The following is a 56,811-nucleotide window of genomic DNA, read 5'->3' as shown; positions in this document are numbered from 1 at the left end:
CCGTGCGCCGGATCGTGCGCACGGCCGAGGTGCGGCCCGACGACGTCGTCGTCGAGGTCGGTCCGGGCCTGGGCTCGCTGACGCTGGCGCTGCTGGAGGCCGCGGACCGGGTCATCGCCGTCGAGATCGACGACGTGCTGGCGGCCGCGCTGCCCGCGACGGTCGGGGCCCGGATGCCCGCGCGCGCGGACCGCTTCGCGCTGGTGCACTCCGACGCGATGCTCGTGAAGGAACTGCCCGGCCCGGCGCCGACCGCGCTGGTCGCCAACCTGCCGTACAACGTGGCCGTGCCGGTGCTGCTGACGATGCTCGACCGCTTCCCGACCATCGAGCGGACGCTGGTCATGGTGCAGGCGGAGGTCGCCGACCGGCTGGCCGCCAAGCCCGGCAACAAGGTCTACGGCGTGCCCTCGGTCAAGGCCGCCTGGTACTGCGACGTCAAGCGCGCCGGGTCCATCGGGCGCAACGTCTTCTGGCCCGCGCCGAACGTCGACTCCGGCCTGGTCTCCCTGGTCCGCCGGGCCGAGCCGGTCAAGACGACCGCCTCCAAGCGCGAGGTCTTCGCCGTGGTCGACGCCGCCTTCGCGCAGCGCCGCAAGACGCTGCGGGCCGCGCTGTCCGGCTGGGCCGGATCCGCCGCGGGCGCCGAGAGCGCGCTGGTCGCGGCCGGGATCTCGCCGCAGGCCCGGGGCGAGGGGCTCACCGTCGAGGAGTTCGCGCGGATCGCGGAGCACAAGCCGGTGCACGAACAGGCGGCGCTGTGAGCGCCGAGGGCGCGGCGGCCGGCGTCACGGTCCGGGTCCCCGCGAAGGTCAACGTGCAGCTGGCGGTGGGCGCGGCCCGCCCCGACGGCTTCCACGACCTGGCCAACGTCTTCCTCGCCGTCTCCCTCTACGACGAGGTCACGGTCACCCCGGCCGACGCACTCACCGTCACCTGCTCCGGTCCCGACGCCGACCAGGTCCCCCTGGACCGGACGAACCTGGCGGCGCGGGCCGCCGAGCTGCTCGCCGCCCGGCACGGCCTGGACCCGGCCGTCCACATCCACATCGCCAAGAACATCCCCGTCGCGGGCGGCATGGCGGGCGGCAGCGCGGACGGCGCGGGCGCCCTCCTCGCCTGTGACCTGCTGTGGGGCCTGGAGAGCACGCCGGCCGAGCTGCTGGAGATCTGCGCCGAGCTCGGCAGCGACGTCCCCTTCAGCCTGGTCGGCGGCGCCGCGCTCGGCACCGGACGCGGCGAGCAGCTCGCCCCGCTGGAGTCCGGGATCTTCCACTGGGTCTTCGCCGTGGCGGACGGCGGCCTGTCGACCCCGGCGGTGTTCCGCGAGTTCGACCGGCTGGCGGATGAGGCGGGTACGGCCATCCCCGTGCCCGAGGCCTCGCCGCGGCTGCTGGCCGCGCTGGCCGCCGGGGACCCGGACGCGCTGGCCGCCACCGTGGTCAACGACCTCCAGCCGGCGGCGCTCTCGCTGCGCCCGCAGCTGGGGCGGACGCTGGACGCGGGCCTGGGGGCCGGGGCGCTGGCCGCCCTCGTCTCGGGCTCCGGGCCGACGACCGCCTTCCTGGTGCGCGACCCCGAGTCCGCGGCGAAGGTCGCCGAGGCGCTGGCCGCCTCCGGCACCTGCCGGACCACCCGCGTGGCCACCTCCCCGGCCCCGGGCGCCACCCGGCACTGAGCCCGACCGGCCGCGCGGGGGCCCGTACGGACTCCGGCCCGGCCCCCGCGCACCCGCACGGCCGCTCGGGCAGCGGTCGGCCCCGGCCGGGAAGGTTAGGGTGGGGGGCTGATCCACCCCTTTCCCTGGAGCGCGTCTGATGGCCGTCAATCTGGTCAATGTCGAGGCAGTCAGCAAGGTGTACGGCACCCGTACCCTGCTCGACGGCATCTCCCTCGGCGTGTCCGAGGGGGACCGGATCGGCGTCGTCGGGCGCAACGGCGACGGCAAGACCACCCTCATCCGGATGCTCGCGAAGCTGGAGGAGCCCGACACCGGTCGGGTCACCCAGAACGGCGGACTGCGGATGGGCGTGCTCACGCAGCACGACTCCCTGGACCCCGCCGCCACCATCCGCCACGAGATCATCGGCGACATGGCCGACCACGAGTGGGCGGGCAACGCGAAGATCCGCGACGTGCTGACCGGCCTCTTCGGCGGCCTGGACCTGCCCGGCTTCCAGCACGGCCTGGACACCGTCATCGGCCCGCTCTCCGGTGGCGAGCGCCGCCGGATCGCGCTCGCGCAGCTCCTGATCGCCGACCAGGACCTGCTCGTCCTCGACGAGCCCACCAACCACCTCGACGTCGAGGGCATCTCCTGGCTGGCCCAGCACCTGCAGAGCCGCCGCTCCGCGCTCGTCTGCGTGACCCACGACCGCTGGTTCCTCGACCAGGTCTGCACCCGCATGTGGGACGTGCAGCGCGGTGACGTGCACGAGTACGAGGGCGGCTACAGCGACTACGTCTTCGCCCGCGCCGAGCGCGACCGGATCGCCGCCACCGAGGAGTCCAAGCGGCAGAACCTGATGCGCAAGGAGCTGGCCTGGCTGCGGCGCGGCGCCCCGGCCCGCACCTCCAAGCCGCGCTACCGCATCGAGGCGGCCAATGAGCTGATCGCCGACGTGCCGCCGCCGCGCGACACCAGCGAGCTGATGAAGTTCGCCAACGCCCGCCTGGGCAAGACGGTCTTCGACATGGAGGACGTCACCGTCCAGGCCGGCCCCAAGACCCTGCTCCAGCACCTGACCTGGCACCTCGGCCCCGGCGACCGGGTCGGCCTGGTCGGCGTCAACGGCGCGGGCAAGACCTCGCTGCTGCGCGCGCTCGCCACGGCCGCCCGCACCCAGGGCGACGAGCAGCCCGCGGCCGGCAAGGTGACCGTCGGCAAGACGGTCCGGCTCGCCTACCTCTCGCAGGAGGTCGGCGAACTCGACCCGTCCCTGCGGGTGCTGGAGGCCGTACAGCGCGTGCGCGACCGGGTCGACCTCGGCAAGGGCCGCGAGATGACCGCGGGCCAGCTGTGCGAGCAGTTCGGCTTCACCAAGGAGAAGCAGTGGACGCCGGTCGGCGACCTCTCCGGTGGCGAGCGCCGCCGGCTGCAGATCCTGCGCCTGCTGATGGACGAGCCCAACGTGCTCTTCCTCGACGAGCCCACCAACGACCTCGACATCGAGACCCTGACCCAGCTGGAGGACCTCCTCGACGGCTGGCCCGGGTCGATGATCGTGATCTCCCACGACCGGTTCTTCATCGAGCGCACCACCGACACCGTGATGGCGCTGCTCGGCGATCAGAGCCTGCGGATGCTGCCGCGCGGCCTGGACGAGTACCTGGAGCGCCGGCAGCGGATGATCGCCGAGGCGACGCCCGCGCCCGCCCCGGCCGCGGCCAAGGAGAAGACCTCCTCGGGCGACGCCCGCGCCGCGAAGAAGGAGCTCCAGAAGATCGAGCGCCAGCTCAACAAGATGTCGGACCGCGAGACGAACCTGCACGCGCAGATCGCTCAGCACGCCACCGACTTCGACAAGGTCGCCAAGCTCGACACGGAGCTGCGCGAACTCATCTCAGACCGGGACGAGTTGGAAATGCGTTGGCTGGAGCTGGCCGAGGACGCGTAGGTTCCGCCTCGGTCGGGCACCAACTGGCCGGATAACGACCACGTCACGGGCCGGTCCTCCCTTGGGCACAGGGGCTGGACCGGCCCGTCCTGCGTGTGTTCACAGTGATAGAAAGGGCATCCCCCCACGCCCGACCGACCCCGAAGGTACCGCTGATGACCGAGCCGCCGAGTCCGCCGACGCCGCCGAACCAGCCAGCCGTACCTCCCGGTTACGGGCACCTGCCCGGCCCGCCGCCGCCCTCCGCGTACGGCTTCCCGCCGCAGGGCGACAACCCGTACGCGCAGCCGCAGCAGGGGCAGCCCGGTCAGCAGCCGCAGCAGCCCGGTCAGCAGCCGCCGGCGCCGCAGGGCCCGTACGGTCAGCAGCCGCAGCCCGGATACGGCTATCCGCAGCCCCCGACCGCGCCGCTCGGGATGCCGCCCACCGGGCCGACGCCGCCCCGCGGCCGGACGCAGTTGCTGGTGACCGCCTCCGTGGTCGTCACGCTGGTGCTCGGCACCGGCGCGTACTTCGCCTTCGCCGGCGGTGACGGCGACGGCAAGAAGCCGGCCGCGGCGGGCAGCTCCGCGCCCGTGACCCAGCCCTCCGGCTCGCCCTCCGTCGACAAGGGCGACGGCAAGGGCGGCAACGGCATGAGCGACGCCGACCTCAACTCCGGCCGCAAGCCCGGCGAGGGCAAGGTGTTGTGGCTGAAGACCAACGCCACCGAACTGCCCGGCGGCGGCGGGGACGCCACGGGCCAGTGGATCGTGGGCGACACCGTCGTCAAGTCCCTCTTCAAGTCGCTCATCGGCTACGGCGTGGCGGACGGCAAGCAGAAGTGGAAGCTCGACTTCCCCGCCAAGGTCTGCAGCACCCCCTACCAGACCACCACCGACGGCAAGGTCGTCGTGGCCTTCATGAACGGCGAGTCCGAGCAGGCGAGCTGCAACCAGCTCAAGATGGTCGACCTCAAGACGGGGCAGGGGGGCTGGACGAAGGAGATCCCCAAGGAGGGGATGTTCGACATCATGGTCACCCCCAGCCTCGCCATCACCGGTGACACCGTCACCGCCAGCCGCGTCGGCGCCGCCAGCGCCTTCAAGGTGAGCACCGGGGACCGGCTGTTCGGCTCCAACGTCCCCGAGGGCTGCTCGCCCGGCTCCTACGCGGCCGGTCAGGGCAAGGTCGTCGCCGTCGCCACCTGCGCCGACGGCATCGAGGAGCTCCAGGGCACCGACCCGGTCAGCGGCCAGAAGAGCTGGACGTACCGCTTCCCGCAGGGCTGGAAGGTCAGCAAGGTCTACTCGGTCAACCCGCTCGTCGTCGACGTCAAGGAGCGCGACAAGAGCCTGCGCTCCATCATGGTCCTCGGCCCCGACGGCAAGCAACGCTCGCAGCTCACCGGCGAGGGCCAGTTCACGCCCCGCTGCGACGACCCGATCGTCGACCGGCCGCTCCAGGACTGCTGGGGCATCGTCGTCGACGCGGGCTCCGACACGATCGTCCTGCCGACCGAGGGCGCCTCCAACGAGCTGGTCGCCTTCGACATGGGCACCGGCAAGGCCAAGTGGCGCACCCCGGCCGGCGACAAGCGCGTCCTCGTCCCGCTGAAGGCCGAGGGCGGCAAGCTCTACGCCTACGACAGCGCGGCGGACAAGGCCACCGGCGGCGAGGTCATCTCGGTCCCGCTCGGCGGCGGCAAGCCCACCACGGTGCTGCACAACCCGTCCGGGCCCGCCGCGCCGCTGGAGAACTCCTTCTACACCCCGCAGATCGCCTTCGCGGACGGGCGGCTCTTCATGTCCTCCACGCACATCACCGGCGAGGGCAAGGACGAGAAGTTCCTGATGGTCTTCGGCAAGTGACCGTGTCCGCGTCCGTAGTCCCGTCGTCCACCCGGCCGCCCATGAGAGGCAGTAGCACCCGATGAGTACCCCGCCGCCCCCGCCGAACCAGCCCCCGTCGGGCGGCTTCGGCGCGCCCCAGGACCCGCCGTCGGGCGGCTTCGCGCCGCCGCCGGCCGCGCCGCCCGCCCCGCCGGCGCCCCCGCAGCAGCCGCCGGGCCCGGCCTACGGCTACCCGCAGCAGCAGCCGCAGCCCGGTTACGGCTACCCGCAGGCGGCGCCGGCCGCGCCCGCCTACGTCCCGTCCGCGAGCGGTGGCAGCGGTGGCGGCGGCAGCAACGACCTGCGCAACCAGCTCCTCATCGTGGTCGCCGCGCTCGTGGCCATCGCCCTGATCGTGGGCGGCGGCTTCTGGTACGTCTCCGGCGACGACGACGGCGGCGGCAAGAAGGACGTCGCCAACGGCCCGACCGACGGCAAGAGCCCCGGCCCGGGCGGCGACGGCGACAAGCCCGGTGGCGGGGTCGCCACCGAGAAGCCCCAGGCGAACACCAAGGCCAAGACCCTGGTCAACCTCGCGCAGCCGCAGGTCGCCGACCTCGCGCACGTCGAGGGCTCCTGGGTCACCGACACGCTCTACGCGAAGTCCGACGTCGCCAAGGTCGTCGGCTACGACCTGAACACCGGCGCCCAGAAGTGGTCCATCGCGCTCCCGGCCGAGCTGTGCGGGGCCACCGCGCACATCAGCGGTGGCAAGAGCGCGATCCTCTTCAAGGAAGCACTGGCCAGCGACGCCAACAAGTACCCCCGCTGCAACCAGATCGGCGTCATCGACCTGAACGCGGGCAAGCTGGCCTGGTCGACCACCATCAAGTCCGCCACCAGCGGTGACAAGCCGGTGGAGTTCAAGGAGGTCACCCTCAGCGGCAACACCGTCGCCGCGGGCGGCCTCCAGGGCGGCGCGGGCTGGAACCTCGCCGACGGCAAGAACCTGTGGCCCGCCAAGGTCGACGGCGAAGGCTGCTACGACCTCGGCTACGCCGGCGGCCCGGCCCTCGCGGTCATCCGCAAGTGCGGCCCGTACGGCAGCCAGTACCTGCTCGCCCAGAACCTCGACCCGACGACCGGGGCGCCCAAGTCCTCGTACAAGATGTCGCAGGGCATCGACTACGCGGCGATCGTCTCCACCAAGCCGCTGGTCGTCGGCGCCGACGTCGGCGACGCGGCCAAGGGCGGCAGCGGGGTCAGCGACCTCTTCGTGATCGACGACGCGGGCGCGCTGAAGACCCGCATCCCGGTCTCCTCCGGCAACTACTCGGTCCGCTGCGACGGGCTGTTGGTCGAGGGCTGCAAGAAGATGGTCGTCGGCAACGGCAAGGTCTACCTGCCGTCCGTCGAGCACCAGGGCAAGGACCAGTACGGCCGGACCAACGAGCTGCTGTCCTTCGACCTGAACACCGGCAAGCAGACCACCGACCGGGCCGACGCGGGCGAGCAGTACACGATCATGCCGCTGCGCATGGACGGGCCGAACGTCATCGCCTACAAGCTGCCCCCCTACAACAAGGGCGGCCAGGTCGTCAGCATCGACACCGCGACGATGAAGGAAACACTCCTCATGGAGATGCCGGAGGACAAGAACATCCGGCGCCCCGAGACCAGCATGTCCGCGAACGGGGCCGAGTTCCGCTACCACAACGGGCGGTTCTTCATCTCCCAGACGCTGATCAGCAAGCCCTACTCGGCGACCGCCGACCCGTCCTACCTCTTCGTGTCCTTCACGACGGGCTGACCCGGCACCACCCGCCCCGCCCCACCACGCCCGCCCCCCGGAAGCCGTTCTCCGGGGGGCTTCGGCATGCCGGCGGGCGCGGCGGAGCGGGGGAGTCCCGGGGCCGGGCTACCGTGGCGAAGGTGACGGGAAGCGACGCCGAGCGGCTGTGGTCCGGGTCCATGCCGGAGGCTTACGAGCGGTACCTCGTGCCGGTGCTCTTCCGGCCCTTCGCCGCGGACCTCGCCGCCCGGGCGGCGGCGCTGCGGCCCCGGCGGATCCTCGAACTGGCCGCGGGCACCGGGGTGCTGACATCGGACCTGCTCACCGCGGCGCCGTCGGCCGAGGTGACGGCCACCGACCTGAACGAGGCCATGGTCGGCTTCGGGTCGTCCCGGGCGCCGGGGGCGCAGTGGCGCCAAGCCGACGCGCAGCGGCTGCCGTTCCCCGACGGGGGCTTCGACCTGGTGGTCTGCCAGTTCGGCGTGATGTTCTTCCCCGACCGGGTGGCGGCCTTCACCGAGGTCCGCCGGGTGCTGGCCCCCGGCGGGCGCTTCCTGTTCAACACCTGGGGCCCGATCGCCGCGCACGCCTTCGACGCCGCGGTGCAGGCCGGGCTGGAGCGGGCCTTCCCGGACGACCCGCCGCGGTTCCTCCCCACGGTCCCGCACGGCTACGCCGACCCCGCCGTCGTGGCCGCCGACCTGGTGGCCGCCGGGTTCGCCGTCGAGGAGGAGCGGGAGCTGACCCTGGCGGGCCGGGCCGCCTCGGCCGCCGACGTCGCCACCGGCTTCCTCACCGGGACCCCGGTGCGCGGGGCCGTCGAGGAGCGCGGCGGCGGCGCGGAGGCCCGGGCCGTCATCATCGAGGAAACCACGACCCGCCTGGGCCCGGGCCCGGTCGTCGCCCCCATGACGGCATACGTCTTCACGGGCGCGGCCTGACCCCCGGGCCGATGTCAAGGCTCTTGGGGTCAGGGCCCACTGACGGGGGCTTCTGTTCCGTATCCACCTCGCGGCGTCGAACAAGCGTGTAGCTTGCCGGGGCAGAAGGGTCGGGGGTGAGCGCCGCAATGGGCGTACGGGTCATGGTCGTTGACGATCACCGGCTGTTGGCCGAGGCGCTCGCCTCGGCGTTGAAGCTGCGGGGGCACCGGGTGCTGGCCGCGGCCGCGCCGGCCGCCGGGGCGGCCGAGTTGGTGATCAGCCGCGCCCCGGAGGTCTGTCTGCTGGGCACCGCCACCCCCGCCGAGCCGGGGATCTTCGAGCCCATCGTGCGGATCCGGCGCGAGAGACCGCAGATCGCCGTGGTCGTGCTGGGCCCGGTGCCCAGTCCGCGCGGGATCGCCGCCGCCTTCGCCGCGGGCGCGTGCGGGTACGTACGCCAGGACGAGCGGATCGAGGGCGTCGAGCGGGCCCTGGCCAAGGCGCGGGCCGGGGAGGCGGCGGTGTCGCCGCAGCTGCTCCAGAGCGCCTTCGCGGAACTCCTCAACCCCACCGCCGCGCCGGACGACGAGGGCAGCAGGCTGCTCGGGCTGCTCACCCCGCGCGAGGTGGAGGTCCTGGTCCGGGTCGCCGAGGGCGAGGACACCCGGCTGATCGCGGCCGGCATGGCGATCGCGCCGAGCACCGCGCGCACGCACGTCCAGCGGGTGCTGATGAAGCTCGGCGTGGGCTCCCGGCTGGAGGCGGCCGCGCTGGCCGCCCGTACCGGCCTGTTGGACCGCGCGGCCCGCGGCTAGCGACGGGGCACGATTTCCCCACGGGCGCGGACATGCGGTAAGCCAGGGGGGAACGGGTCGCGCGTGTGTGCGGCCGTGCGACTTCGAGAGGTAGTAGGCGAGTGAGCAAGTACCTGGTCACCGGTGGCGCCGGATACGTGGGCAGCGTCGTCGCGGCCCATCTGCTGGAGGCCGGACACGAGGTCACCATCCTCGACGACCTCTCCACCGGCTTCGAGGCGGGCGTGCCGCAGGGCGCCACCCTCGTCCACGGCCGGATCCAGGACGCCGCCCGCCACCTCGACGCCTCCTTCGACGCGGTGCTGCACTTCGCGGCCTTCTCGCAGGTCGGCGAGTCCGTGGTCAACCCCGGCAAGTACTGGGACAACAACGTCGGCGGCACGCTCGCGCTGCTCACCGCGATGCGCGAGGCCGGGGTGAAGAAGCTCGTCTTCTCCTCCACCGCCGCGACCTACGGCGAGCCCACCGAGGGGCTGCTGACGGAGGAGTCGGTGACCAAGCCGACCAACCCCTACGGCGCCTCCAAGCTGGCCGTCGACCACATGATCAGCGGCGAGTGCGCGGCGCACGGGCTGACCGCGGTCTCGCTGCGCTACTTCAACGTGGCCGGTGCCTACAAGGAGTTCGGCGAGCGCCACGACCCCGAGACCCACCTGATCCCGCTGGTGCTCCAGGTCGCCCTCGGGCAGCGCGAGTCGATCTCGGTGTTCGGCGAGGACTACCCGACCCCGGACGGCACCTGCGTGCGCGACTACATCCACGTCGCCGACCTCGCGGAGGCGCACCTGGCCGCGGTGGCCGTGCCCGCCTCGGGCGAGCACCTGATCTGCAACCTGGGCAACGGCAGCGGCTTCTCGGTGCGCGAGGTCATCGACACCGTCCGCAAGGTGACCGGGCACCCGATCCCGGAGGTCGTGGCCCCGCGCCGGGCCGGCGACCCGGCGGTCCTGGTGGCCTCCGCGGCCAACGCCAAGGAGCGCCTCGGCTGGACCCCCTCCCGCGCGGACCTCGCGGGCATCGTCGCGGACGCCTGGGCCTTCGCCCAGCGCTGAGGCGCCGCAGGCCCCACCCGTACGCCCCGCACGAGAGCCGTCACCGCGCCCCGCGGTGGCGGCTTTCAGGTGTGCGGCGGCGGCCGGGGCCGTCGTATGGTGGATCGATCCCCGCGCCGAGGTACCGGTGGCGGCGACCGGATTCCCCGTTCCTTCCGTAGTGATCTCGAGGTGACTTCTTATCAACCAGGCCGTGTAGTCGTCCGTGTTCCCCGCGTGCTGTCGTGTCGCACGTGTTCGGGGGCGGACGTCGCGCTGGTCTGAGTTGCGTCACCCCCCGTGTTCTTTCCGTCTTTCCCGGGTGCAGCTCTGCCGTCTGCCCCGGGCTCCGGTGTCTTCCGGCCGCCCCGGTGAGGCTGTCGGCGGAGCTCCCCGATTCCTTCGGATCAGGAGTCCCCCGCCGTGTCTTCCTCCGCGCTCGGCCATGAGCCGCAGCACGCCACCCCGCTCCCTCCGGCCGCCTGGATCGCCCTCCTGGTGCTGCTGGGCGCCGAGCTGATGGACATGATCGACCAGTCGGTCGTCCTGACCGCGCTGCCCGCCATCCAGGAGTCGACCGGCGCCGGGCCGGACGCGGTGCAGTGGCTGTCCACCGGCTACTCACTGCCCATCGCCGTCGGGCTGATCACAGGCGGTCGCCTCGGCGACCTCTACGGTCGGCGCAGGATGCTCCTGACGGGCACCGTCGTGTTCACCGCGGCCTCGCTGCTGTGCGGCCTCGCCGTCGGACCCGGCGTGCTGATCGGCGCCCGCGCCTTCCAGGGTGTGGCAGTGGCCGTCATGATCCCGCAGATCCTCGCCACCCTCCACGTCACCTTCGAGGGGCAGAGCCGGGGCAAGGTGTTCGGCCTGTACGGGGTCGTCATGTCGCTCGCCAACGTCCTGGGCCCGGTGATGGGCGGCCTGTTGACCGAGGCGGACCTCTTCGGGCTGTCCTGGCGGCCGATCTTCCTGGTCAACGTGCCCGTCGGCCTCGCCGTGCTCCTCCTGGGACGCCGCTTCATCCCCGAGTCGACGGTGCGGAAGGCCGACCGGATCGACCTGACCGGCATGCTGCTGTCCTCGCTGGCCATCGTCCTGATCGTCCTCCCGCTCACCGAGGGCCACCTGCGTCACTGGCCGCTGTGGTGCTTCGTCCTGCTCGCCGCGGGCCTCCTCGTCCTGGCCGTCTTCCTCCGCCAGCAGCGGCGCAAGCAGGGCGACGCCCCGCTCGTGGCCCTGTCCCTGTTCCGGGACCGGCGGTTCTCCGGCGGCTCGGCCGCGCAGCTGACGCACGGCCTGCTGTGCGGGCTGTTCTTCATGACCTGGACCCTCTACCTCCAGCACGGACTGGGCATGAGCCCCTTCCACGCCGCCCTGGCCTTCGTGCTGCTCTCCGTCGGCGAGCTGGCCGGCGCGACGGTCACGACGAGGAGCGGCGGGCGCTTCGCCCGCCGCCTGCCGCAGGCCGGAGCCCTCGTCGCGCTCGCCTCGATGGCCGGCTACGGGCTCCTGATCGCCGCGGGCCACGGGGGACCGACCCTGCTGGCGATGACCGCTCCGGTGGTACTGATCGGCTTCGGCCTCGGCATGGTCAGCGGCCCGCTCGCGGACATGTCCCTCTCCGCGGTCCCGCACGAGGACGCCGGATCGGCCTCGGGCCTGTTCAACACCGTCATGCACCTGGGCATCGCGCTGGGCACCGCGCTGACCGCCCCGGTGTTCTTCGCCACCACCAGCGGCTCGCCCGACGCCGGCCTCCACCGCGACGCGTTCCTCGGCGTGCTGTGGTGGGTCGGCGGCCTCCTCGCCCTGATGTGGGCCCTGATGTTCCGCTTGCCCCGGCACGCCGACCACCGGAGCGAGTGAACGGCTCCCCGCGAAGCGGAAACACCAGGGGCACAGGGGGCGCGGGGGAGGGCGTCGCGCGCCGGGGCGGAGCGCTGTGCGCGGGCGCCCGGCGTGCGCGCGCTGCGTGAAATGCCCCCGTGCACCTGCCCGTGGCAAGGGCAGAAGCGGAAACGGGATTCCGGCCCGGAGGAACGGGCGTTTTCAAGCCACGCATGGGCTCCTCACAGGCCGCCGCACCGGAAAATGCCTCGAAAAACTTCTGCTATTCGGCCAACCACGAGCGGCCCCCGGCCCTACGCTGATGCGTGACACCGGTGGGGGCCGGTGTTGATTCAGGGGTCGAGACGAGTCGGGTACGACGTCCGCTCCGGGGTAGTGCAGAGGTGTCACGGCGGCGGCCGCGGCAGCTGCGGATCACCCGGTCCGGGCGCCGTACCCGCAGTTGTCCGTTCCCCGACCCTTGGGGGTTCTGTGGTTCGTATCCGGGTTCTCGTGGTGGACGATCACCGCATCTTCGCCGAGTCGCTCGCCGCCGCGCTCGCGGCCGAGCCGGACGTGGACGTGTCCGCGGCCGGCAGCGGCCCCGCCGCGCTGCGCTGCCTCGAACGGGGCGTCAGCGAGGGGCGCCGCTTCGACGTGTTGCTCGTCGACGCCGATCTCAGTGGGGCTCCCGGCGCCACCGGGGCGTTCCCCGCGCAGCGGGAGCACGGCACCGGTGCTCCACCGGGCGACGGGATCGCGCTGGTCGCGGCCGTGCGCACGGCGCATCCGGGGGTCCGTACGGTCGTCCTCGCCGAGCGCGACGAACCGCGCCGGGCCGCCCACGCGCTGCAGGCCGGGGCGTCCGGCTGGGTGGCGAAGGACTGCTCGCTGTCGCGGCTGCTCGCCGTGGTCCGCGGGGTCCTGCGCGAGGAGACCCACCTGCCGCCCGCCCTGCTCACCGGCGTGCTGCGGGAGTTGACCCAGGCCCGCAAGCACCGCACCGACAGCGAACGCCTGGTGGAGTCCTTGACCCCGCGCGAACACGAGGTGCTGCGCTGCATGGTGGCGGGCCTGGGCCGCAAGGACGTCGCGGCGCGGCTGTTCCTGTCCCCGCACACGGTGCGCACCCACATGCAGAACGTGCTGGGCAAGCTCGGGGTGCACTCCACCCTGGCGGCCGTGGCGCTGGCCCGGCGCGCGGGCGTGCGGCCCGCGGACCTAGCCGGGGATGTTGTCGAACGGAGCGGTCAACTGGCGTAGCAGCGAGGCCAGGTCGCCGCGCTCGGACCGGGACAGCTGGGCCAGGATCGCCCGCTCCTGGGCGAGCAGCCCGGCGAGTGCCTGGTCGGCGCGGTCGCGCCCCTCGGGGGTCAGCCGGACCAGGACGCCGCGCCGGTCGTTGGGGTCGGGCAGTCGCTCGACCAGGCCCTTCTTCGCGAGCCGGTCGATCCGGTTGGTCATGGTGCCCGAGGTGACCAGGGTCTGCGTCAGCAGCTGCCCGGGGGAGAGCTGGTAGGGCGCGCCCGCCCGGCGCAGCGACGTCAGGACGTCGAACTCCCACGGCTCCAGGCTGTGCTCGGCGAAAGCGAGCCTGCGGGCCCGGTCCAGGTGGCGCGCGAGCCGGCTCACGCGGCTGAGCACCTCGAGCGGTTCCACGTCGAGGTCAGGGCGCTCGCGCCGCCATGCCGCGACCAATCGGTCGACCTCGTCCTCCATGCCGATCAGTGTAAGGGGTATGTCGACGTGAAGTCTCTTGACATTAAGTCTCTCGATGGAGAGCTTCTCGCGATCAAGTCTCTTGACATCAAGATATATCCGGAGTGACCATGGGGAATGGAGCGGCCGGAACCCAGACGCTTCCACCCGCACCATCCGCAGGGAGGCTCGATCATGCATTCCGACACCGCGGCCAAGGGCGCCGCACCCGCCCCGACGTGGGACCCGCAGCAGTACCTGCGCCACGCGGACCACCGCGCCCGCCCCTTCCTGGACCTGCTCGGTCGCATCCAGGCGCTCCCCACCGCGCCCGGCCGCCCCGCCCGCATCGCCGACCTCGGCTGCGGCCCCGGCAACGTCACCGCCCTGCTCGCCGATCGCTGGCCCGACGCCGCGATCACCGGCTTCGACCTCTCCCCGGAGATGCTCCGGCGCGCCACCGAGGAGTACGCGGGACCCACCCCCGGCGGCGGCTCCCTCGACTTCGCCCCCGCCGACCTGACGGACTGGCTCCCCGAACAGACTTACGACCTGATCGTCTCCAACGCCGCCCTGCAATGGGTGCCCGGCCACCCCGGCTCACTCGCCGCCTGGATCAACGGACTGCGCCCCGGCGGCACCTTCGCCTTCCAGGTCCCCGGCAACTTCACCGCGCCCAGCCACGCCCTGCTGCACGCCCTGTGCGACACCCCGCGCTGGCGCTCCCGGCTCTCCGGGCTCGGCGCCGGCCACAGCCACGTCCTCGAACCCGCCGAGTACCTGGAGCGCTTCACCGGGCTCGGCTGCGCCGTCGACGTCTGGGAGACCACGTACTACCAGCTCCTCACCGGCCCCGACCCGGTCCTCGACTGGGTCAAGGGGACCGCGCTGCGGCCCGTCCTGACCGCCCTCGGCGACGACCGGGTGGCCGTGGAGGAGTTCCTCGCCGCCTACCGCGACCTGCTGCGCGCCGCCTACCCGGCCGGTCCGCGCGGCACCGTCTTCCCGTTCCGCCGCATCTTCGCCATCGCCCGCAAGGAGAACTGACCCCGTGCTCAGCGCCGTCGACCACGTCCAGCTCGCCGCACCGCCCGGTTCCGAGGACGCGCTGCGCGCGTACTACGGGAACGTGCTCGGCATGACCGAGATCCCCAAGCCGCCCGTCCTCGCGGCGCGCGGCGGCTGCTGGTTCGCAGCCGGCCCCGTCCAGCTCCACCTGGGCGTCGAGGAGGACTTCCGCCCGGCCCGCAAGGCCCATCCGGGACTGCGCGTCACCGGCATAGCGGCCTACGCGGAGCGCCTCGCGGCCCGCGGCGCCACCGTCGTCTGGAACGACGACCTGCCCGGGCACCGGCGCTTCTACTCCGAGGACCCCGTCGGCAACCGACTGGAGTTCCTGGAGCCCGACCCCGCGCACTGAGGCCCCGGGCCCGCGCGGACGCCCGTACGGCCTCCACGACACGCAGCGGCGCCCCGCCACCGGTGAATCCCGGTGGCGGGGCGCCGCCGCGCGTACCTCGCGGGTCGTCAGCTCTTGCGGTGGCCCACCAGGCGCGGCTTCGACTCCAGCTTGTCCAGGCCGTGCCAGGCCAGGTTGACCAGGTGCGCCGCGACCTCCGCCTTCTTCGGCTTGCGCACGTCCAGCCACCACTGCCCGGTCAGCGCGACCATCCCGACCAGCGCCTGCGCGTACAGCGGCGCCAGCTTGGGATCGAAGCCGCGCGCCTTGAACTCAAGGCCCAGGATGTCCTCGACCTGCGTCGCGATGTCGCTGATCAGCGAGGCGAAGGTGCCCGTCGACTGGGCCACCGGCGAATCGCGGACCAGGATCCGGAAGCCGTCCGTGTACGACTCGATGTAGTCCAGCAGCGCGAAGGCGGCCTGCTCCAGCAGCTCCCGCGGGTGCCCGGCCGTCAGCGCGCCCGTCACCCCGTCCAGCAGCTGGCGCATCTCGCGGTCCACGACGACCGCGTACAGGCCCTCCTTGCCGCCGAAGTGCTCGTAGACCACCGGCTTGGACACCCCGGCCTTGGCCGCGATCTCCTCCACCGACGTGCCTTCGAAGCCCTTCTCCGCGAACAGCGTGCGACCGATCTCCAGCAGTTGCTGACGCCGCTCGGCGCCCGTCATCCGGACCCGACGGCTACGCCGGGGTTTGTCGCTGCTGGGGGTACCGCCGTCGATCGCCACGTCACCCATCATGCCGCGCTCGACGCCTTTTCCTTGCGCCGGCCATCGATGCGGGACGCCGACGGCCAGCGGACGTCACTCGCCCAGCCCGCCAGCTCGAACCAACGGATCAGCCGGGCGCTGGAGTCGACCTGCCCGCGCAACACGCCGTGGCGCGCCGACGTCGGGTCGGCGTGGTGCAGGTTGTGCCAGGACTCGCCGCAGGACAGGACGGCCAGCCACCACACGTTGCCCGAACGGTCGCGGGACTTGAAGGGGCGCTTGCCCACCGCGTGGCAGATCGAGTTGATGGACCACGTCACGTGGTGCAGCAGCGCCACCCGGACCAGGGAGCCCCAGAAGAACGCGGTGAAGGCGCCCCACCAGGACATCGTGACCAGACCGCCCACCAGCGGCGGGATCGCCAGCGAGAGCATCGTCCAGTAGATGAAGTCGCGCGAGATCCGGCGGATCGCCGGGTCCTTGATCAGGTCCGGGGCGTACTTCGCCTGGTTGGTCTGCTCCTCGTCGAAGAGCCAGCCGATGTGGGCCCACCACAGGCCCTTCATCAGGGCCGGGAGCGACTCGCCGAAGCGCCACGGCGAGTGCGGGTCGCCCTCGTGGTCGGAGTACTTGTGGTGCTTGCGGTGGTCGGCCACCCAGCGCACCAGCGGCCCCTCCACCGCCATCGAGCCCATGACGGCCAGCGCGATCCGCAGCGGGCGCTTCGCCTTGAAGGAGCCGTGCGTGAAGTAGCGGTGGAAACCGATGGTGATCCCGTGGCAGGCCAGGAAGTACATGAACACCATCAGGCCCAGGTCCAGCCAGCTCACCCCGCCCCAGGCGAAGGCCAGCGGGATCGCCGCCAGCACCGCCAGGAAGGGCACGGTGATGAAGAGCAGCAGCGCGATCTGTTCGACGGACCTCTTGTTCTCGCCGCCGAGCGTGGCGGAGGGGTGGGGTGATCCGGAGTCCGCCGAGGCGTCCTCGATCAGATCGGGGCTTACGGTCATGGGGTCCCCTGGGGGGTGAAGGAGTCGGCAGGAGCCCGGCTACGGACCCGTAACCTACGGCAACGTAAGTATGGCAAAGGTGAGCCCCGCGGCAAGAGCGGCGCCGCTGGCGCCCCCCGCGGCGGGACCGGATCGCGAGACGGAGTCGAGCGGAGCGCCGGACACCTGGCCCGGACACCTATCCTGGTGTCGTCGGACAGCGCGGTCCGCACGGGCAGCCGAGCTGCGCGACAGGCAGGGGTACCCCCGGACTGCCGTCCGGGCACGCACCGCCGTGCGCACTCCGGCGGCCCCCGCCCCAGTAGCGCTCGAAACACTGCAAGGAGCCGCACCTGTGAGCAGTGCTGACCAGGCCCCCGTCACCCCGGCCACGGTTACAACAGCAGAGATGGCCAACGCGGAGCTGCGCGCGGACATCCGCCGCCTCGGCGACCTCCTCGGCGAAACCCTCGTACGCCAGGAGGGCCAGGACCTCCTCGACCTGGTCGAACGCGTCCGTGCCCTCACCCGCACGGACGGCGAAGCCGCCGCCTCCCTCCTCGGCGACACCGACCTGGAGACCGCCGCCAAGCTGGTGCGCGCCTTCTCCACCTACTTCCACCTCGCCAACGTCACCGAGCAGGTGCACCGCGGCAAGGAACTGCGCGCCCACCGCGCCGCCGAGGGCAGCCTCCTGGCCCGTACCGCGGACATGCTCAAGGACGCCGACCCCGAGCACCTGCGCGAGACGGTCAAGAACCTCAACGTGCGCCCCGTCTTCACCGCGCACCCCACCGAAGCCGCGCGCCGCAGCGTCCTCAACAAGCTGCGCCGCATCGCCGCCCTGCTGGAGGAGCCCGTCACCGGCGCCGGTGACCGGCGCCGCCACGACCTGCGCCTCGCCGAGAACATCGACCTCGTCTGGCAGACCGACGAGCTGCGCGTGGTGCGCCCCGAGCCCGCCGACGAAGCCCGCAACGCGATCTACTACCTCGACGAACTCCACGCCGGAGCCGTCGGTGACGTCCTGGAGGACCTCGCCGCCGAACTCCAGCGCGTCGGCGTCGAGCTCCCCCCGGGCACCCGGCCCCTCACCTTCGGCACCTGGATCGGCGGTGACCGCGACGGCAACCCCAACGTCACCCCCGAGGTCACCCGCGACGTCCTGATCCTCCAGCACGAGCACGGCATCACCGACGCCCTCGAACTGGTCGACTTCCTGCGCGGCCTCCTCTCCAACTCCATCCGCTACACCGGAGCCACCGAGGAGCTGCTGACCTCCCTCCAGGCCGACCTCGAACGCCTGCCGGAGATCAGCCCCCGCTACAAGCGCCTCAACGCCGAGGAGCCCTACCGGCTCAAGGCCACCTGCATCCGGCAGAAGCTGGTCAACACCCGCGAGCGCCTCGCCAAGGGCACCGCGCACGAGGACGGCCGCGACTACCTCGGCACCGCCGAGCTGCTGACCGACCTCACGCTGATCCAGACCTCGCTGCGCGAGCACCGCGGCGCGCTCTTCGCCGACGGCCGCATGGACCGCACCATCCGCACGCTGGCCGCCTTCGGCCTCCAGCTGGCCACCATGGACGTGCGCGAGCACGCCGACGCCCACCACCACGCCCTCGGTCAGCTCTTCGACCGGCTCGGCGAGGAGTCGTGGCGCTACGCGGACATGCCCCGCGACTACCGGCAGAAGCTCCTCGCCAAGGAACTCCGCTCGCGGCGCCCGCTCGCGCCCACCCCGGCGCCCCTGGACGCCGCCGGCCACAAGACCCTCGGGGTCTTCGGCGCGATCAAGGACGCCTTCGAGAAGTTCGGCCCCGAGGTCATCGAGTCCTACATCATCTCGATGTGCCAGGGCGCCGACGACGTCTTCGCCGCGGCCGTCCTGGCCCGCGAAGCCGGCCTCATCGACCTGCACGCGGGCTGGGCCAAGATCGGCATCGTCCCGCTGCTGGAGACCACCGACGAGCTGCGCGCCGCCGACGTCATCCTCGACGAGATGCTCGCCGACCCCTCCTACCGGCGGCTCGTCTCGCTGCGCGGCGAGGTCCAGGAGGTCATGCTCGGCTACTCCGACTCCTCCAAGTTCGGCGGCATCACCACCAGCCAGTGGGAGATCCACCGCGCCCAGCGCCGACTGCGCGACGTGGCCCACCGCTACGGCGTGCGGCTGCGCCTCTTCCACGGCCGCGGCGGCACCGTCGGCCGCGGCGGCGGCCCCTCGCACGACGCGATCCTCGCCCAGCCCTGGGGCACGCTGGAGGGCGAGATCAAGGTCACCGAGCAGGGCGAGGTCATCTCCGACAAGTACCTCGTCCCCTCGCTGGCCCGCGAGAACCTCGAACTGACCGTCGCCGCGACCCTGCAGGCCTCCGCCCTGCACACCGCGCCCCGCCAGTCCGACGAGGCCCTCGCCCGCTGGGACGCGGCCATGGACACGGTCTCGGACGCCGCCCACGGCGCCTACCGCGCCCTGGTCGAGGACCCCGACCTGCCGTCGTACTTCTTCGCGGCCACCCCCGTCGACCAGCTCGCCGACCTCCACCTCGGCTCCCGGCCCTCGCGCCGCCCCGACTCCGGAGCGGGCCTGGACGGGCTGCGCGCCATCCCGTGGGTCTTCGGCTGGACCCAGTCCCGCCAGATCGTCCCCGGCTGGTACGGCGTCGGCTCCGGTCTCAAGGCGCTGCGCGAGGCCGGCCAGGACGACGTGCTCGCGGAGATGGGCCAGAAGTGGCACTTCTTCCGCAACTTCCTCTCCAACGTCGAGATGACGCTGGCCAAGACGGACCTGCGGATCGCCCGCCACTACGTCGACACGCTCGTCCCCGAGCACCTCAAGCACGTCTTCGCCCGGATCGAGGCCGAGCACGAGCTGACCGTCCGCGAGGTCCTGAGGGTCACCGGCGGCGACACGCTGCTCGCCTCCCAGCCCGTGCTCCAGCAGACCTTCGAGGTCCGCGACGCCTACCTGGACCCGATCTCCTACCTCCAGGTCTCGCTGCTGGCCCGCCAGCGCGCGGCGGCCGAGCGCGGCGAGGAAGCCGACCCGCTGCTCGCCCGGGCCCTGCTGCTCACGGTCAACGGCGTCGCCGCCGGCCTGCGCAACACCGGCTGAGCACGCCCGTACGCACGACGGGGCCCCCACCGGATCCGATCCGGTGGGGGCCCCGCCCGTTCACCTCAGGAGTTGTACGTCGACTGCGCCCGCTCCAGGCCCTCCTGGAGCAGGCACTCCACCGCGTCCGCCGACCGGTCCACGAACCAGTCCAGCTCCTTGCGCTCGGTGGAGGAGAAGTCCTTCAGCACGAAGTCGGCCACCTGCATCCGGCCCGGCGGACGACCGATGCCGCAGCGCACCCGGTGGTAGTCCGGGCCCATCGACTTCGTCATCGACTTCAGGCCGTTGTGCCCGTTGTCCCCGCCGCCCAGCTTGAGCCGCAGCGTCGGGTAGTCGATGTCCAGCTCGTCGTGGACCGCCACGATCCGGTCCAGCGGCACCTTGTAGAAGTCGCGCAGCGCCGTCACCGGCCCGCCCGACAGGTTCATGAAGGACATCGGCTTCGCCAGCACCACGCGCTGGTTCAGCGGCCCCGGCGGGCCGATCCGCCCCTCCACGACCTGCGCCCGCGCCTTGTGCGCCTTGAACTTCCCGCGCATCCGCTCCGCGAGCAGGTCGACCACCATGAACCCGATGTTGTGCCGGTTGCCCGCGTACTCGGCGCCCGGGTTGCCCAGACCCACGATCAGCCAGGGCGCCGTGTCCTGCGACATCAAAAGCTCCTTCGAGGTCCCTCAACGAAACGACCGCCGTCCCGCTCCAGTGGAGCCGGACGGCGGTCGGTCAGCAACTGACGAGCGGGGAGGCTCAGGCCTCGGTGCTCTCGGCGGCCGGCTCCTCGGCCTGCGCGCCGATGACCTGCAGGACGGCGATGTCGCCGTCGACGGCCAGGGTGGTGCCCGCCGGGAGGACCAGGTCCTTGGCGTGGATGGTGGCACCGGCCTCCAGGCCCGCGATCGAGACGGTGACCTCGGTCGGGATGTGGGTGGCCTCGGCCTCGACGGAGATGGTGTTCTGGAGGGTCTCCAGCATGTTGCCGCCCGGGGCCAGGTCGCCCTCGGTGACGATCGCGACGTCGACGGTGACCTTCTCGCCCTTCTTGACGATCAGGAAGTCGACGTGGGAGATCGAGCGCTTCAGCGGGTGCTTCTGCACGGCCTTCGGGATGACCAGCTCGGAGCCGCCGTCGGCGATGTCCAGGGTGAGCAGGACGTTCGCGGTGCGCAGCGCCAGCTGCAGGGCGTGGGCCTCGACGTCGACGTGCTTCGGCTCGGTGCCGTGGCCGTAGATGACGCCGGGGACGAAGCCGTCGCGACGGGCCTGGCGGGAAGCGCCCTTGCCGAAGTCGGTGCGGGTCTTGGCGGAAAGCTTGAGGTCAGCCATGTTCACTCCTCGTGCGATGACGGAATTGGACTCGAACGTCACCCGGCCGAAATCACGGCCTGCTACGAAGAGCGCGTCGATAACGGAGCACCGGAACCCGTTCGAAAACAGGTACGGCCTCCCTCGCCGAGCAACTCGAAGAGTGTACCCGGCGGGGAGGCCGCGCCCCAAAAGGATCTACTGCTGCTCTTCGAACAGGCTGGTGACCGAGCCGTCCTCGAAGACCTCGCGCACGGCGCGGGCGATCATCGGGGCGATGGACAGCACCGTGATCTTGTCCAGCTCCAGGTCCGAGGGGTCCGGCAGCGTGTTCGTGAACACGAACTCGCTGACCTTCGAGTTCTTCAGACGGTCCGCGGCCGGGCCCGACAGGATGCCGTGCGTGGCCGTCACGATGACGTCCTCGGCGCCGTGCGCGAAGAGCGCGTCGGCGGCGGCGCAGATGGTGCCACCGGTGTCGATCATGTCGTCGACCAGGACGCAGACGCGGCCCTTGACCTCACCGACGACCTCGTGGACGGTCACCTGGTTGGCGACGTCCTTGTCGCGGCGCTTGTGCACGATCGCCAGCGGCGCGTCGAGGCGGTCGCACCAGCGGTCGGCGACGCGCACGCGGCCGGCGTCCGGCGAGACGATCGTCAGCTTGGAACGGTCCACCTTGGCGCCGACGTAGTCCGCGAGGACCGACAGGGCGGAGAGGTGGTCGACCGGGCCGTCGAAGAAGCCCTGGATCTGGTCGGTGTGCAGGTCGACCGTGAGGATGCGGTCGGCACCCGCGGTCTTCAGCAGGTCCGCGACCAGGCGGGCCGAGATCGGCTCGCGGCCCTTGTGCTTCTTGTCCTGACGGGCGTAGCCGTAGGACGGCACGATCACGGTGATCGAGCGGGCCGACGCGCGCTTCAGCGCGTCGATCATGATCAGCTGCTCCATGATCCACTTGTTGATCGGAGCCGTGTGGCTCTGGATCAGGAAGCAGTCCGCGCCACGAGCCGACTCCTGGAAGCGGACGTAGATCTCGCCGTTCGCGAAGTCGAAAGCCTTGGTCGGCACGAGGCCGACACCGAGCTGGTGCGCGACCTCCTCGGCCAGCTCGGGGTGGGCGCGGCCGGAGAAGAGCATCAGCTTCTTCTCGCCGGTCGTCTTGATCCCGGTCACAGCACAGTCTCCTCAGACGTGTTGAAAGCTGCTCGCCCCCATGTGCGTCCGTCCCGCACACGGTGAGCCAGCCGAATTGCGTGCACCTATCACGGTACGCCGTCGCGGGCGCACCTGTTTCCGGTCAGTTCACCCTCAGGCCTTGTCGGAGCCCTCCTGGGCTCCCGACTGGGCCGCCTGAGCCGCGGCGCTTCCCGGACGCTTGCGGGCCACCCAGCCCTCGATATTCCGCTGCTGGCCACGGGCCACGGCCAGTGCGCCGGGCGGAACGTCCTTCGTGATCACCGATCCGGCCGCCGTGTAGGCGCCGTCCCCGATGGTGACGGGAGCCACAAACATGTTGTCGGAGCCCGTCTTGCAGTGTGAGCCGACGACCGTGTGGTGCTTGTGCTCGCCGTCGTAGTTCACGAAGACGCTCGCGGCGCCGATGTTCGTGTACTCGCCGATGGTCGCGTCGCCGACGTAGGAGAGGTGCGGCACCTTGGTGCCCTCGCCGATCGTGGCGTTCTTCATCTCGACGTAGGTGCCGGCCTTGGACTTCACCCCGAGGTTGGTGCCCGGACGCAGGTAGGCGAACGGCCCCACCGAGGCGGCGGCCCCGATCACGGCCGTGTCCGCCACCGTGTTGTCCACGCGGGCGCCCGCGCCCACCGTGGTGTCCTTCAGGCGGGTGTTGGGGCCGACCTCGGCGCCCTCGGCGAGGTGCGTGGCACCGAGGAGCTGGGTCCCCGGGTGCACGATCGCGTCCTGGCCGAAGGTCACGGTCACGTCGACGAAGGTGGAGGTCGGGTCGATCACCGTCACGCCCGCGAGCATCGCCCGCTCCAGCAGGCGCGCGTTGAGCAGGGCGCGGGCCTCGGCCAGCTGCACCCGGTTGTTGATCCCGAGGATCTCGCGGTGGTCCGGGCCGACGGCCGCGCCGACGCGGTGCCCGCTCGTGCGCAGGATCTCCAGGACGTCGGTGAGGTACTCCTCGCCCTGGCTGTTGTTCGTGCGGACCTTGCCGAGCGCGTCGCTGAGCAGCGCCCCGTCGAAGGCGAAGACCCCGGAGTTGATCTCCAGGATCGCGCGCTGGGCGTCGGTGGCGTCCTTGTGCTCGACGATGGCGGTGACGGCGCCGGTGGCCGCGTCGCGGATGATCCGCCCGTAGCCGGTGGAGTCGGGGACCTCGGCCGTCAGCACGGTGACGGCGTTGCCGTCGGCCTCGTGCGTGGCGGTCAGCCGGGCCAGGGTCTCGCCGGTCAGCAGCGGGGTGTCGCCGCAGACGACGACGACCGTGCCGCTGATCTCCCCGCCGAGCTCTTCGAGGCCCATGCGGACGGCGTGCCCGGTGCCGTTCTGCTCGTGCTGGACGGCGGTGCGGACGGCGGCGTCGACGGTGGCGAGGTGGGCGGTGACCTGCTCGCGGGCGTGGCCGACGACCACGACGAGGTGCGCGGGGTCCAGCTCGCGCGAGGCGGCGACGACGTGACCGACGAGGGTCCGCCCGCAGATCTCGTGCAGAACCTTGGGGGTCGCGGACTTCATGCGGGTGCCTTCCCCCGCTGCGAGTACGACGACGGCTGCCGGGCGATTGGCGCTCACGGATGGGCCCTTCGGCTTCGGGTGCTGGACCCGAGGAAGGATACCGGGGGGTGGGGGGCCGTAAACGAACGCGGGTCCCGACCGAGGAGGTCAGGACCCGTACGTGTGCAGCTCCCCCGCCAGGACTCGAACCCGGACATAAGGCACCAAAAGCCTCAGTGCTGCCAATTACACCACAGGGGATGGTCAATCAACCCAAACCTGGACATTCCTGCTTTAGCCCCGATCTGTGCCGCCCCTACTATGCCGCACCGGACGGCCTGCGTGCGACGGTAAATGGGAGCACTTCGTGCCCGGTTCGCACCGGGGCCCGAGCCCCTGACCCGGCGGGGAGGACCCGAAGGGATTTGCGCGGGTACGCGCGGGGGGCCGTGCGTAGGCTGGCCGTATGACCTTGACGGGGGAAGAGCGGGGCGGGGCCGGGCGGGACGGGCCGTGGTGGTGGGAGCGGCGGCGGGAGGCCGCGCTGGACGTGGGGCTCGGCGTGGTGTCGGCCGTCGAGTGCGGGTTCGAGGGGGTGCCCTTCGCGCGCGAGGCGGGGGTGCCCGCGGTGCTCGGGGTGTTGCTCGGGGTGTTCGTCGGGGGTGCGCTCGTGGCGCGCCGGCGCTGGCCCGTGGCCGTGGTGGTGCTCGGGATCGCGATCACGCCGGCGGCGATGGGGTTCCTGCTGGGCGTGGTGGGCCTGTACACGCTGGCGGCCTCCGAGGCGCCGCGCCGGGTGACCGGGGTGCTGGGGTCGATGTCGCTGGTGGGGACCTTCGTCGTCACCTACGTGCGCACGCGCGGGGACGTCGAGGGCGAGGGGTTCCTCGTCGTCGTGCTGTCGGTGTTCATGGCGGTGGCCCTGACCGTGCCGCCGGTGCTGTTCGGTCTGTACCTGGGGGCCCGGCGGCGGCTGATGGAGAGCCTCCAGGAGCGGGCGGACTCGCTGGAGCGGGAGCTGTCGCTGCTGGCGGACCGGGCGGAGGAGCGGGCCGAGTGGGCCCGTACGGAGGAGCGCACCCGGATCGCGCGCGAGATGCACGACGTGGTGGCCCACCGGGTGTCGCTGATGGTGGTGCACGCGGCGGCCCTGGAGGCGGTGGCGGTGAAGGACCCGGCGAAGGCCGTGCGCAACGCCGCGCTGGTGGGTGACATGGGGCGCCAGGCGTTGACGGAGCTGCGGGAGATGCTCGGGGTGCTACGGGCCTCCTCGCCGGCGCCCGCGCCGGCGCCGGCCCCGGCCCTGGCCGCGGCGGTGGAGGACGGGCCCTCGCTCGGCGAGCTGGAGGCGCTGGTCGGGCAGTCCCGGGCGGCCGGGATGGTGGTGGCCTTCGAGGTGCACGGGGAGCCGGCGGGGGCGGCCGCGGGGTACGCGGCCGAGGTGGAGCAGACGGCGTACCGGGTGGTGCAGGAGGCGCTGACCAACTGCCACAAGCACGCGCCGGGCGCGCGGGTCGTCGTACGGCTCGCGCACCGGGACGGCGAGGTGGCCATGCAGGTGGAGAACGGGCCGTGCGGCACGGGGGCGACCGAGCCGGGGCTGCCCAGTGGGGGGAACGGGCTGGTGGGGATGCGGGAGCGGGTGTCGGGGCTGGGCGGTGTCTTCGTCTCCGGCCCCACGGAGGCGGGCGGCTTCCGCGTCTCGGCGGTCCTCCCGACCGACGCCTCGATCGCCGGCGGGGCCGGAAGGTCCAGCCTGCCCGGCTGATGCGGCCCGGCCCGGGGCCACCCCGGCCCCGCCGGCGGGGCTTGACGTGGCCTGGCCTGGGGCCACCCCCGGCCTGCCCGGCTGATGTGGCCTGGCCCGGGGCCACCCCGGCCCCGCCCGCGGGGCTTGATGGCCCGGCTCGGGGCCAACCCAGCCCGCCCGGCGTTTGAGGGCCCGCCGGAGGCCCCGCGGGTGGGGGTCGGGCGTCTGCCGGTCTGTTGCCGGGCGCGCCCGGGTGGGCCCTCCGGGGGCGCCTCAAACGCCGGCGGGGCTTGATTGGGCCCGGCCCGGGCCCACCCCCGGCCTGCCCGGCTGATGTGGCCTGGCCCGGGGCCACCCCGGCCCCGCCGGCGGGGCTTGACGTGGCCAACCCAGCCTGCCCGGCGTTTGAGGGCCCGCCGGAGGCCTCGTGGGTGGGGTCGGGCGTCTGCCGGTCTGTTGCCGGGCGCGTCCGGGTGGGCGCTTTGGGGGAGGGGGTCGTCAGCCTGTGGTGAGGCGGGTGGGTTGGAGGCCGGTGAGGAGGGCGGTGAGGGCTTCGTCGATGCTCGCGCCGAGGTACCAGTCGCCGGTGTGGTCGACGCAGTAGACGCGGCCCTCGGCGTCGACGGCGAGGTGCGAGGCCCCGTCGGCCTCGGTGCCGAGGGGGCAGAGCCGGGTGGACAGGGCGCGGCCCAGGTCGGCGAAGGTGCGGGCGAGGTGCAGCCCGGTGAGGGGGTCGATGCGGACGGTCGTGGGGGCTATCTGACGGCCCGGCCCGGGGGCGGTGACGGTGAGGCCGCCGAATTCGGCCCAGGCCTCGACGGCGGCGGGGAAGACCGTGTGCCGGTGGCCGGCGGGGGTGGTGTGGTCGCGCAGGGAGTCGGCCCAGTACTCGGCCTGTTTGATGTCCCAGCGGCCGGGCTGCCACCCGGCGGTGCGCAGCGCGGTGTCGACGGCCTGCGGGAAGCGGGTCGCCGAGGAGCGGTCGTAGGAGGCTGAGGGCGTCATCGGCGTGGGGTCAGGCCTTCTCGGGGGCGGGTGCGGTGAGGTCGACGGCCCGGACGCCGAAGTGGGCGAGCATCGCGTCGCAGGAGCGGCACGGGGGTGCGTAACTGCCGTGCAGGGGGTCGCCCGCCTCGCGGATGCGGCTGGCGGTGATCTTGGCGTGCTTGAGCGAGCGGCGGGCCTCGTTCGGGGTCAGCGGCTTGCGCGAGGCGCGGCGGCTGCGACCGTCCTCGACGGCCGCGAGGTGGCGCGAGAGCAGGATCGCCTCCGGACACCGGCCGGTGAAACGTTCGCGCTGGCCGCTCGTGAGGGTGTCGAGGAAGTCCTGGACGAGGTGGTGCAGCACGGGCGGCTGGTCGGCCTTGCCCGCGGTGCCCGTCAGGGTCTCGCCGCGGACGGAGAGGGCGGCGGCGATGGTGGGGAGGATGCCGTCGCGGCGGAAGCGCAGCACGGGGACGGCGGGGCCGTCGGTGCTGCTCCACCGCAGTCTGGGGTCGCCCGCGGTGCCGGTGGCGTGGGCGGTGGCGCCGTCGGGCGCCTCTCCCGCCGGGCCGTTCTGCCGGTCCGCGCGGGCCGGTGTGCTGGCAATCGTGTTCCGCATCTGGCGCTTTCCCTCCCGTGGCCGCGGCGCCGACCGCTGTCGGGCCGCTGTCGCGCACGCCCCCGTGCTGCGGGGACAGCCTGTCAAATGTCCCCTGTGGTGCGGAAGCGGGGTCGAATATTCGTATCAATTCGGATGTTCCCGGTCGGGGGCCCCGGGCGGCCGTCAGGGGCCCGGCCTGGGGAGGGTGCCGGTCTTGCCGCACCGCTTAGGCTGTGCTGAACCAGCCAGATCCAGCAGGGGGCTACCGCCATGACGACAGGTCGGCTCGGGCAGCAGGCCGTGCCACCCAACGCCGCGTACTCGGGGCAGGTCGTGCACTTCCCGGACCCGGTCCGGGCCGCGCGCCATCCCCAGGGAGTGCGGATCGGTGGGGACGGTCATCCCGACTTCGCGCGGTACGCGCGGGCGGCGGTGGAGATCGCCGAACCGCCGGAGGGCTTCGGCGTCGACGAGCTGCGGCTGACGGACTACGTGTCCGCGAACGCCGCCATGCACGCGGCGGGGCACGAGCTGTGGGACACCGTGGGACCGGTGGCGACCCCGCACGGCTGGACCTGGCACCACGTGGCCCGTTCGCGGCGCCTGGAGCTGGTCCCGGTCGAGGTGAAGGCGCTGCTGCGGCACCACGCCGGCCTGGCGACGGCGCCGGTGGACCACGACAAGCGCGGGACGCGGGCCCTCCAGGAGGTCCGCCCGGTGCACCTGGGGCTGCCGAAGTCGGTGGTGTCGGTGTCCGAGGCGCAGGTGCAGGGCGTCGAGGAGGACCTCGGCTACCGGCTGCCGGAGGCGTACCGCTCGTTCCTCAAGGCGGCGGGCGGCTGCGCGCCGGTCGGGGCCGGGCTGGACGTGGACCTGGGGCTGCTGGTGGATCAGCCGTTCTTCACGGTGCGCGAGGAGGCGGCGGTCAATGACCTGGTGTACGTCAACAAGTGTCTGCGGGACCACCTGACGAAGGACTACCTGTGCGTGGCCTTCGCGCAGGGCGGTCTGATCGCGGTGAAGGCCAAGGGCGAGGCGCTCGGTTCGGTGTGGTTCTCCCCGTACGACGACGCGCGCGACCGGGACGGCTGGTCGGTCCAGGAGCGCGTGGAGCGTCTGTTGCTGCCGTGCGGTACCGATTTCGACGCCTTTCTCGAACGATTGGCGGGCAACCCGCCGGAGCTGGAGACGGTGGCCGGTCTGATGGTGGACGGCGGATTCGCGCGTTCGGTTCCGGCAACGGTGGAGGGGTGACGGCGCGGTGGTGACGTTTGCGCAGGCGCAGGAGCGCGCCGAGGAGTGGATCAACGGGGACGTGCCCGGATACCAGCAGCGCGAGGTGCGGGTACGGGAGTTCGGCCTCGGCTTCGTGGTGTGGGCCGAGGACCGGGCGGGCGGCCCGGTGTCGGCCGGCGGCCGGCAGCGGCTGGTGATCGCGCGGGACAGCGGTGAGGCGACGCTGTGGCCGGGGCTGCCGGTGGGCGAGGTGATCCGGCGGTACGAGGAGGAGTACGGGGTGTCGGCGTCGGCGCCGGAACCGTCGGTGCCGCCGCAGCGGATCGACGCGGAGCAGACGTCCTTCATCCTGAGCCCGCCGGAGTGGTTGCAGGAGGCGGCGGACCGGGCGGGGATCGCCCCGCGGGCCGACGCGCCCGCCGCGCCGGCTCCGGCCGCGCCCGCCGCGCGGCCCGTCGGTGAGACGCCGTGGGCCGGTACGGACGTGAACGCGGGGTCGGACGACGTGTCCGTGCCGCTGCCCGCGACGGTGTTCGCGCCGCCGCTGTCCGGGACGGACCTGGAGGGTGCTCCGCCCGCCGTCTCGGCGGAGGCGAAGACGCAGCTCCTTTCGGGCGGCAGCCAGCTCCCGGCGACCGCGATCGCCCCGGCGCTGGACGTGGGCCCGCGGCCGGGCTCGGGGGCGGCTCCGGCCGCGCCGCCGGTTCCCGCCGCGCCGGCTCCCGCGGCTCCCGGTGCGCCCGGTGCCGCGTCCCCCGTGCCCGGCAGCGACATCGCCGACGCGCCGACGAGCAAGGCCCGGGTGAACCGGCCCTCGCCGTCGGCGCCGCCGGGTCCCCCCGGCGCTCCGGGTGCGCCCGGCGCCGGTCAGCCGTCCGCCCCGCCCGGTCCGCCCGGCGCCCCGGGCGGCTCGGCGCAGCACGCCGCGACCATGCTGGCGGGCCCGGCCGTGAGCCAGCCGCCCGCGCCGCCCGGCCCGCCCGGCGCGCCCGGCGGCAGTGGGGGAGGCCAGGCGCAGTACGCGGCCACGATGTTGGCCGGTCCGGCCGTGAACCAGCCGCCGGCGCCTCCCGGTCCGCCCGGTGCTCCGGGTGCGCCCGGTGCCGGTCAGCCGTCCGCGCCGCCCGGTCCGCCGGGTGCGCCCGGTGGCGGTGCGGGTGGGGTGCAGCACGCGGCCACGATGTTGGCCGGTCCGGCCGTGAGCCAGCAGCCGGCGCCGCCGGGTCCGCCCGGTGCGCCCGGTGCTGGTCAGCCGTCCGCGCCGCCCGGTCCGCCCGGTCCGCCGGGTGCGCCCGGTGGCGGTGCGGGTGGGGTGCAGCACGCCGCCACGATGCTCGCCGGTCCGGCCGTGAGCCAGCCGCCCGCGCCGCCCGGCCCGCCCGGCGCGCCCGGTGGCGGTGCGGGCGCGGCCCAGCACGCCGCGACGATGCTGGCCGGTCCGGGCGCCGCGGGTCGGCCGCCGGCGCCGCCCGGGCCCGTTCCGCAGGCGCCCCAGCCGCCGCAGCCGCACGCGCCGCAGCAGCCCGGGGTGCCCACGGTCGGCCCCGGCTATCAGGCCGTGCTGCGCTACCGCGGCCAGGACGGCTCCGAGCAGCAGCTCATCCGCCGCTCGGCGCCCGGCACCCCGCACCCGGAGTGGCAGATCCTGCACGAGCTGCGCGCGATGGGCGTGCCCCCGCAGCAGGTCCTGGAGCTGCACACCGAACTGGAGTCGTGTGAGCTGCCCGGCGGTTACTGCGCGCGGATGATCCGGGAGACCTGGCCGCAGGTGCGGATCACGAGCGTGGCGCCGTACGGCACGGACCACGCGGGCCGCCAGCAGGGCATGCGCCACCTGCTCACCCACCAGGGCGAGCTGCACCAGGTGGCGGACGGTCCGGCGCGTCCCGCGCCGGTGCGCGCGCCGCTGCCGCAGGTGCCGTTGGAGCCCGCGATCCCGCTGGAGGCGATCGCGTCGGAGCTGACGCAGGCCTTCGGCCCGCAGGGCGTCTTCCGCTTCGAGCAGCGCGCGGTGTCCCGGCAGGGCGTGCCGGAGATCGTGGCGCAGACGCTGGTGTGGTCGGGCCTGCCGGTGGACTTCGGTCCCTTCTTCTGGGCGCAGGCGGTGCCGGGCCAGCCGGTGCCGACGCTGGCGGAGATGGCCGCGCAGCGGCAGGTGCAGCCGGCGCCGGACGCCGGTTCGTACCTGGTCGTCGGCAGCGACTTCGGCAAGGCGATCTGCGTGCAGTACGGGACGGCGCACATCGTGGCGGTTCCCGTCGAGGCGGGTCCGGGCGGTGGCACGGTGGCGCCCCAGTTCGTGAATTCGAGCCTGCCGCAGTTCGCGCGCTGCCTGGCGATGCTGGGGTACATGTGGCGGCTGCGCATGCACCTGACGCCCGAACAGGCGGGGCGCTGGACGGCCGACTTCCAGATGAAGCTGGCGGCGCTGGACAGCGCGGCGCTGGCATCGCCGGAGAACTGGTGGTCCGTGCTGCTGGAGCAGATGTGGGACGGACTGCTCTGACGACCCGATGGAAGGATCGCCCGATCCTCGGTTGATCCGAAGATCGGGTGGGCATCTCTTGTGCATGGCCGGGCCGGGACCCCCGAACGGGGTCCCGGCCCGGCCATTGCCGCTTCTGTACGTAAATGACGCATCCTTGGCAGGAATCAACGCGCATCGGCCACACGCCGCACGCCACGCGAGAGAGGCGCTTTCAGGATGAGTGCACCCATGTCACCGCGACCTCAGGGCTTCGCGACCGTGCGCGGCCGCGCCTATCGGACGGACGAGGTGGACCGCTACCTCGCCCGGCTCTCCGGCGCCCGTGACGAGGCGTGGGAACGGGTGGCCCGGCTGACGGTGCTCGCACGCCAGTTGGAGGAGGAGTCGCAGCGGCTGGCCGCGGCGGTGGCCTCGCTGGCGCCCCAGACCTACGACGAGCTGAGCGAGCGGGCGCGGCGGATCCTGGCGCTGGTGCAGGAGGAGGCCGACAGCGTACGGGCGGACGCGCGGGCGGACGTGTCGGCGATCCAGGGCGCCGCCGAGGCGCACGCGGACCGCGCGGCGGAGCTGGCCCGCCAGGACGCGGACGCGGTGCGGGACCAGACGGAGGTACGGGCGAGTCAGGGCCTGGCGCGCGCCCAGCGCGAGGCGGACGACGCCCGGGCGGAGGCCCACCAGGACGCGACGGCCCTGCGGACCCAGGCGCACGCGACCCTGACCCAGACCCGCCGGCGCTGCGAGGCGCTGCTGGCGGACCAGGAGCAGGACCACGTGGAGCGCCGGGACGCGGCGGAGCGGGAGTTGGCCGCGCGGGAGGCCGAGCTGGAGGCCCGGCACGCCGAGTTGGAGCGGCACGCGCAGGCGCGGCTGGCGGACGCGCGGCGGGAGTTCGCGGAGCAGGAGGAGGCCGCCCGGCACGGCCAGGAGGACGCGGAGGCGCGGGCGGCGGAGCTGCTGGCCGGGGCGCGGATGCGGGAGGAGCGCACGGTGCGCGAGACGGAGCGGATCCTGCGGGAGCACGAGGCGGCGCAGGAGGAGATGCGGGCCCACATGAACCACGTCCGCTCCAGCCTGGCGGCCCTGACGGGCCGGGCCCCGGCGGAGGGCTGACACCCCGCCGGGAGCCCGCGGCGCGGGGGTCAGCCGGCCCGCAGGGCGGTCAGGAAGCCGTCGATCAGCGGGGCGATCTCGGGCAGGTGGGTCTCCAGGGCGAAGTGCCCGGCGCCGTCGAAGACGTGCACCTCGGCGTCCGGGAGGTCGCGGGCGTACGCCTCGGCGCCCGCCGGCAGGAAGAAGGGGTCGCCGGCGCCCCACAGGACGAGCGTCGGCGGCCGGTGCGCGCGCAGCCACTCCTGCCAGGCCGGGTACAGCGTGATGTTGGTCGCGTAGTCGAAGGCGAGGTCGGCCTGGGCGTCGGCGCGGCCGGGCAGGTCCAGGAAGTGCTGGTCCAGGGTCCAGCTGTCGGGGGAGAGCAGGGCGGGGTCGGCGACGCCGGCCTCGTACTGGAAGCGGGTGCCCTCCAGCGTGAACAGGCCGCGGACCTGCTCCTCGTGGCCCGGCACCGCGCGGCGCAGCCCCGAGAACTCGCGGGCCATGTCGGAGAGCCCGTCCTCGTAGGCGTTGCCGTTCTGGACGATGAGGCCGGTGATCCGCTCGGGGGCGCGGGTGGCGAGCCGCAGGCCGACCGGGGCGCCGAAGTCGAAGACGTAGAGGGCGAAGCGGTCGAGGCCGAGGGCCACGGTGAAGCCCTCGACGATGTCCGCGAGCCGGTCGAAGGTGTAGGTGAACCCCTCGGGGGCCTCGGTGTGCCCGAAGCCGGGGTAGTCCGGGGCGATCAGGCGGTGGGAGGTGCCGAGCGCGTCCATCAGCCGGCGGAACTGGTGCGAGGCGGTCGGGAAGCCGTGCAGCAGCAGGAGGACCGGGCCGTCGGCGGGGCCGCTCTCGCGGTAGAAGACGCGGACGCCCTCCACGTCGACGTGTCCGTGGCGGACCTGCGGGACCTGCGGGACCTGCCGTGCCTGCTGCACCTGCTGTACCTGCGGAACCGAAACGCTGAGCGGAGTGCTCATCACATGCCTCCCCGTGGCTTGGTGGCATGAGTCTCGCCCACGACGGGCTAATGGGTCAAGGGGCATCTCATGCATTAGGGCGGTAGGGTGGTGGCATGACCGCGACCTTCCCGCTCCTCGGCGAGCCGCTCGCCCTGGACCTCCTCAACACCAGCTCCCCGGCCCTGGGCGACCTGATCGCCGAGCCGGCCGCCCTCGCCGCCTGGGTGGAGGCGCAGCCGGGACGGCTGACCCCGCTCGCCCGGGTGACCGGTGCCGAGGTGAGCGCCGTCCACGCGGTTCGGGAGGCCGCGCGGGAGGCGCTGGAGGCGGTCCGCCGGGGCGAGCGGCCGCCGGGTGGCGCGCTGCGGGTCCTGAACGGGGCCCTGGCCGCGGCCCCGGTCCACCGCGAACTCGGCTGGACGCCGGGGGAGGGGCTCACCGCGACCTCGCGCCCGCTGGCCGCTGATCCCGCGCGTCGGCTCGCCGCGGAGCTGGCCGGGGCGGTGGCGGACCTGCTGACGGGCCCCCGGGTGGCGGACGTTCGCGGCTGCGAGGGTGTCGAGTGCGGGCTGCTCTTCCTTCCGGTGAACCCGCGGCGGCGCTGGTGCGTGGCCGGGATCTGCGGCAACCGGGCTCGCGTGGCGCGCCACTATGCCCGGCACGCCAAGGGCGAGGCGTAGGGCGCCGGCCCGCTGATGGCTACGGTCGCGGCTCCGGCCGCCGGGCGAGGCCGCGCTGGTCTGCCCTCCGGGGGCGCCTCAAACGCCGGCGGGGCTGGATTTGCCCGGGGTCGGAGGTCCCGGCTGCCGGTGGGCGAGGCTCGCGCTGGTGTGCCCTCCGGGGGCGCCTCAAACGCCGGCGGGGCTGGAGTGTCCGGGGTCGGAGGTCCTGGCTGCCGCTTGGGTGAGGCTCGCGCTGGTGTGCCCTCCGGGGGCGCCTCAAACGCCGGCGGGGCTGGAGTGTCCGGGGTCGGAGGTCCTGGCAGGCGGTGGGAGGGTCCCTGGCGGGGCTGGATTTGCCCGGGGGCGGAGTCCCGGCGGGTGGGTGTTTTCAGCCTCGCCGGCGTTTGAGGCGCTCCCGGAGGGGGGTGGGCTAGGGCTGCGGCTCCGGCTTCGGGTGGTGCGTCGGGGCGGTCCGCTGGGCCGCGACCTGTGCCGGCGCCGGGGCGGGGTCCGCTGCCGGGGCCGGGGGCGCGTAGGCGTACGGGTCGCTGCGCAGGCCGCGCGCCGTCACGTAGACCGTGAAGGGGGCCTCGGGGCCGGTGGCGGGAGCCGGGCGGACCAGGGTCAGGTAGCCGTCGGCGCCCAGGTCGGCCTCCTGCTGCGGCTCCGCGCCGATGGTGACCTTGGCCCGGCCGTGCACGGGGTCGTCGCCGAAGCCGCCGCCCTCGATGAGCAGGAGGTCGCCCGTGCGCGAGACGCGGGTGATGACCGGATTGGGGCGCGTGGCCACCTTGTTGAGCAGGTAGGCCGCGGCCGGGGCGCCGGTGAGCGCCCAGATCTCCGGCGGCAGCTTCGGCAGGCCCGCGCCCACGTCGGCCACGAAGAAGGCGGCGACGTAGAGCATCGTGACGATGCTGAAGGCGACGTACTGGAGGTCCATCAGGTCGGTCTGACCCGAGTCGTTGGAGACGAGCTCGCCCATCGGCAGCGGCTGCGCGGCCGGGTGCGGCCCGGCGGCCGGGGCACCGGGAGCGGGCTGCTTCTCCGGCTTGAAGAGCCGCCCGTTCTGCACGCGCAGGCCGACCACGCCCTTGGCCCCGATCAGGGCCAGGTACGGGCCCCCGAGCAGCGGCAGGTAGACGTCGGTCAGGGGGCCGAAGGGATTCTCGGGGCCACGGAAGTAGCCGATGCCCTGGGTGACTCCGTAGCCGAGCAGGACGATCAGCATCCACACGAGCAGGCCGGTCCAGGCGGCGGCGAGCGTCTTGGACGTGGACAGCCTGCCGTCGCGGCCGGTGACCAGGCCCGGGCGGGCGCGCAGGGCCCAGTAGGCCAGGCCGAGCGCGGCCACGAGCGTGAGTAGAGCGGGTAGCCAGGCCATCGTCGTTCCCCCCAGTTCGGTCCCCGTCCGTGGTCTCCCGCGTAGCCGGGTCCATGACAAGTGCGCCACGCCGTCGGGCCGTCGGGCCGTCGGGCCGTCAGCCCCGCGGGTCGACCCGGTCCGTCCCCTCCGCCCGGTCCGCCCGCTCCTGGGCCTCCGTCAGCACCGGGAACCTGCGCGGCGCGAGCAGGAGCAGGACCAGCACCGCCACCACCGCGGCCGCGGTCGCCCCCAGATAGATGTGGTCGACGGCGGTGGCCACCGCGCCCCGCAGGTAGTCGGCGGCTCCGGCGGGCAGCGCGCCCGGCTCCGCCAGGGCCTTGGACACGTCGTCCAGGTGGGCCGGCAGCCCGCTCATCGGGGCGTCGGCCAGCCGGGCCGCGATGGTGGCGTTGGCGACGGCGCCCAGCAGCGCCGCGCCGACGCTCTGGCCGACCTGCCGGGAGAAGAGGACGGAGGCGGTGGTGGTGCCGCGCTCGGCCCAGCCCACCGTGGACTGCACGCCGATCATCAGCGGCAGCTGGAACAGCCCGAGCGCGCAGCCCAGCGCCAGCATGACCAGCGCGGGCTGCCAGGGCCGGGCGTGCGCCGGGAGCAGGGTGAAGGAGAAGAGGACGGCGGCGGCCAGCGACATGCCGATGACGGCGCTGTCGCGGAAGCCGATGCGCCGGTAGACGTGCTGGCTGAAGGCCGCGGATATCGGCCAGCTCAGGGTCATCGCCGACATGACGAAGCCCGCGCCGATCGGCCCGAGGCCGAGTACGGCCTGCGCGTACGTCGGCATGAACACCATCGGGGCCACCATCAGCAGCCCCAGCGCGGCCATGGCGAGGTTGACGGCCGCGATCGTGCGCCGGCGCCACACCCACCCCGGCAGTATCGGTTCCTCGGCCCGGCGCTCCACCCGGACCACCACCGCGGCCAGCGCCGCGCTCCCGGCCAGCAGGCCCAGCGAGGGCGCGGACAGCCAGGGCCAGGCGACCCCGCCCTGGACCAGCGCGAAGAGCAGCAGCCCGCCGCAGGCGAACACCGCCAGCGCGCCCGCCCAGTCGGTCCGGCCCCGGGGGCCCGCGGCCCGTACCGGCTCGGCCAGGTGCCGGACGATCAGCCACAGCGCCAGCCCGCCCAACGGCAGGTTGATCAGGAAGATCCAGCGCCAGTCCGCGTAGGCGGCGAGCAGCCCGCCGACCGCGGGGCCGGCGACGGACGAGGTGGCCCACACGGTGGACATCCGGGACTGGATCCGCGGCCGCTCCTTGAGCGGGTACAGGTCGGCGGCCAGGGTCTGCACCGTGCCCTGGAGGGCGCCGCCGCCCAGGCCCTGGACGATGCGGAAGGCGATCAGCGCGGCCATGTTCCAGGCGGCCGCGCACAGCAGCGAGCCGACCAGGAAGAGGGCCACGCCGAAGAGGAGCACGGGCTTGCGGCCGAAGGTGTCGGACAGCTTCCCGTACACGGGCAGGGAGACGGTGACGGCGAGCAGGTAGCCGGAGAAGAGCCAGGAGAAGACGGAGAAGCCGCCGAGGTCGCCGACGATCTGCGGGACCGCGGTGGCCACGATCGTGCTGTCGAGGGCGACCAGACCCATCGTCAGCATCAGCGCGGCGACCACGGCGGTACGGGGTCGGGCGCGCGCCCCGTCGGTCCCGTCGGTCCCGTCGCTCCCGCCCGGCTCCACGTCGGCGCCCGCTTCCGCCCCGGTTCCCGCTTCCCCCGTAGCCACCAAGATCCCTTCACTGTGCACGCATAGGCGGAGAACACCATCTCACCGCGGTCCTACCGGCGGTATCCCCCAGGCCCCCTCGCCCACAGGGTGGACGTCCCCTAGGGGGTGCTCCCCAGTAAGGAGCAGGGGACTTTCGTCCCGACGGAGGAGGCCGAAAGTCCCCCCTGCTCCTTAACTGGTTCCTACGGGCCGCGGGGGGCGGCCCGCACGGGGCGGCTCCCACGGGGGTGGGGCTGGCCCCCGTACGCATCCGGCCACTGGCACCAGGGCGCCGCCCGCCACCGCCGCACAGACTTCGACGCGGACCGGGAGCCGGTCCAGCAGAACAATGAGGAGAACGCCGTGACAACCGCACTGACCGATACCCGGCACGGGGGAGCTGGAGGGCATGTGGCCGTCGCGGCGCGAGCTCGGCAGGTCGTCAAGGCCTACGGCACCGGCGAGACCCGGGTCGTCGCCCTCGACGGCGTCGACGTGGACATCCACCGCAGCCGCTTCACCGCCATCATGGGTCCGTCGGGCTCCGGCAAGTCCACGCTGATGCACTGCCTGGCCGGCCTCGACACCGTGAGCAGCGGTCGGATCCACCTCGCCGACACCGAGATCACCGGGCTGAAGGACAAGAAGCTCACCCAGCTGCGCCGGGACCGGATCGGCTTCATCTTCCAGGCGTTCAACCTGCTCCCGACGCTGAACGCGCTGGAGAACATCACGCTCCCGATGGACATCGCGGGCCGCAAGCCCGACGCGGAGTGGCTCAACCGGGTCGTGGAGACCGTGGGTCTCGCCGGCCGGCTGAAGCACCGCCCGACCCAGCTGTCCGGCGGCCAGCAGCAGCGCGTGGCCGTGGCGCGCGCCCTGGCCGCCCGCCCCGAGATCATCTTCGGCGACGAGCCGACCGGGAACCTGGACTCGCGGGCCGGCGCCGAGGTCCTCGGCTTCCTGCGCCGCTCGGTCGACGAGCTGGGCCAGACGATCGTCATGGTCACCCACGACCCGGTCGCCGCGTCCTACGCGGACCGGGTGCTCTACCTCGCCGACGGCCGGATCGTGGACGAGATGTTCGACCCGACCGCCGAGTCGGTGCTGGACCGCATGAAGGACTTCGACGCGCGCGGGCGGACGTCATGACCGTCATGAAGACCTCGCTGCGCAACTTCGCCGCGCACAAGGGTCGGATGGCCCTCTCGGCGATAGCCGTGCTGCTCTCCGTCGCCTTCGTCTGCGGCACGCTCGTCTTCACCGACACGATGAACACGACCTTCGACAAGCTGTTCGGGGCCACCAGCGCCGATGTCACGGTCACCCCCAAGGAGGCCGCGGACGAGGGCGAGACCCGGCAGCGCGGGCGCCCCGACGCGCTCGCCGGATCGGTCGTCGACCAGGTCAAGAAGGTCGAGGGCGTCAAGTCCGCCGAGGGCGGCGTCATCTCGGTGGCCGTGACCGTGGTCAACGCCAAGAACGAGAACATGGGCTCGACGACCGGCGCCCCGACCATCGCGGGCAGCTGGAACGACAACGAGCTGAAGTCCATGAAGATCAGCTCCGGGCACGCGCCGCGCGGGCCCACCGAGGTGATGGTCGACGCCGACACGGCGAAGAAGCACCACCTCGCGCTCGGGGACGAGCTGCGCACGATCGCCCTCACCGGTGACCTGCGCGCGAAGATCGCCGGCATCGCCACCTTCACGGTGACCAACCCGGGCGCGGCCGTCGTCTACTTCGACACCCCCACCGCCCAGCAGGTCCTGCTCGGTGCCCCCGGTTCCTTCACCCACGTCAACGTCGTCGCCGAGGACGGCGTGAGCGACGACCAGCTGAAGAAGAACATCGCCGCCTCCGTCGGCGCGGGCAGCTACAAGCTGCAGACCGCCAAGGAGTCCGCGGACGCGGGCCGCAAGGACGTCGGTTCCTTCCTCGACGTCATGAAGTACGCCATGCTCGCCTTCGCCGGGATCGCCTTCCTCGTCGGCATCTTCCTGATCTTCAACACCTTCTCGATGCTGGTCGCCCAGCGCACCCGGGAGATCGGCCTGATGCGCGCCATCGGCGCCGACCGCGGGCAGGTCAACCGCTCCGTCCTCGTCGAGGCCCTGCTGCTCGGCGTGGTCGGCTCGGTGCTCGGCGTCGGCGCGGGCGTCGGCCTGGCCGTGGGGCTGATGAAGCTCATGGGTCAGATGGGGATGCACCTGTCCACCGACGACCTGACCGTGCTGTGGACCACCCCGGTCCTCGGCATCCTGCTCGGGGTCATCGTCACCGTCGTCTCCGCCTACCTCCCGGCCCGGCGCGCCGGCAAGGTCTCCCCGATGGCCGCCCTGCGCGACGCCGGCACCCCCGGCGACCGCAAGGCGGGCGTGGTCCGCGCGGTCATCGGCCTGGTGCTCACCGGCATCGGCGGCGCCGCCCTGTTCGCCGCCGCGGGCGCCACCAAGGCGAGCGCCGGGTCGATGTGGCTCGGCCTGGGCGTGGTCCTCACCCTGATCGGCTTCATCGTGATCGGCCCGCTGCTGGCCGGCGGCGTGGTCAAGGTGCTCGCCGGGGCGGTGCTGCGGCCCTTCGGATCGGTCGGCCGGCTCGCCGAGCGCAACGCGCTGCGCAATCCGCGCCGTACGGGCGCCACCGCCGCCGCGCTGATGATCGGTCTGGCCCTGGTGGCCTGCCTGTCGGTGGTCGGCTCCTCGATGGTGGCCTCCGCCACCGACGAGCTCGACCGCTCGGTCGGGGCGGACTTCATCATCCAGTCGCAGAACGGCCAGCCGGTGCTGCCGCAGGCCGAGAAGGCGCTGCGCGCCGTCCCCGACATCGACCACGTCACCGCGTACAAGGTCCTCGACGCGAAGATCACCACGCCGGACGGCAAGGCCGAGGACAAGACGCTGTCCGCCGCCGACCCGAGCTACGCCCAGGACGTGCGCAAGAAGACCGTCTCCGGCGAGCTGGCGGGCGCGTACGCCAAGAACGCGCTGTCGGTCGGCGAGGGCTACGCGAAGGAGCACGGCCTGAAGCTCGGTGACGAGGTCACGGTCGCCTTCAAGGCCGGATCGAGCGCCAAGCTCAAGGTCGGGGTCATCACCTCGGACGAGGGCAGCATCGACCGGGGCGCGATGTACACGAGCATCGCGACGGCGGCGCAGTACGTGCCGGCCGACAAGATGCCGCAGAACCTGATCATGTTCGCCAAGGCCGAGGACGGCAAGCAGGACGCCGCCTACAGCGCCATGAAGGACGCGATGGCCGCGTACCCGCAGTACGACGTGCGCAACCAGGCCGACTACAAGAAGAGCCTCAAGGACCAGGTCGGTCAGCTGCTCAACATCGTCTACGGCCTGCTCGCCCTCGCGATCATCGTGGCGGTGCTGGGTGTGGTGAACACGCTGGCCCTCTCGGTGGTCGAGCGGACCCGGGAGATCGGGCTGATGCGGGCCATCGGGCTCTCCCGTCGCCAGCTGCGCCGGATGATCCGGCTGGAGTCGGTGGTCATCGCGCTCTTCGGTGCGCTGCTGGGGCTGGGGCTGGGCATGGGCTGGGGGGTCGCCGGGCAGCAGCTGCTGGCGCTCCAGGGGCTCAAGGTCCTGGAGATCCCGTGGCCGACGATCCTGGGCGTCTTCGCCGGGTCGGCCTTCGTGGGGCTGTTCGCGGCGCTGGTCCCGGCCTTCCGGGCTGGCCGGATGAACGTCCTGAACGCGATCGGCAGCGAGTAGCCGACCCGGTCGTACGGGCCCCGGCCCCGCCCCCGCGGCGGGCTCCGGGGCCGCGGCCGTCCCACCCTCCGGGGTGCGCCTCAATCGCCGGCGGGGCTGAATCGGCAGCCTCGTCGGCAGTTCGAGGGACGGCCGGTCAGCGTGGGCCATCCCAGCCTCGCCGGCGTTTGAGGCGCCCTCGGAGAGGGGCGGGCGGTCAGCGTTGGCCATCCCAGCCTCGCCGGCGTTTGAGGCGCCCCCGGAGAGGGGCGGGCGGGCAGCGTGGGCCAACCCAGCCCCGCCGGCGTTTGAGGCGCCCCCGGAGGGGGGTGACGGCCGGTCAGCGTTGGCCATCCCAGCCTCGCCGGCGTTTGAGGCGCCCCCGGAGGGGACGGGCAGCCGACCCGCCTCAGCGTGGGCCAACCCAGCCTCGCCGGCGTTTGAGGCGCCCCCCGGAGGGGGCGGGCAGCCGGCTCGGCGCTCGGGCCCCGCCGTCGCGGGATCGGGTGAACCGGCCGGGCCCCGCGGCGCCGCCGGGACCTCCCCTCGGCCAGGGCCCGGCCAGGGCCCGGGCGGCAATCCCCCGCGCGCGGCGTCGGGGTGCGCCGTAAGGTGGGGAACCCCGGCCCGTCTCACGTGTCGGGCCCTTCGCGTTGCCCCCTCACCGGACGGAAAGCCGCCTTCATGAGCCTGTACGGACTGCTCGACGCCGTCACCCGGGACCCCGCGCTCACCGAGGCGGTCCAGGCGGCCGCGGACGGGAACCGGATGCAGCTGGACCTGGTCGGCCCGGCGGCGGCGCGGCCCTTCGCCATCGCGGCGCTGGCCCGGCGGACCGAACGGACCGTGCTCGCGGTCACCGCGACCGGGCGCGAGGCCGAGGACCTGGCCTCTGCGCTGCGCTCGCTGATGCCGCCCGAGCAGGCCGCCGCCGTCGTGGACTTCCCGTCCTGGGAGACCCTGCCGCACGAGCGCCTCTCGCCCCGCAGCGACACCGTCGGCCGCCGCCTCGCGGTGCTGCGCCGGCTCGCCCACCCGAGCAAGGACGACCCGGCCGCGGGCCCCGTCTCCATCGTCGTCGCGCCGATCCGCTCCGTGCTCCAGCCGCAGGTCAAGGGCCTGGGCGACCTGGTCCCGGTGGCCCTGCGCGGCGGCGAGAGCGCCGACCTCGGCGAGATCACCGAGGCGCTCGCCGCGGCGGCGTACGCCCGGGTGGAGCTGGTGGAGAAGCGCGGCGAGTTCGCCGTCCGCGGCGGCATCCTCGACGTCTTCCCGCCCACCGAGGAGCACCCGCTGCGGGTGGAGTTCTGGGGCGACGAGGTCGAGGAGATCCGTTACTTCAAGGTCGCCGACCAGCGGTCCCTGGAGATCGCCGAGCACGGGCTGTGGGCCCCGCCGTGCCGCGAGCTGCTGCTGACCGACGAGGTGCGCGAGCGGGCCGCCGCGCTCGCCGAGGAGCACCCCGAGCTGGGCGAGCTGCTGCACAAGATCGCCGAGGGGATCGCCGTCGAGGGCATGGAGTCCCTCGCCCCGGTCCTGGTCGACGACATGGAACTGCTGCTGGACGTGCTGCCCGCCGGGGCGATGGCCGTGGTCTGCGACCCGGAGCGGGTCCGCACCCGGGCCGCCGACCTGGTCGCCACCAGCCAGGAGTTCCTCCAGGCCTCCTGGGCGGCCACCGCCGGCGGCGGCGAGGCCCCGATCGACCTGAACGCCGCCTCCCTGTGGGGGATCGCCGACGTCCGCGACCGGGCCCGGGAGCTCGGCACCATGTGGTGGTCCGTCTCCCCCTTCGCGGCCGACGCGGACCTCGGCGAGGACACCCTCACCCTCGGCATGCACGCCCCCGAGGCCTACCGCGGCGACACCGCCCGCGCCCTGGCCGACACCAAGGGCTGGATCGCCGACGGCTGGCACACCGTCTACGTCACCGAGGGCCACGGCCCGGCCGCCCGCACCGTCGAGGTGCTCGGCGGCGAGGGCATCGCGGCCCGGCTGGAGGCCGACCTCGCGGTGCTGGAGCCCTCCCTGGTCCACGTCGCCTGCGGCTCCCTGGACAACGGCTTCGTCGACCCGCACCTCAAGATCGCCGTCCTCACCGAGACCGACCTGACCGGGCAGCGCACCGCCACCAAGGACCTCGGCCGGATGCCGACCCGGCGCCGCAAGACCATCGACCCGCTGACCCTCCAGGCCGGCGACTACATCGTGCACGAGCAGCACGGCGTCGGCCGCTACGTCGAGATGGTCCAGCGCACCGTCCAGGGCGCCACCCGCGAGTACCTGCTCGTCGAGTACGCCCCCGCCAAGCGCGGCCAGCCCGGCGACCGCCTCTACATCCCCACCGACCAGCTGGAGCAGGTCACCAAGTACGTCGGCGGCGAGGCCCCGACCCTGCACCGGCTCGGCGGCGCCGACTGGACCAAGACCAAGGCGAAGGCGAAGAAGGCGGTCAAGGAGATCGCCGCCGACCTCATCAAGCTCTACAGCGCCCGCATGGCGGCCCCCGGCCACACCTTCGGCCCGGACACCCCCTGGCAGCGGGAGCTGGAGGACGCCTTCCCGTACGCCGAGACGCCCGACCAGCTGACCACGATCGCCGAGGTCAAGGAGGACATGGAGAAGTCGGTCCCGATGGACCGGCTGATCTGCGGCGACGTCGGTTACGGCAAGACCGAGATCGCCGTGCGCGCCGCCTTCAAGGCCGTCCAGGACGGCAAGCAGGTCGCGGTCCTGGTCCCGACCACGCTGCTCGTGCAGCAGCACTTCGGCACCTTCTCCGAGCGGTACTCCCAGTTCCCCGTCAAGGTGCGGGCGCTGTCCCGCTTCCAGAGCGACACCGAGGCGAAGGCCACCCTGGAGGGCCTGAAGGAGGGCTCGGTGGACATCGTCATCGGTACCCACCGCCTCTTCTCGCAGGAGACGAAGTTCAAGGACCTGGGCCTGGTCATCGTCGACGAGGAGCAGCGCTTCGGCGTCGAGCACAAGGAGCAGCTCAAGAAGCTCCGCGCGAACGTCGACGTCCTGACGATGTCCGCGACCCCGATCCCGCGCACCCTGGAGATGGCGGTCACCGGCATCCGCGAGATGTCGACGATCACCACCCCGCCGGAGGAGCGCCACCCGGTGCTGACCTTCGTCGGACCGTACGAGGAGAAGCAGATCGGCGCCGCGATCCGGCGCGAACTGCTGCGCGAGGGCCAGGTCTTCTACATCCACAACCGGGTCGAGTCCATCGACCGGGCGGCCGCCAAGCTGCGCGAGATCGTGCCCGAGGCGCGGATCGCGACCGCGCACGGGCAGATGGGCGAGAGCCAGTTGGAGCAGGTCGTCGTCGACTTCTGGGAGAAGAAGTTCGACGTCCTGGTCTCCACGACCATCGTCGAGTCCGGCATCGACATCTCCAACGCCAACACCCTGATCGTCGAGCGCGGCGACAACTTCGGCCTCTCGCAGCTGCACCAGCTGCGCGGCCGCGTGGGCCGCGGCCGCGAGCGCGGCTACGCCTACTTCCTGTACCCGCCGGAGAAGCCGCTGACCGAGACCGCGCACGAGCGGCTCGCGACGATCGCCCAGCACACCGAGATGGGCGCGGGCATGTACGTCGCCATGAAGGACCTGGAGATCCGCGGCGCGGGCAACCTGCTCGGCGGCGAGCAGTCCGGTCACATCGCGGGCGTCGGCTTCGACCTCTACATCCGGATGGTCGGCGAGGCCGTCGCCGACTTCCGCTCCGCCGTCGAGGGCGGCGAGCAGGAAGAGGCGCCGCTGGACGTGAAGATCGAGCTGCCGGTCGACGCGCACGTCCCGCACGACTACGCGCCGGGCGAGGGCCTGCGCCTCCAGGCCTACCGCTCGATCGCGGCCGCCTCCTCGGAAGCGGACGTCAAGGCCGTCCGCGAGGAACTGACCGACCGCTACGGCAAGCTGCCCGAGCCCGTGGAGAACCTGCTGCTGGTCGCGGGCCTGCGGATGCTGGCGCGCGCCTGCGGGGTCGGCGACATCACCCTGGCGGGCACCAACATCCGCTTCGGCCCGGTGGAGCTGCGCGAGTCGCAGGAGCTGCGGCTCAAGCGGCTCTACCCCGGGACGGTCCTCAAGCCGGCCGCCTCGCAGGTGCTGGTGCCGCGCCCGAAGACCGCCCGGGTGGGCGGAAAGCCGCTGGTCGGGCGGGAACTCCTCGCCTGGACGGGGGAGTTCCTCACCACGATCCTCGGCTCGTGAGGGTCTAGAGGAAGTTCTTCTGGACCAGGAGGCGCACGATGTCCGGGTAGAAGTCCGGGAAGTCCATCGGCACGATGCCGAAGTGGATCTTCTCGGTCTTGCGGGCCTCCACGTACTTGAGGACGTCCGGAAGCGTGAGCTTCGCGTTCTGCTGGGGCCAGTTCCCGCCGGAGTAGCTCGTGAAGTTCACGAACATCTGGGAGGAGTCCTGGTGCCACCAGGCGTTGTCGAACTGCTTGACGATGGTGGCGGACTTCGTGAAGTTGGTGGTGTTCCAGTCGTCCTGGATGTTGAAGGCCTTGTTGCTGTCCCAGGTGAGGATGCCCCAGTCGTTCGCGAAGTCCGCCGCGATGACGATCTTGCCGCGCACCTGGCCCAGCGTGGGCCAGTACGGTGCGGTCCACACCAGACTCCGGTAGCCCATGGGGTCCAGGTAGTAATTGAAGCGGCGCCGGAACTCCTCGTCCGAGAGGGCCTGCCCGCCCGAGTTCTCGTTCTTCACCCGCATGATGACGGTTTCGCCCGGGTACTTCTTGAAGTGGTTGCGGCAGGCTTCCAGGACGTCCTGGAAGCGGTGTCCCTGGTAGGCGGAGCCGTGGTAGAGGCCGAATTCGTTCGGCGCGCCCTGGAGGCCGTTCAGTCGGATGTCGAGGAAGCGGATCCCGCGCTCCAGCTGCTCGGGAACACCCCAGTTCTGGGTCTGGGCCCATTTGGTGCCGTTGGCGGGGTCGGTGCACCACGAGTCGTGCGTTCCGGGGATCGTCAGGTGGATGAGGGGCGTGCTGCCGGGCAGCTTGCCCATCCAGTCGTGGAAGTAGTAACCGGCGGCCTGGGCGGTGCCCGGCAGGGCGAGCGTGGCCGCCGCTGCGGCGCCCGCGCCGACTCCCCACTTCAAGACGTCACGACGGGTGGGGCTCATGCGCGTTCTCCAGATCCTCGGGGACTTCGAGCCGCCGACGCTAGGGCGGGCCGCTGACGTCCCGCTCACGTCCCGCTGACGCTCGACGCGGGTCCGGCGCAAGGAACGATCGCTTCGTCCCACCACAGGGATCCCGTGCTCACTCCGGCGCCGCCGCCTTGGCTTCGGCGTCGAGCTGGTCGCCGTAGCCCGCTGCGGTCCAGACGTGGTGGCGGAAGCGGGCCGGGCTCTCCACGCCCGGCCACGGCTCGCCCGCCGGGAAGAACACCCCTTCGCAGGTGGAGCAGTACCGGGCGGGCGCGGCGATCGCGGCAGCCCGACCCGCACCGGCCTCCGCGCGTCGCTTGGCCCCGCCCGCGTCGCGGACGACGACGGCCGTGCCCCACAGGATGAGCAGCGCCGCGACGATGCCCACCGGCAGGAGCCACGGCGAGTCCCAGTCGTCGGCGTAGTACGCGCCCGCGGCCGCGGCCAGCCCGGCGAGGACCAGTCCTTCGAGGACGTTCGAGCAGCCGTCGCCCGTCGTGTTCGGTGCCAGGGCGAGCGCGATCGAGTCCTTGGCCCGCCGCACCCGGGCGACGGGCACGTTGTCGTCCGTACCGCACCCGGGGCACTCCACCGGTCCGTTCTCTTCCCCGTTCGTCATGGCGCCCATGATGACGGCCCGGTTCCCCGCGCCTACAGGCGGGCCCACACCGTTTTGCCGGGGGCGCCCGTGCCGCGCGGGCGCACGCCCCATTCCCGGGCCACGGCCTGTACGAGCGCCAGCCCGCGCCCGTTCTCCGCCCAGCAGGGGTCCGCCTCGGGGAGCACCTCGGGCGGGGCCGCGTCACCCCGGGCGTCGCTCACCTCGACGCGCACCCGCTGGCCGTCGAAACCGAGCCGGACCTCGAAGTCCCGCCCCGGCACCCGCCCGTGCAGCACGGCGTTGGCGGCCAGCTCCCCGACCACCAGCTCCACGTCCTCGGCCAGCCCGCAGCCCGGCGGCACGCCCCAGGCCACGAGCTGCGCCCCGACGAGGTACCGGGCGAGGCGGGCGCCGCGGGGGGTGGCGGAGAGGAGCTGCCGGAACTCCGGTGCCATGTCACTCTTTTCGGTCGTCACCTCACCGAGCGTGGCCGGACCGCCGTACGCTTTCCAGGGACGGCGGCGCTACGGAGAACTCCCGTAGGGCCGACCCCGGTTGCGTGTACGTGCGGTACGGGCGAGGGCGGATCAGCGTATGAACGACCTGGCGGAGCGCGAAGAGGAGCCGGAGCGGCCCGTGGAGGTCGACGGCACGGCCCACCTCTTCCGAGCACTCGGCAAGATCATCAAGGTGTTGCGGGAACGGGCGGGCCTCCAGCAGAAGGAGCTCGCCGCCCTCGTGCACGTGGGGGAGGACCTGGTCTCCGCCATCGAGCGGGGCGTACGGACCCCCCAGCCGGACTTCCTGGAGAACGCGGACCGGGCGCTCGGGGCGGGCGGGGTCCTGCTGGCGGCCATCCCGGACGTGAAGGAGGCGTTGAAGCGGGCCCGGACGCGGCACCCCGATTGGTTCCGCAAGTTCGCCGACGCGGAGGCGGCGGCCGTGGCGCTGCACTACTACGAAGTGCAAGCCATTCCTGGGCTGCTCCAGACCGAGGCGTACGCGCGGGCCCTGTTCCGGCATCGGCGGCCGGTGCTCGATGAGGAGACCATCGAGAGGCGCGTGGCGGACCGGCTCGCCCGACAGGTGATCCTGGACCGGTGGCCCGCGCCCACGTTCAGTTTCGTGCTGGAGCAGTCCATCCTGCTGCGCCCGACGGGCGGCCGGGAGGTGCACCAGGCGCAACTGCGGCGCCTGCTCGACGTGGGCAGTCTGCGAACCGTCCAGCTACAGGTGATGCCGCTGGACCGGGACGAGCACCCCGCCCTGGACAGCGCGTTCACCCTCCTCCGCCCCAAGGGTCGCAACGAGGTTGCCTACACCGAGAGTTACGGGCATGCGAACCTCATCACCGATCCCGAACAGGTAAGGATCTACAGCGAGCGCTATGGGATCATCCGGGCACAGGCACTCACGCCCCACGAGTCACTGGCCCTGATCGAGAAGTTGCTGGGAGAACTATGAACACCACACGTCTGGCCTGGTTCAAGAGCAGCTACAGCGGTGGCGAGGGTGGCGAGTGCCTCGAAGTCGCCTTCGACTGGCGCAAGTCGAGCTACAGCAGCGGCGAGGGCGGCAACTGCGTCGAGGTCGCCGGCTGTGACACGGCCGTCCACGTCCGGGACTCGAAGGTCCCGGCAGGGCCCCGGCTGGCGCTCGCCCCCGCCGCCTGGGCCGCGTTCCTCGGCGGAGTCGTCTCCGCATAGCGCGCGACGGCCGCGGTGGGGGACCTGGGGTCCGCCCGCCGCGGCCGGTGCGGTGCTACTTGTTCGGATCGTCGTCGATGCCCGTGCGTTGTTCCATCTGCTGCTGGGCCTTGTCGACCTGGTCCGCGTACTTGTTCCCGGTCTTCTCGTTGACCTCTTGTTCGAGGTTGTCCGAGATGTCCTTGCCCTTGGCCTTGGCCTGGTCCCGGAACTTGTCGAAAATCCCCATGCGGGGCTCCTTCCGTCATCCCGTTTGAGACGGTACGCCCCTTTGATCGAGTCCGCTCGACGAAGGACCCGGGAGCCGCCCTCCCCTCGCGAGGCGGCTCCCGGGCGTCCGTGGGCCCGGCTCAGCCGTCGGTCTCGACGACGTCCTTGGTCGGCGACGCGGCGTCGACCGGCAGGTTGAAACCGGAGAAGGAGACGTCGGAAGGGTCCTTGCCGGTTTCCACGGCCTTGAGGAGGAAGGGCTCGCCCTTGGTGGCGACGTAGAGGTCCTCGGTCCCGTCGGTGGTCCGGGTGGTCACCTTCTGGGCGTACTCGCCGTTCACCTGCACCACCCCGTCCTTCTTCGCCCCCGAGCTCTTGTCGAACTCCTTGAGCAGGTCGTCCAGGTCGCACAGGGCCGAGAGCTCCTTGGAGTCCGGCGACGACGCCTTCGTCTTGACCCAGTGCCCGGCCAGCTGTTCGAGCGCCGCGTCGGCCTGTTCCTTCGGGAGGTCCTTGAGCTGGGTGCGGTAGAAGGCGGCGTCGGCCTTGAGGAAGACGAACTGGGCGTTGCGGATCAGCTCGAAGGACCCCTCGCCCTCGACCGCCATCGACCCCTTGCAGTCACCGGACTTGCTGATCGCCATGTCGATCTTCATCGGCTTGCCCTTGTCCCGGACGGTGCCCGTGATGGTCAGCGAGTCGGCGCCGCGCAGGCTGTCGAGCGACTTGTTCGCCACCTTCGACCCGGACTCGCCGGGGAAGGGGCCGCTCTCGGTGTCGCCGCCCGAGAAGGGGAAGCAGCCGGTGAGGGTGAACAGGGCGGTGGTCGCGACGATCGCGGCGGCGGTGAGGCGGGCAGGGCGCACGGGGGACTCTCTTTACGGGGGATGCGGGGGATGCGGGGGAGGGGAAGGGGTGGAGCCGGTGGTGCGGGGGGTCAGGACTTCTTCCAGTCGGCGCAGCCCGAGGACTTGAAGTACGCGTCCTCGGCGTCGATCGTCACGATCGCCGGGCCCGTCGGGTTGTCGTTGGCGGCGATCGAGTCGAGGCCGTGCTCGGCGTCCTTGGTGCGCTCCCAGTAGCAGTTGAGGCTGCCCTTGGCGCGGCCCTCGGACTTGTAGGTGCCGGGCGCGATGTCCGTGCCGACGCGGAGCATGCCACCATCGCCGGCGATCTCCGGCTTCGGGGTGCCCGTCGCGTCCTTCGGGACGGCCTCCCAGCCCTTGCAGCCGCTGGACTTGAAGTACTCGCCGGCCGCCAGGGTCACGTAACTGGATCCCGTCACGTTGTCGTTGGCGATGATCGACTCCATCTCGCCCTTGGTGTCCTTGAGTCGCTCCCAGTAGCAGCCGGACTTGGTGTTGCCGCTCGTGCGGTAGGTGCCGGGCTGGGCGTCCTTGCCGACCTGGACGGTGCCGTCGCTCTTGATGGCGACCTTCTTGGCCTCGTCCTTCTTCGGCCCGGTGCTGCCGCTCGCGGCGGGCTTGGGGTCCGTCCTGCCGGCCGACTGGGTGTCCTCGACCGGGCCGCAGGCGGTGGCCAGGGCGAGGGCGAGCACGGCTCCGGTGCCGGCGAGCACCTGGCGGCGGGCGGTGGTCCAGCTGGTGCGCGGGGCGTGGTGCGACATGGGAATGCCTCTCTCGTCTCTCGCTGTGCGGCCGGGACCGGCCCGGTTGGTGCGACGGGAGTAATCACAACAGAGACTGTGAACCGAGTCAACACGAAACATGGAAGCGATCTCGTTCACACTGTGAAGGGGTCTCTCGCGTGTGTACCGGTATGCTCGGCGCATGTCGGAGAACCCCCCCACTGAGGTGACCGCAGCCGAGATCGCCCGCCTCGCCGGGGTCGGCCGCGCGGCGGTGAGCAACTGGCGGCGCCGCCACGCCGACTTCCCGAGGCCCGTCGGCGGGAGCGAGACCAGCCCCTCCTTCGCCCTGCCCGAGGTCGAGGACTGGCTGCGCGCCCAGGGCAAGCTCGCCGAGGTCCCCCCGCGCGAGCGCGTCTGGCAGCAGATCACCGCCCACCCCGCCGGCGCCGTCGCCGGGCTCGTCGAGGCGGGCTGCGCCCTGCTCGTCGTCCACGACCGGCCCACCGACTGGTTGGAGCTGAGCGCCGTCTCCGACGAGCGGATGGCCGCGCTGCTGCGGCCCGTCCTCGCCCAGGTGCTCACCGCCCGCCTCGGCCCGGGCCACGCGCTGACCGACGCGACGGCCCGGGCGACCGGGGTGGCCGCACCCGCGTCGATGCCGCTGCTGCGCGCCGCCGCCGAGCTCGCCTCGGGCCTCGGTGCCCGCAACGCCTTCGAGTTCCTGCTGGGCCGCCACCTCGACGCGAACCCGCGGCAGTACACGCTGACCCCGCCCGGCCCCGCCGAGCTGATGGCCGCGCTGGCCGGGGCCGGCGCGCGCAGCGTCCTCGACCCGGCCTGCGGGACCGGCAGCCTGCTGCGCGCCGTCACCGCGCCGGTCGCCCTGTACGGCCAGGACTGCGCGCCCGAACTCGCCGCCCTGACCGCGCTGCGGCTCGCCCTGCACGGCGTCGCCGAGGTGCGCACCGCCGCCGCCGACAGCCTGCGCGCCGACGCCTTCCCCCGGCCCGCCGTCGACGCCGTGCTCTGCCACCCGCCCTTCAACGAGCGGAACTGGGGCCACGAGGAGCTGGCCTACGACCCGCGCTGGGAGTACGGCTTCCCCGCCCGCACCGAATCCGAACTCGCCTGGGTCCAGCACGCCCTGGCGCACCTGCGCGAGGGCGGCACCGCCGTCCTGCTGATGCCCCCGGCCGTCGCCGGCCGCCGCTCCGGCCGCCGCATCCGCGCCGACCTGCTGCGCCGGGGCGCGCTGCGGGCCGTCGTCGCGCTCCCGGCCGGCGCCGCGCCCCCGTACGGGATCCCCCTGCACCTGTGGGTGCTGCGCAAGCCCGCCGCGCACGCCCCGGCCCCGCCCGGGCTGCTGCTCGTCGACACCGCCGAACTCGGCGGCGGCGAGGGGCGCGAGCGGGCCGCCTGGCCCGCCGTGCACGACGCGGTGCTGGCCGCCTGGACGGCGTACGACGGCGCCGCCGGCGCGGGCGAGGTCCCCGACGCGCCGGGCCTGAGCCGCTGCGTGCCCGTCATCGAACTCCTCGACGACGACGTGGACCTCACCCCCGCCCGGCACCTGCCGCCCGCCACCGCGGGCGGCGGCGCGGCCGAGCTGGGCGCCGTACGCGCGCGCCTCGACGAGACCCTCCAGCGCGCCGCCCGGCTCACCCCGCCCCCGGTCGAACCGGCCGACGGGCCCGCCCGGCTGCCCAGCACCACCATCGGCGAACTCGCCCGCGCGGGCGCCCTGCTGCTGCGCGCCGGCACCGGCAGCGGCGCCGGCGAGGCCCCCGTCCTGACCGAACACGACGTGTACGCGGGCACCGCGCCCTCCGGCACCCTGGCCGACTCCGCCGACGAGCCCGTCCTGACCGAGGCCGGGGACATCGTCGTCCCCGTCGTCGGCGCCGCCGCCGTCGCCCGGGTCGTCGGCCCCGCCGACGCGGGCGCGGCCCTCGGCCGCAACCTCCAGCTGCTGCGCCCCGACCCGGCCGCCATCGACCCCTGGTTCCTGGCCGGATTCCTGCGCGGCACCGCCAACAACCGGCAGGCGTCCAGCTACGCCTCCACCGCCACCCGGCTCGACGTGCGCCGCCTCCAGCTGCCCCGGCTGCCGCTGGAGGACCAGCGCCGCTACGGCGAACGCTTCCGCGCGCTCGCCGAGTTCGAGGACGCGCTGCGGCTCGCGGGCCGGCTCGGGGAGCAGCTGGTGCAGGGGCTCTACGACGGTCTCGCGGACGGCACGCTCCGCGCGGAGTGAGCCGGACCGCAACGGTTGTGCGCATCCCCTGACCGGTCGGGCGGGCCGGTGTATACGCTCGCCCCGAGCACATCCGAATTTCCGCCGTCAGGAGCAGCGATGCACGGGCCCGGCCTCCCGCCGCCGCGTGAGCAGTACGTACAGCAGCGCGGCCAGGGCTACGTGATCACGCTGCGCGTGCTCTTCGCGCTGGTACCGGTGCTCAGCTGCGGGTTCTTCGCGTGGGCGAGCATGCTGCGGCTCGCGATCGTCACCCGCGCCGGCAAGGACTGGGCGCTGTTCGTGCTCTCCGCGGCCTGCGGCCTCCTCGGGATCTGGCTGGTCGGCTCCGACCCGGTTCCCGACGCCAAGGGCACCCGGACCAACATCGGGATGGTGCTCTCGCTCGCGACCGGCGTGGCCAGCCTGGCCTACTTCCTCTACGCCGACCTGCGCCGTCAGCACCGGCCCCCGGTCCCCGCCTGGTACCCGCCGCCGATGCCGCAGCAGCACCAGCCCCCGGGGTACGGCTACGGCTACCCGCCGCAGGCCGCCGCGCCCGCGCCCGCCGCGCCCGCTCCGGCGCAGACCCAGCCCCTGCCGCGGCCCCCGCAGAGCCCGCCGCCCCCGCGGATCGGCCAGGTCCGCGCCGAACTCGACGAGCTGAGCGAGCTGCTGCGCAAGCACGGCGACAGCAACGGCAACGGAAACGGCAACGGCGGCGCCGACGGCCAGGGGCACGGCCGGTGACCGAGCGCACCATCGGCGAGCGCTACCAGCTCGCCACCGTCCTGGGCCAGGGCGGCATGGGCCAGGTCTGGACGGCGTACGACCGGCGGCTCGACCGCCGCGTGGCCGTCAAGCTGCTGCGCCCCGACAAGGTCGCGGGCCCCGGCACCGTCGCCGAGGAGCTGCGCCGCCGCTTCGTGCGCGAATGCCGGGTCACGGCCCAGGTCGACCACCCTGGCCTGGTCACCGTCCACGACGCGGGCAACGACGGCGACGAGCTGTACCTGGTCATGCAGTACGTCGAGGGCGCCGACCTCGCCGACCACCTGGCCGAGCACGATCCGTACCCCTGGCAGTGGGCGGTCTCGGTGGTCGCGCAGCTGTGCTCGGTGCTCTCCGCCGTGCACGCGGTGCCGATCGTGCACCGCGACCTCAAGCCGCGCAACGTGATGGTCCGCCCCGACGGCACGGTCACCGTCCTCGACCTCGGCGTCGCCTCCGTCATGGACACCGACACCACCCGCCTCACCCACACCGGCTCACCCATCGGCAGCCCCGCCTACATGGCCCCCGAACAGGCGATGGGCGGGGCCGTTGGCCCCTACACCGACCTCTACGCCCTCGGCGTGCTGCTCTACGAACTCCTCAGCGGGAACGTCCCCTTCGTCGGGAGCACCGCCCTCGGCGTGCTCCACCGGCACCTCTACGAACCCCCGCTCCCGGTGCGCCAGCTGCGCCCCGAGGTCCCGCCGGCGCTCGAAGCGGTACTGCTGCGCCTGCTGGCCAAGGACCCGCAGGACCGGCCCGGCTCCGCGCAGGAGGTGTACGAGGCGCTGGTCCCGCTGCTGCCCTCGCACGGCGTCCCCGCGGGCCCCCTGGACCCCACCCGTCCCTTCCTGCGCCCGATGGCCCCCTGGCCCGACCGGGTCAGCGCCCCGCCGCGGCCCGAGGTCCCGCCCGCCGTCGCACCGCGCCGGGACATCCCGGCGGCCGTCGACGAGGTCCGGGCGCTGCTGGACGAGGGCCGGCTCACCCAGGCCGTGGACGTCCTCGGCGAGATCCTGCCGGCCGCCGTCGCGCAGCACGGGGAGCACTCGCCGGTGGTCCGCTCGCTGCGCAAGCAGTACGCGGCCACGCTGATGGACGACGGCCAGTACCGCCGGGCCCTGCCCGAACTGCGCCGACTGGCGGAGGAGTTCCCGGCGGGCGACCCGCAGTCCCTGCGCTTCCGCTACGACGCCGCCCAGTGCCTGGAGCAGCTCGGCGAAGCGGCCGCGGCCCTGGCCGAGTACCGGGCGCTGCTCCCCTTCTTCGAGAACCACTACGCCAACCCGGACCCGGGCCTGCCACTGGAGGTGCGCCGCCGGATGGGGCACCTGCTGCTCTCCCTCGGCGACCGGGCCGCCGCCCACGACACCCTGGCCCGCCTGCTCTTCGACGCGGAACAGCTGCACGGCCCGGCCCACCCCTTCCCCACCGAGGTGCGCCGCACCCTCCAGTGGCTGGGCCAGGTCCGCTGAGCGGATCAGCCCCTCGTCCGCCGGCGCGGCCGTGACAGCCTCGGCCGGACCGCCAGCGCCAGCAGCACCAGCGCCGCCGGGGCGGCGAGCGCCAGCCCGGCGGTGAGCCCGGGCGGGCGGAAGACGCAGCTCACGGTGGTGCGGGCCGGGGTCACCGGGACCGCGACCAGGCCGAGGCGGGCCCCCGCCGGCGCCCCGTCGCAGCTCCAGCCCGCGATGGCCGGGACCGACAGCACCGCGGTGCCGGAGCTGCCGGCGGGCAGGGTGGCCCGTACCGCGTGGGCGCCCACCGTCACCGACACCGCGCCCGTGTCCCGCAGGGCCCGGGCCGCCGCGTCCAACAGCGGCCGGTCCAGGCAGGCCAGGGTCCACTCGGCCGGCGCGTCCCGGTCGAAGACCAGCGCCGAGGAGGCGCCCCGGGAGGTGCCGAGCGGCTGCGCGGCGGCCCGGTTGCGCGGGGCGTTCCCGTTCAGCCGGAAGGGGGCGCCGTCCGCGAGGCGGGCCGTGGCGTTGTAGGCGGGCGCCCAGAGGAAGGCGTCGGTGCCCGCCCGGCAGACCCCGGGCGCCACCGGATCCTCGTACACCCGCGCCCCGAGCAGGAGTTCCTGGTTGCGGAAGGGCGAGGGCCCGAAGGCGGGCGGCGGCCCGGCCGGGCGGAGCGTCACCAGCGGGGGCACCACGGCCGCGCGCCCCACCGCACCGTCGGGCCGCAGCCGGGCGCCCACCGCGAAGACGGCGTCCGTCACCGGGCTGTCCAGGCTCTGCACGCTGCGCCCCCGCGAGGTCCAACCGGCGCCGAGCGCCGCCATCGTGCGCGTGAGGACGTCCGGGGTGTGGCTGCTGTAGTAGGAGCCGCCCTCCCCGCCGAGCAACAGCGGATCGTTGCCGGTCAGCGCCGGCCGCCCCGGGTCCGTGCGGTACGCCGGCCAGCCGTCGGCGGCGGCGAGCGCCCGGGCGCGCGCGGTGTGCGCGGCCCCCCAGGACGGGTAGTCGTCGAGGCCGCCGAGCGTGCCCTTGTGCCCCCACGCGGTGGTCGCCGCCGCCTGGACCAGCAGGGTGAGGACGAGCAGCGCACCCGGCAGCGGCCCGTACCGGCGCGGCCGGGCCCCCGCGAGCCACCAGGCGGCGGCGGCCGCCGCGATCCCGGCCGCGCCGAGCCCGTAGGCCACCGGACCGGCCAGCGCACTGCCGGCCGCGGCGAGCAGCAGCGCCAGCAGCAGGGCGGCGCCGCCGCACAGCGCGCGCGGGCCCGGGCGCCCCGCGGCCAGCGCCGTCCAGGCGGCCAGCACCAGGATCCCGGCCAGCACGAAGGTCTGCCGGTACGGGCTGCCGTTGGGGGTGGCGAAGACGTGCCAGGCCAGATGGGTGGGCGTCCACTGGAAGGACAGCAGCACACCGACCACCAGGGCGCTCCACCACAGCCGCTCCCGCCGCGGCACCCCCCGGTGCAGCGGCAGCGCGGCGGCCAGGAGCAGGGTCGTGCCGCTCACGAAGAGGGCGGGCGAGGAGAAGCTGTAGGTCGCGGGCAGCAGCCGGGCGAAGACGTCCGTCCAGGGCGCGGGCGCGAACTGCCGGGTCCACCCCGGGTAGGCCTGCCGGGAGCTGAGGAAGAGCGGCGCCAGCACCGGCAGGGCCAGGGCGAGCCCCAGGGCGGTGCTCCCGGCCGCGCGCGCCGCCACGCGGGCGCGGGCCCGTACGCCCTCACGGGTCAGCACCAGCCGCACCAGCAGCACCAGGGCCGCGCCGAGGGTGGCCATGTAGGCGGTGTAGAAGTTCGCCGTCCAGCACAGGGCGACGACCAGCGGGGCGGCGACCGGGCGGCGCCCGCGCAACGCCCATTCACCCGTCAGACACAGGAGCGGAAAAGCGATCAGGCCGTCCAACCACATGGTGTTGTAGGAGGCCTCGATGACCGACCAGCCGCACAGCGCGTACGAGGCCCCCAGCAGCCCGGCCGCCCACCACGGGCCCCGCCGCTGCGTGCGCAGCAGCCAGGCCATCGCCGCCGCGGCGAGCGCCGTCTTCAGCACCGAGACGACGTAGACGGCGAGGTCGATGTCCGCGCGCGGGAAGAGGGCCACCAGCGGTGCGAAGGGGCTGCTCAGGTAGGTCCCGTAGTCGGGCAGGAAGGAGGTCCCGAAGCCGGAGCGCCAGTTGAGGAGCAGGTCCCCGGCCGCCCGCCCGTGCAGCAGGTCCCACAGCTGGGCGTGGAAGGGGACGAACTGGTTGCCCAGGTCGTTGACGCTGCGGTGGCGCGGACCGTAGGGGAAGACGCGGGCGACGGCGTCCCCCGCACAGACGGCCGCGGCGGCGAGCAGTCCCGCCAGGGCCGAACCGGCCAGGCTGCGGGAGCGCGGGGAGCGTGGTGTCGGCATGGTGGGCCGACCTTCGCAGCGACGGAAGACCGCGGGGTGGCCGAGGAGTGAACGCGCACCCCAACACCCTTGGAATCGTTGGTCGAAGCGGTAGCTGGGACGCCCCGGACTGCATACTATCGATCACCGCAAGGCCCTTGTGCACCAAAGCACAATCCAGCCCGGCCCGGGAGGCTCCTTTGCACCGTCGCACAGCGCTCTCCGTATCCGCCGCCCTGCTCGTGGCGGCCCCCCTCCTGTCCGCCTGCTCCTCCGCCGAGGTCCGCCCCGGCACGGCGGCCGTGGTCGGCGGCGAACGGATCACCACCGCAGCGCTCCAGGCGCAGGTCAA

46 protein-coding genes and 1 tRNA gene (2 of these 47 running past the window's edge) are annotated in these 56,811 nt (G+C 73.2%); 27 read left to right on the top strand and 20 right to left on the bottom strand.

The window, feature by feature from the left end; genetic code table 11:
- From rsmA to ACZ4UB_RS06820, 10 genes are all read left to right on the top strand, one after another.
- A protein-coding gene (gene rsmA / locus ACZ4UB_RS06865; protein WP_468068927.1) for a 16S rRNA (adenine(1518)-N(6)/adenine(1519)-N(6))-dimethyltransferase RsmA crosses the window boundary here: on the top strand, window positions 1–764 show its 3' portion. The gene continues 94 nt to the left of window position 1, outside the view; only the last 764 of its 858 coding nucleotides appear in the window; the start codon falls outside the window, past its left edge; it ends in the stop codon at window positions 762–764.
- Window positions 761–1,678 carry a 4-(cytidine 5'-diphospho)-2-C-methyl-D-erythritol kinase gene (locus tag ACZ4UB_RS06860; protein ID WP_468068714.1) on the top strand — a complete coding sequence of 306 codons (918 nt, stop codon included), beginning with the start codon at window positions 761–763 and terminating at the stop codon, window positions 1,676–1,678. Before rsmA ends, ACZ4UB_RS06860 begins: the two co-directional genes overlap by 4 nt.
- Window positions 1,679–1,817: 139 nt before the next feature.
- Window positions 1,818–3,617 carry an ABC-F family ATP-binding cassette domain-containing protein gene (locus ACZ4UB_RS06855; protein ID WP_468068713.1) on the top strand — a complete coding sequence of 600 codons (1,800 nt, stop codon included), beginning with the start codon at window positions 1,818–1,820 and terminating at the stop codon, window positions 3,615–3,617.
- A 155-nt stretch (window positions 3,618–3,772) separates the two neighbouring features.
- On the top strand, window positions 3,773–5,467 hold the full coding sequence (locus tag ACZ4UB_RS06850) for an outer membrane protein assembly factor BamB family protein (protein ID WP_468068712.1): 1,695 nt from the start codon (window positions 3,773–3,775) through the stop codon (window positions 5,465–5,467).
- Between the two features lie 61 nt (window positions 5,468–5,528).
- Complete coding sequence (locus tag ACZ4UB_RS06845) at window positions 5,529–7,238, top strand: outer membrane protein assembly factor BamB family protein (RefSeq protein WP_468068711.1); 1,710 nt, start codon at window positions 5,529–5,531, stop codon at window positions 7,236–7,238.
- A gap of 161 nt (window positions 7,239–7,399) precedes the next feature.
- Window positions 7,400–8,161: a class I SAM-dependent methyltransferase gene (locus ACZ4UB_RS06840; protein WP_468068926.1), complete on the top strand. Its 762-nt coding sequence runs from the start codon at window positions 7,400–7,402 to the stop codon at window positions 8,159–8,161.
- A 128-nt stretch (window positions 8,162–8,289) separates the two neighbouring features.
- A complete protein-coding gene (locus tag ACZ4UB_RS06835; protein ID WP_354380561.1) occupies window positions 8,290–8,958 on the top strand; it encodes a response regulator transcription factor in 669 nt (222 codons plus the stop codon).
- 101 nt (window positions 8,959–9,059) lie between these two features.
- Window positions 9,060–10,010: a UDP-glucose 4-epimerase GalE gene (gene galE / locus ACZ4UB_RS06830; protein WP_354380523.1), complete on the top strand. Its 951-nt coding sequence runs from the start codon at window positions 9,060–9,062 to the stop codon at window positions 10,008–10,010.
- A gap of 402 nt (window positions 10,011–10,412) precedes the next feature.
- Entirely contained in the window at window positions 10,413–11,858 is a 1,446-nt protein-coding gene (locus ACZ4UB_RS06825; RefSeq protein WP_468068709.1) for an MFS transporter, read from the top strand.
- A 453-nt stretch (window positions 11,859–12,311) separates the two neighbouring features.
- Window positions 12,312–13,082, top strand: coding sequence for a LuxR C-terminal-related transcriptional regulator (locus ACZ4UB_RS06820; protein WP_468068708.1), 771 nt, complete (start codon window positions 12,312–12,314; stop codon window positions 13,080–13,082).
- Here ACZ4UB_RS06820 and ACZ4UB_RS06815 read toward each other — a convergent pair.
- The gene (locus ACZ4UB_RS06815) at window positions 13,041–13,538 is read right to left on the bottom strand and encodes a MarR family winged helix-turn-helix transcriptional regulator (RefSeq protein ID WP_330330854.1); all 498 of its coding nucleotides are present in this window, start codon (window positions 13,536–13,538) and stop codon (window positions 13,041–13,043) included. The two genes, ACZ4UB_RS06820 and ACZ4UB_RS06815, sit on opposite strands and share 42 nt — an antisense overlap.
- 174 nt (window positions 13,539–13,712) lie before the next feature.
- Here ACZ4UB_RS06815 and ACZ4UB_RS06810 point away from each other — a divergent pair, with 174 nt between their 5' ends.
- Both ACZ4UB_RS06810 and ACZ4UB_RS06805 read left to right on the top strand, forming a co-directional pair.
- Window positions 13,713–14,564, top strand: a complete 852-nt coding sequence (locus tag ACZ4UB_RS06810) for a trans-aconitate 2-methyltransferase (protein WP_468068707.1) — start codon at window positions 13,713–13,715, stop codon at window positions 14,562–14,564.
- Window positions 14,565–14,568: 4 nt separating this feature from the next.
- The gene (locus ACZ4UB_RS06805; RefSeq protein WP_468068706.1) at window positions 14,569–14,937 is read left to right on the top strand and encodes a VOC family protein; all 369 of its coding nucleotides are present in this window, start codon (window positions 14,569–14,571) and stop codon (window positions 14,935–14,937) included.
- Window positions 14,938–15,044: 107 nt separating this feature from the next.
- Here ACZ4UB_RS06805 and ACZ4UB_RS06800 read toward each other — a convergent pair whose 3' ends face one another.
- A complete protein-coding gene (locus tag ACZ4UB_RS06800) occupies window positions 15,045–15,716 on the bottom strand; it encodes a TetR family transcriptional regulator (protein ID WP_399264435.1) in 672 nt (223 codons plus the stop codon).
- Window positions 15,716–16,699 carry an acyl-CoA desaturase gene (locus ACZ4UB_RS06795; protein ID WP_467956630.1) on the bottom strand — a complete coding sequence of 328 codons (984 nt, stop codon included), beginning with the start codon at window positions 16,697–16,699 and terminating at the stop codon, window positions 15,716–15,718. Before ACZ4UB_RS06795 ends, ACZ4UB_RS06800 begins: the two co-directional genes overlap by 1 nt.
- Window positions 16,700–17,033: 334 nt before the next feature.
- Between ACZ4UB_RS06795 and ppc the strand changes: the two genes are divergently transcribed.
- Window positions 17,034–19,796 carry a phosphoenolpyruvate carboxylase gene (gene ppc, locus ACZ4UB_RS06790; RefSeq protein ID WP_467956631.1) on the top strand — a complete coding sequence of 921 codons (2,763 nt, stop codon included), beginning with the start codon at window positions 17,034–17,036 and terminating at the stop codon, window positions 19,794–19,796.
- 65 nt (window positions 19,797–19,861) lie between these two features.
- On the opposite strand, the gene pth is transcribed toward ppc, so the two are convergent.
- The 5 genes from pth to ACZ4UB_RS06765 form a co-directional block, all read right to left on the bottom strand.
- Window positions 19,862–20,452 carry an aminoacyl-tRNA hydrolase gene (gene pth, locus ACZ4UB_RS06785; RefSeq protein ID WP_354380530.1) on the bottom strand — a complete coding sequence of 197 codons (591 nt, stop codon included), beginning with the start codon at window positions 20,450–20,452 and terminating at the stop codon, window positions 19,862–19,864.
- A gap of 94 nt (window positions 20,453–20,546) precedes the next feature.
- Window positions 20,547–21,122, bottom strand: coding sequence for a 50S ribosomal protein L25/general stress protein Ctc (locus ACZ4UB_RS06780; protein WP_468068703.1), 576 nt, complete (start codon window positions 21,120–21,122; stop codon window positions 20,547–20,549).
- 177 nt (window positions 21,123–21,299) lie between these two features.
- Window positions 21,300–22,277, bottom strand: a complete 978-nt coding sequence (locus ACZ4UB_RS06775; RefSeq protein WP_112451977.1) for a ribose-phosphate diphosphokinase — start codon at window positions 22,275–22,277, stop codon at window positions 21,300–21,302.
- Window positions 22,278–22,412: 135 nt separating this feature from the next.
- Entirely contained in the window at window positions 22,413–23,861 is a 1,449-nt protein-coding gene (gene glmU / locus ACZ4UB_RS06770) for a bifunctional UDP-N-acetylglucosamine diphosphorylase/glucosamine-1-phosphate N-acetyltransferase GlmU (protein WP_468068701.1), read from the bottom strand.
- A gap of 111 nt (window positions 23,862–23,972) precedes the next feature.
- Window positions 23,973–24,044, bottom strand: a tRNA-Gln gene (locus ACZ4UB_RS06765).
- Window positions 24,045–24,249: 205 nt separating this feature from the next.
- Between ACZ4UB_RS06765 and ACZ4UB_RS06760 the strand changes: the two genes are divergently transcribed.
- Window positions 24,250–25,551, top strand: a complete 1,302-nt coding sequence (locus ACZ4UB_RS06760; protein WP_468068700.1) for a sensor histidine kinase — start codon at window positions 24,250–24,252, stop codon at window positions 25,549–25,551.
- A gap of 480 nt (window positions 25,552–26,031) precedes the next feature.
- Here ACZ4UB_RS06760 and ACZ4UB_RS06755 read toward each other — a convergent pair whose 3' ends face one another.
- Together ACZ4UB_RS06755 and ACZ4UB_RS06750 are read right to left on the bottom strand one after the other, a co-directional pair.
- Window positions 26,032–26,538, bottom strand: coding sequence for an SUKH-3 domain-containing protein (locus ACZ4UB_RS06755; RefSeq protein ID WP_354380534.1), 507 nt, complete (start codon window positions 26,536–26,538; stop codon window positions 26,032–26,034).
- A 10-nt stretch (window positions 26,539–26,548) separates the two neighbouring features.
- Window positions 26,549–27,136 carry a YwqJ-related putative deaminase gene (locus ACZ4UB_RS06750; RefSeq protein WP_354380535.1) on the bottom strand — a complete coding sequence of 196 codons (588 nt, stop codon included), beginning with the start codon at window positions 27,134–27,136 and terminating at the stop codon, window positions 26,549–26,551.
- A 252-nt stretch (window positions 27,137–27,388) separates the two neighbouring features.
- Here ACZ4UB_RS06750 and ACZ4UB_RS06745 point away from each other — a divergent pair, with 252 nt between their 5' ends.
- The 3 genes from ACZ4UB_RS06745 (at window position 27,389) to ACZ4UB_RS06735 (ending at window position 31,952) form a co-directional block, all read left to right on the top strand.
- Window positions 27,389–28,372, top strand: coding sequence for an SMI1/KNR4 family protein (locus ACZ4UB_RS06745; protein ID WP_468068699.1), 984 nt, complete (start codon window positions 27,389–27,391; stop codon window positions 28,370–28,372).
- 7 nt (window positions 28,373–28,379) lie between these two features.
- The gene (locus ACZ4UB_RS06740; protein WP_468068697.1) at window positions 28,380–30,860 is read left to right on the top strand and encodes an SUKH-4 family immunity protein; all 2,481 of its coding nucleotides are present in this window, start codon (window positions 28,380–28,382) and stop codon (window positions 30,858–30,860) included.
- A gap of 210 nt (window positions 30,861–31,070) precedes the next feature.
- A complete protein-coding gene (locus ACZ4UB_RS06735) occupies window positions 31,071–31,952 on the top strand; it encodes a cellulose-binding protein (protein WP_468068696.1) in 882 nt (293 codons plus the stop codon).
- A 29-nt stretch (window positions 31,953–31,981) separates the two neighbouring features.
- Here ACZ4UB_RS06735 and ACZ4UB_RS06730 read toward each other — a convergent pair whose 3' ends face one another.
- A complete protein-coding gene (locus ACZ4UB_RS06730; protein ID WP_468068695.1) occupies window positions 31,982–32,911 on the bottom strand; it encodes an alpha/beta fold hydrolase in 930 nt (309 codons plus the stop codon).
- A gap of 95 nt (window positions 32,912–33,006) precedes the next feature.
- Between ACZ4UB_RS06730 and ACZ4UB_RS06725 the strand changes: the two genes are divergently transcribed.
- Window positions 33,007–33,573, top strand: a complete 567-nt coding sequence (locus ACZ4UB_RS06725) for a CGNR zinc finger domain-containing protein (protein ID WP_468068693.1) — start codon at window positions 33,007–33,009, stop codon at window positions 33,571–33,573.
- A 412-nt stretch (window positions 33,574–33,985) separates the two neighbouring features.
- Here the strand turns inward: ACZ4UB_RS06725 and ACZ4UB_RS06720 are convergent, their stop codons facing one another.
- Window positions 33,986–34,936: a hypothetical protein gene (locus ACZ4UB_RS06720; RefSeq protein WP_468068691.1), complete on the bottom strand. Its 951-nt coding sequence runs from the start codon at window positions 34,934–34,936 to the stop codon at window positions 33,986–33,988.
- Window positions 34,937–35,033: 97 nt separating this feature from the next.
- Complete coding sequence (locus ACZ4UB_RS06715) at window positions 35,034–36,659, bottom strand: MDR family MFS transporter (protein ID WP_468068690.1); 1,626 nt, start codon at window positions 36,657–36,659, stop codon at window positions 35,034–35,036.
- A 345-nt stretch (window positions 36,660–37,004) separates the two neighbouring features.
- Between ACZ4UB_RS06715 and ACZ4UB_RS06710 the strand changes: the two genes are divergently transcribed.
- From ACZ4UB_RS06710 to mfd, 3 genes are all read left to right on the top strand, one after another.
- The gene (locus ACZ4UB_RS06710; protein WP_468068689.1) at window positions 37,005–37,793 is read left to right on the top strand and encodes an ABC transporter ATP-binding protein; all 789 of its coding nucleotides are present in this window, start codon (window positions 37,005–37,007) and stop codon (window positions 37,791–37,793) included.
- A complete protein-coding gene (locus ACZ4UB_RS06705; protein ID WP_468068688.1) occupies window positions 37,790–40,366 on the top strand; it encodes an ABC transporter permease in 2,577 nt (858 codons plus the stop codon). Before ACZ4UB_RS06710 ends, ACZ4UB_RS06705 begins: the two co-directional genes overlap by 4 nt.
- A 663-nt stretch (window positions 40,367–41,029) precedes the next feature.
- Window positions 41,030–44,569, top strand: a complete 3,540-nt coding sequence (gene mfd, locus ACZ4UB_RS06700) for a transcription-repair coupling factor (protein ID WP_468068687.1) — start codon at window positions 41,030–41,032, stop codon at window positions 44,567–44,569.
- Between the two features lie 4 nt (window positions 44,570–44,573).
- On the opposite strand, the gene ACZ4UB_RS06695 is transcribed toward mfd, so the two are convergent.
- The 3 genes from ACZ4UB_RS06695 to ACZ4UB_RS06685 form a co-directional block, all read right to left on the bottom strand.
- Complete coding sequence (locus ACZ4UB_RS06695; RefSeq protein ID WP_468068685.1) at window positions 44,574–45,488, bottom strand: phosphatidylinositol-specific phospholipase C; 915 nt, start codon at window positions 45,486–45,488, stop codon at window positions 44,574–44,576.
- A 139-nt stretch (window positions 45,489–45,627) separates the two neighbouring features.
- A complete protein-coding gene (locus ACZ4UB_RS06690; protein WP_468068684.1) occupies window positions 45,628–46,134 on the bottom strand; it encodes a hypothetical protein in 507 nt (168 codons plus the stop codon).
- 32 nt (window positions 46,135–46,166) lie between these two features.
- A complete protein-coding gene (locus ACZ4UB_RS06685) occupies window positions 46,167–46,571 on the bottom strand; it encodes an ATP-binding protein (RefSeq protein WP_468068923.1) in 405 nt (134 codons plus the stop codon).
- Between the two features lie 139 nt (window positions 46,572–46,710).
- Here ACZ4UB_RS06685 and ACZ4UB_RS06680 point away from each other — a divergent pair, with 139 nt between their 5' ends.
- Both ACZ4UB_RS06680 and ACZ4UB_RS06675 read left to right on the top strand, forming a co-directional pair.
- The gene (locus ACZ4UB_RS06680) at window positions 46,711–47,580 is read left to right on the top strand and encodes a helix-turn-helix domain-containing protein (RefSeq protein ID WP_468068683.1); all 870 of its coding nucleotides are present in this window, start codon (window positions 46,711–46,713) and stop codon (window positions 47,578–47,580) included.
- Window positions 47,577–47,822, top strand: coding sequence for a DUF397 domain-containing protein (locus tag ACZ4UB_RS06675; protein WP_468068682.1), 246 nt, complete (start codon window positions 47,577–47,579; stop codon window positions 47,820–47,822). Before ACZ4UB_RS06680 ends, ACZ4UB_RS06675 begins: the two co-directional genes overlap by 4 nt.
- A 55-nt stretch (window positions 47,823–47,877) precedes the next feature.
- Here ACZ4UB_RS06675 and ACZ4UB_RS06670 read toward each other — a convergent pair whose 3' ends face one another.
- The 3 genes from ACZ4UB_RS06670 to ACZ4UB_RS06660 form a co-directional block, all read right to left on the bottom strand.
- Window positions 47,878–48,051 carry an Rv0909 family putative TA system antitoxin gene (locus ACZ4UB_RS06670; protein ID WP_399264378.1) on the bottom strand — a complete coding sequence of 58 codons (174 nt, stop codon included), beginning with the start codon at window positions 48,049–48,051 and terminating at the stop codon, window positions 47,878–47,880.
- Between the two features lie 121 nt (window positions 48,052–48,172).
- The gene (locus ACZ4UB_RS06665) at window positions 48,173–48,898 is read right to left on the bottom strand and encodes a hypothetical protein (protein WP_354382960.1); all 726 of its coding nucleotides are present in this window, start codon (window positions 48,896–48,898) and stop codon (window positions 48,173–48,175) included.
- Window positions 48,899–48,969: 71 nt separating this feature from the next.
- Window positions 48,970–49,659 carry a hypothetical protein gene (locus ACZ4UB_RS06660; RefSeq protein ID WP_468068680.1) on the bottom strand — a complete coding sequence of 230 codons (690 nt, stop codon included), beginning with the start codon at window positions 49,657–49,659 and terminating at the stop codon, window positions 48,970–48,972.
- Window positions 49,660–49,822: 163 nt separating this feature from the next.
- Here ACZ4UB_RS06660 and ACZ4UB_RS06655 point away from each other — a divergent pair, with 163 nt between their 5' ends.
- The 3 genes from ACZ4UB_RS06655 (at window position 49,823) to ACZ4UB_RS06645 (ending at window position 54,105) form a co-directional block, all read left to right on the top strand.
- Window positions 49,823–51,877, top strand: coding sequence for an N-6 DNA methylase (locus ACZ4UB_RS06655; RefSeq protein ID WP_468068679.1), 2,055 nt, complete (start codon window positions 49,823–49,825; stop codon window positions 51,875–51,877).
- 99 nt (window positions 51,878–51,976) lie between these two features.
- Entirely contained in the window at window positions 51,977–52,606 is a 630-nt protein-coding gene (locus ACZ4UB_RS06650) for a hypothetical protein (RefSeq protein WP_468068678.1), read from the top strand.
- On the top strand, window positions 52,603–54,105 hold the full coding sequence (locus tag ACZ4UB_RS06645; protein ID WP_468068677.1) for a serine/threonine-protein kinase: 1,503 nt from the start codon (window positions 52,603–52,605) through the stop codon (window positions 54,103–54,105). The genes ACZ4UB_RS06650 and ACZ4UB_RS06645 overlap by 4 nt, the downstream gene beginning before the upstream one ends.
- Before the next feature lie 5 nt (window positions 54,106–54,110).
- Here ACZ4UB_RS06645 and ACZ4UB_RS06640 read toward each other — a convergent pair whose 3' ends face one another.
- The gene (locus ACZ4UB_RS06640) at window positions 54,111–56,480 is read right to left on the bottom strand and encodes a YfhO family protein (protein WP_468068675.1); all 2,370 of its coding nucleotides are present in this window, start codon (window positions 56,478–56,480) and stop codon (window positions 54,111–54,113) included.
- A gap of 179 nt (window positions 56,481–56,659) precedes the next feature.
- Here ACZ4UB_RS06640 and ACZ4UB_RS06635 point away from each other — a divergent pair, with 179 nt between their 5' ends.
- On the top strand, window positions 56,660–56,811 hold the beginning of the coding sequence (locus ACZ4UB_RS06635; RefSeq protein WP_468068674.1) for a SurA N-terminal domain-containing protein. The gene runs 475 nt beyond the window's last position; 152 of the gene's 627 nt are visible here — the first part of the coding sequence; it begins with the start codon at window positions 56,660–56,662; its stop codon lies beyond the right edge, outside the window.

The organism is Streptomyces sp. NPDC028419 (genome assembly GCF_055565515.1).
Note: the sequence above shows the minus strand (reverse complement) of the source record. Positions and strands in the feature narration are given on the sequence as shown.

What these genes read in the sequence shown, in the direction of transcription:
- ACZ4UB_RS06660 (WP_468068680.1), bottom strand. Translation starts at nt 49,659, where the DNA reads ATGTCGCACCACGCCCCGCGCACCAGCTGGACCACCGCCCGCCGCCAG.
- ACZ4UB_RS06730 (WP_468068695.1), bottom strand. Translation starts at nt 32,911, where the DNA reads ATGAGCACTCCGCTCAGCGTTTCGGTTCCGCAGGTACAGCAGGTGCAG.
- ACZ4UB_RS06840 (WP_468068926.1), top strand. Translation starts at nt 7,400, where the DNA reads ATGCCGGAGGCTTACGAGCGGTACCTCGTGCCGGTGCTCTTCCGGCCC.
- ACZ4UB_RS06845 (WP_468068711.1), top strand. Translation starts at nt 5,529, where the DNA reads ATGAGTACCCCGCCGCCCCCGCCGAACCAGCCCCCGTCGGGCGGCTTC.
- ACZ4UB_RS06735 (WP_468068696.1), top strand. Translation starts at nt 31,071, where the DNA reads ATGTCACCGCGACCTCAGGGCTTCGCGACCGTGCGCGGCCGCGCCTAT.
- ACZ4UB_RS06720 (WP_468068691.1), bottom strand. Translation starts at nt 34,936, where the DNA reads ATGGCCTGGCTACCCGCTCTACTCACGCTCGTGGCCGCGCTCGGCCTG.
- ACZ4UB_RS06685 (WP_468068923.1), bottom strand. Translation starts at nt 46,571, where the DNA reads ATGGCACCGGAGTTCCGGCAGCTCCTCTCCGCCACCCCCCGCGGCGCC.
- ACZ4UB_RS06760 (WP_468068700.1), top strand. Translation starts at nt 24,250, where the DNA reads ATGACCTTGACGGGGGAAGAGCGGGGCGGGGCCGGGCGGGACGGGCCG.
- ACZ4UB_RS06850 (WP_468068712.1), top strand. Translation starts at nt 3,773, where the DNA reads ATGACCGAGCCGCCGAGTCCGCCGACGCCGCCGAACCAGCCAGCCGTA.
- ACZ4UB_RS06795 (WP_467956630.1), bottom strand. Translation starts at nt 16,699, where the DNA reads ATGACCGTAAGCCCCGATCTGATCGAGGACGCCTCGGCGGACTCCGGA.
- pth (WP_354380530.1), bottom strand. Translation starts at nt 20,452, where the DNA reads ATGTCGCAGGACACGGCGCCCTGGCTGATCGTGGGTCTGGGCAACCCG.
- ACZ4UB_RS06725 (WP_468068693.1), top strand. Translation starts at nt 33,007, where the DNA reads ATGACCGCGACCTTCCCGCTCCTCGGCGAGCCGCTCGCCCTGGACCTC.
- ACZ4UB_RS06755 (WP_354380534.1), bottom strand. Translation starts at nt 26,538, where the DNA reads ATGACGCCCTCAGCCTCCTACGACCGCTCCTCGGCGACCCGCTTCCCG.
- ACZ4UB_RS06640 (WP_468068675.1), bottom strand. Translation starts at nt 56,480, where the DNA reads ATGCCGACACCACGCTCCCCGCGCTCCCGCAGCCTGGCCGGTTCGGCC.
- ACZ4UB_RS06800 (WP_399264435.1), bottom strand. Translation starts at nt 15,716, where the DNA reads ATGGGTGACGTGGCGATCGACGGCGGTACCCCCAGCAGCGACAAACCC.
- ACZ4UB_RS06675 (WP_468068682.1), top strand. Translation starts at nt 47,577, where the DNA reads ATGAACACCACACGTCTGGCCTGGTTCAAGAGCAGCTACAGCGGTGGC.
- ACZ4UB_RS06680 (WP_468068683.1), top strand. Translation starts at nt 46,711, where the DNA reads ATGAACGACCTGGCGGAGCGCGAAGAGGAGCCGGAGCGGCCCGTGGAG.
- ACZ4UB_RS06695 (WP_468068685.1), bottom strand. Translation starts at nt 45,488, where the DNA reads ATGAGCCCCACCCGTCGTGACGTCTTGAAGTGGGGAGTCGGCGCGGGC.
- ACZ4UB_RS06835 (WP_354380561.1), top strand. Translation starts at nt 8,290, where the DNA reads ATGGGCGTACGGGTCATGGTCGTTGACGATCACCGGCTGTTGGCCGAG.
- ACZ4UB_RS06655 (WP_468068679.1), top strand. Translation starts at nt 49,823, where the DNA reads ATGTCGGAGAACCCCCCCACTGAGGTGACCGCAGCCGAGATCGCCCGC.
- ACZ4UB_RS06855 (WP_468068713.1), top strand. Translation starts at nt 1,818, where the DNA reads ATGGCCGTCAATCTGGTCAATGTCGAGGCAGTCAGCAAGGTGTACGGC.
- ACZ4UB_RS06690 (WP_468068684.1), bottom strand. Translation starts at nt 46,134, where the DNA reads ATGACGAACGGGGAAGAGAACGGACCGGTGGAGTGCCCCGGGTGCGGT.
- ACZ4UB_RS06705 (WP_468068688.1), top strand. Translation starts at nt 37,790, where the DNA reads ATGACCGTCATGAAGACCTCGCTGCGCAACTTCGCCGCGCACAAGGGT.
- ACZ4UB_RS06815 (WP_330330854.1), bottom strand. Translation starts at nt 13,538, where the DNA reads ATGGAGGACGAGGTCGACCGATTGGTCGCGGCATGGCGGCGCGAGCGC.
- ACZ4UB_RS06750 (WP_354380535.1), bottom strand. Translation starts at nt 27,136, where the DNA reads ATGCGGAACACGATTGCCAGCACACCGGCCCGCGCGGACCGGCAGAAC.
- mfd (WP_468068687.1), top strand. Translation starts at nt 41,030, where the DNA reads ATGAGCCTGTACGGACTGCTCGACGCCGTCACCCGGGACCCCGCGCTC.
- ACZ4UB_RS06650 (WP_468068678.1), top strand. Translation starts at nt 51,977, where the DNA reads ATGCACGGGCCCGGCCTCCCGCCGCCGCGTGAGCAGTACGTACAGCAG.
- ACZ4UB_RS06745 (WP_468068699.1), top strand. Translation starts at nt 27,389, where the DNA reads ATGACGACAGGTCGGCTCGGGCAGCAGGCCGTGCCACCCAACGCCGCG.
- ACZ4UB_RS06670 (WP_399264378.1), bottom strand. Translation starts at nt 48,051, where the DNA reads ATGGGGATTTTCGACAAGTTCCGGGACCAGGCCAAGGCCAAGGGCAAG.
- ACZ4UB_RS06780 (WP_468068703.1), bottom strand. Translation starts at nt 21,122, where the DNA reads ATGGCTGACCTCAAGCTTTCCGCCAAGACCCGCACCGACTTCGGCAAG.
- ACZ4UB_RS06810 (WP_468068707.1), top strand. Translation starts at nt 13,713, where the DNA reads ATGCATTCCGACACCGCGGCCAAGGGCGCCGCACCCGCCCCGACGTGG.